This window comes from Chloracidobacterium sp. (assembly GCA_025057975.1).
Lineage (GTDB): Bacteria > Acidobacteriota > Blastocatellia > Chloracidobacteriales > Chloracidobacteriaceae > Chloracidobacterium.
Genome location: JANWUV010000006.1, coordinates 1 through 57,671, shown reverse-complemented (window position 1 = coordinate 57,671; position 57,671 = coordinate 1). Strand labels below are relative to the sequence as shown.

The window sequence follows — 57,671 nt, the reverse complement described above, 5'->3', positions numbered from 1 at the left end:
CAGTTCCGCCTGCGACTTGCCGACGCCCGAAAAGATGATGCGCTCCGGCGGGACGCCGCAATCGAGCGCCCGCCGCAACTCGCCGCCCGACACGACATCCGCGCCGCCGCCCAGTTCGACGACCCGCCGTAGGAAAACCGGATGGGCGTTCGCCTTTACTGCATAGTGAATTGTATGTCGCAGGTCGGCAAACGCCGCCCTAAACTCGTGGTAACGCTGCGTAAAGTGGCGCAGGTCGTAGAGGTAGCACGGCTCTTCCAGCGATTCGACGACTTCCGCCAGACAAACGCGCCGGTTGAGACCAAAAAAAAGCCGGTCGTTAACATAGTCAAACAGCATACGGCGGTGACGCTCACTCAGTACCGCCCCGTCGCGTCCGACGCCTCGGCGTTGACTTCCCAATTGTAGGTGTACACCAGAAAGTTAATCGGCTCCGTATATTGAACGTTGAGAATCACCTTGCCGCCCTGTCGCTTCGATGTAAATTTCGCGTCTTCAGGAACTTGAAACTCATCACTGATTTTCTTCCACTGGGTTTCAAGTTCTTTTTCGTTCGTATAACCTCTGGCCCCGATGGCATACTTGCGCGCCATTTCGGCAAGTTCATTTTTGACGTTTTGTTCGCGCCAGTAAACGGGCAAGGTCTTGAACAGGATGAAGCCGATGATGGCGACGACCGCTAGAACGCCAATCAGTTGGGCCTGTCCCTCGCCGCGTTCGGTCGTGGAGGACCTGCGCCGTCTGCTCACACGGAATGCTTTTTTCATGGCCGTCAACAAAGTCGCCGCCCCGATCTTGGGGACGGGCCGGCGCGCAAAACAGTGATTTTTGGGATTCGCTGCTGATTGGTCGGCATCATACCAAGCCGACCAACGCCTGCCTAGCCTGACTTAGGCCTGCCGCAGCGTCTTCCAAAGCGGTAGACAAGGCGGTCTGTTTATGAGCGTAGCCTTGCCTTGACCTCGCTTAGGCGCAACGCCAATAATTCGCCTACTGCGCCGTATATCGCCGCCTGACCCCACCGGCGACGACACTTTTCTATCTCGTAAGCCTTATGGCCGTTTCCCTTGAAACACCCAACGCCACTACTGAAGCGGCACCTGCCGCGGTGCCGTCGCCATCACAGCCGCCACCGCGGCCGTTCCCGTCTGGCTCACGTCGGTCGCCAGCGGAACGGGCGTTGAATGCTGTGCTGCGCTTTCTCAGCTCCGTCAAGGTTGGGGTTTTTCTTCTCGCCGTCCTGATTGTCGCTTCAGCGCTGGGGACGGTCATTATTCAAAAGGGGACGAGCGGCTTTACGGAGTACTACGCCAGTCTGCTGCCGGCGGAGCGCGAGTTGTACGAGTTTTTGGGGCTGTTTGACATCTACCACACGCGCTGGTTCAACCTGTTGCTACTCACCGTCAGTCTCAACATCATTTTGGCCTCGCTTGACTACTTCCCGGCGGCGTGGCGTTATGTCCGCAAGCCGGTCGTCAAAATCAATCAGGCGTTTGTCGGCCGCCAGCCGTTTCAACAGGTCGTCGTCGCTAAGGCGGAGACGGCGGCGGCGCTCAAGGCGACGGCGGCGGCGCAGCTTCGGCCGTGGCTTTACCGCTTGCTTCCGATTGGCGCGGTGTACCGCGTCATCGAAACCGTCAATCCACGCGACGGCAGCTTGACGGTCCTGACGGAGTGCCATGCGTGGAACCGGCTGACGGCTTATGGCGTTCATCTTGCGCTGCTGACGATCTTCGCTGGCGCACTAGTTGGCGGTCTGTTCGGTCACAAAGGGACGACGCGGATGGTTCCGGGGCAGGCGGTGAATACGTTTGTGACCTTTGGTGCGCCGAACGAACCGGTTCAGGAATTTGCGATGCCGTTTACACTGGTGTGTACGGACATCGAACAAAACCTGCTTGACCCGCGCAAGCCAGACCTCAGTGCGTCTAACACCCTTGATTGGCATACGCGGGTTCTCATCAAGGACACGGAGCGGCAAGTTGAAATTCCCGCGCACATTCACCTCAACCATCCATTTGACTACCGGGGTTATCGTTTCTTTCAAGCCAGCTTTGATAACTTTGGCAGTGCGCGGACAGTCACGATTGCGCTGCGTCCTGCCGGAAGCGACACCGGTGCGACATACGTCGTGCGCCGGGAGCCGACCGACATTCCTGGTCTTGGCCGCGTTCGGTTGGCGGATTTCATCCCGGACGTGACCTTTCAGGGCGGACGCATTGGGAGCGCGAGCGGTGAGTACCGGCGGCCGATGGCCGTGCTGGATGTTTTGGGTGACAACCCGCGTCAGCTCTACGCTTTTTCCCCTGAAGTTTTGGAGACGCTTGGCGACGCGCCGTTTCTTAGGGCCAAAACCGAAGTCGGAGACCTGCGCGTGGTTATGACCGACTTTGAGAAGGTGTCGAGCGGGCATGTTTTGCAGGTTCAGTACGACCCCGGCGTAACGACCGTTTACGTTGGTTCGGCGCTGTTGATCGTAGCGCTGTGGCTGGTTTTTTTCTTTGCGCACCAACGGCTGTGGATTCTCATTGAGCCGCTGCCTGATGGAACGACGCGCATCAGTTTGGCCGGCAACACCAACCGCAACCGGCTTGCCTTTGAGAAGCGGTTTCAAGCAGTCGCGGCGGTCTTGGCGGCGGCGCACCCAGACGAGACGCCGCCTGCGCCTTCATCTCCGGCGACGAACGCCCTGTGAGGGCGAGGTGGGTTATGGCCGAGTCTCAGCTCAGAGCCAAGCTCCGACAGTTGTTCAAGGGCCATGACGCCGCTGAAGCGGAACAAATCGCACCGCGATTGGCCGGCATTCCTACGGAACGCCTCCTGTTTCTCACCGGCATCGGCGCCGGCTTGGCCGGGCTATCGCCCCGTACGGCGCTAGAGTTTTTTCGGGTGACGCCGGAGGTGGCGGCGCAACTGACCTCGCGGGAACTTCAGGCATGGGGTGAGTGCGGCAAGCGTTTGGCGGCGACCAACGTCGAAGCGGCGTACAACTTTTTCCAGGCTAGTCCACAAGTGCTGGAGGCTCTGCCGGCGGCGTACCGATTGAGCGCGATTTTGCTGACGACGCGGCAAGGAACGCTCTCCACCCGCGCAGCGGTTGAGACCTTCAAGTTGTTCCCATCGGTCGTGGCGCAAATGGAAGGGACGCCGGCGCTCCACCGACTACTGGTGATTGTGAGCGAAGTCGCCCGCCACTCGGTACGGCACAGTCAGGACATGCTACGCCGGTCGCCCGCTGTCGTTGCTCACATTCGAGCGTTTGACACCCCTGACCACGCCCTGCTCAATCGCTTGATTGAACTGGCCGCCGCCTTTACCTACCGGGCTGGTGGAACGGCCGCCGAGTTTTTCCTTGCCATCCCAGACTTCCTCACTGACCGCACGCATGCGCATCTCGGGATACTGCTTGAACACACGCAGGCGTTTTTGGAGCGCGGCGGAAGCTTAGCGCTGCACTATCTGCGTGCGGCGACGGCGGTCGTCCAGCAAACCGACCGCCATGGCTATGACGCCTGGCGACCGCTGGCGCTTACGATGTGCGCGCAGGGCAACACCAACAGTTATCAGTTCTTGAAACTGACGCCGGAAGTCGTCGGTGCGCTGGCGGAAACGACTTCCGGGCAAAGTCTCCCAGCGGCGTTTACGCTGCTGTGTGAAACCGTGCGAGAGCTTGACCGACTTGACCGGCTCGCAGCGCTGGAATGTTTCAAGTCCGCCCCACTGGCGCTTCGCCAAACCAGCATTGAGCGCTTTCGTAGCTGGGCGCTGGCCGGTCTTACCCACTGCCGCCGGGATAGTCGCGCCATACAGGCATACTACGGTTTGCAGTCACGCACGAGCCGCGAGACGCTAGACGGCGGGCCACAGCCAGGCGGCGTCGCACTGGAAACCGTTGCCGCCGTCCTGCGCCTGTATGTTGAGGGCTTGACCGGCCATTCCGTCACCATTGCCCCGCTTTCCGGTACGCCGGAACAGATGCCGATTGGCGACGGTCGAGTGATTCATCTGCCGAGCCGCGTAAATGATTTTGAGGACGAGGAATCCAACTTCCGGCTTTATAAAGTGCTTGCTGCTCATGGCGCGGGACAGATTGAGTACGGCACACATCACGCCGACACCCCGGCGCTCTTAGCGCTCCACCGCGATTTCCAGCGAGCCTTCGACGCTGTTGGCGCGCGCCCGGCGCTGGCCGGACCGGTCACCTACCGCACGGTGCTCCGGCAGTTCCCCGACCCGGAAACGGCGATGCGGTTGTTTACCATTCTTGAAAACGCGCGGATCGACCGCCGCTTACGCCGCGCTTACCGTGGCATCCGCCGTGATTTGGATTTCATCGCCGCACGCTTGCGCGCCACACGCCCGGACATTCTGCAACTGCCGCCGGCGCAGCAGTGGACGGAGATTCTGTTTCGGATTGCGCTCTGCGGCGGTGTAGACGATGAAACGCGCCGGCGGCTGTCGGAGGTGGTGACGCCTCTGGAGTACATTACCACAACCTACCTTGACACGCCGACTGCCGAGATAACCGATACGCTGTTGGCGACCCGGCGCGTTTACGAACTTATCGAGCAGTTTCAGCGCGCGGATACGGCGGAAGCGATGCTGACCCAAGTCGGCCGCCAACCGGACGACGCGCCCGCCGAAGCTGACGCCTCTGAAGCCGCTGAAGCTGAACCGCGCTCGGCGACGACTTCGGCGGCGCCGCCGCAGCCGGGACACAGCTTTGAAAGTTGGGCACAGGAACACGCCACTCTCTCTTTAGAGAACGCGGCGGCGCAATGGCTGCGCGAAGGCGCGGCGGCCCATGAACAACAGCTCGAAGCGACCGACCGCGCGTTTTATTACGACGAGTGGGACCGTGAACTAGGCGACTATCGCGTTGCTTGGTGTCGCGTCGTCGAACGGCGGCCGACAGCCGGCACTCGTACGTTTGTGGAGATGACGCGCGCTCGTCACCAAGGGCTTATCGCTTCCATCCGCCATCAGTTCCAACTGATGAAACCGGAGGCCCTACGCCGCATTACCGGCGAGGTGGACGGTGAGGCGTTTGATCTTGACGCCGTCATTGACCGGCGCATTGACCGGCGCGCAGGGCTGTCTGGCGACGACAGATTGTACATCAAGCACCTGCGGCGTAGTCGAAACGTCGCCGTCGCGTTTCTCCTCGATATGTCGAGTTCGACGGCGCGCACCATGACGCGCCATCCCCAGATGCCCTACAGCCGTCCGGGTCGGCGCATTATTGACATCGAAAAAGAGGGGCTGGTCATTATGAACGAGGCCCTTGAGGCGGTCGGCGACAGCTATGCGATTTACGGTTTTACGAGTGAAGGCCGGCGCAATGTCCGGTTCTACGTGGTGAAGGACTTTGACGAACGCTACGACGCCGATATTGAGGCGCGCATCGGCGGCATCAACTACCAAAACAACACGCGGCTGGGCGCGGCGGTGCGTCATGCCGCTTGGAAACTCGGCGCGTGTGAAGCCCGCACCAAACTTTTGATTTTGCTGTCCGACGGTCGCCCCTATGACCACGACTACGGCGACGCCCGCTATGCGCGTGAGGACAGCAAGCAGGCGCTCCGTGACGCGCGTCAGTTGGGCATTACCCCGTTTTGCATTACCATCGAGCGCGACGCCGACCGTGAACTCAAAGAGCTTTACGGCGACGTTGGTTATACGGTCATTGACGACGTTCTCAGCCTGCCGGAGAAACTGCCGGGCATTTATCGCCGACTCACGACTTGATGTCCTCCACAAGATGACAACCGCTTCTCCATTGTTCCCCGTGTCGTCCTCTCTGGTGTCACCTTTGGTGATTGTTTCGGGCGGACAAACCGGCGTTGACCGTGCAGCGCTCGATGCAGCCCGCCAAGTCGGGTTGGCTTGTACGGGCTGGTGTCCCAAGGGACGCTGGGCCGAGGACGGCCCGTTGCCGCTGGAGTATCCACTGATCGAAACCCCGGAAGCCGATCCTGAGCAGCGTACTGAATGGAACGTCCGCGACAGCCATGCCACGCTGATCATTGTTGAGGATGAACTCTGCGGCGGGACATATTTCACGCTGCAGTGTGCGCTCCGGCTGCGCCGGCCCTGCGCGCTGATCACGCTCCAACTACGGGACGCCCCACGGTTGGCCTTTGAGTGGATTCATCGTGTCCGGCCGCTTCGCCTCAATATCGCCGGCCCGCGCGAAAGTGAACATCCCGGCATTTACGCTCGCAGTTATGCGCTCTTGACGCAGGTGCTGAGTTCGGCGAAGGTCTCACTGCTGGCCTCGCCGTAGTGTTTCAAGTACAAGTTGGTTTTTCCTCAGTAATCACCCGTGACGCCCGCCAACCGGCCATTGCTTCAGGTGGAGCGGCTTGCCAAGCACTTTCCGGTCTCCGGCGGCTTGGTCAAAGCCGTTGACGACGTCAGCTTCGTGCTGCAACCCGGCGAAACCTTCGGACTCGTCGGTGAATCCGGCTGCGGCAAAACGACCGTCGGGCGCGCCGTCTTGCGGCTTATCGAGCCGTCCAGTGGAAGCGTTGTCTTTCAAGGACACGACCTGCTGCGACTCACAACCTTGGAACTTCGTCGCATGCGCCGCGACATGCAAATCATCTTTCAGGACCCATATGCATCGCTCAACCCGCGCATGCGTGTTGGCGACGCCATTGCTGAACCGCTAATCATTCATGGCGTCGGCAACCCGCAATCACGGCGTGAACGGGTCGCTGAATTACTTCGCCTTGTCGGACTTGATCCCGACTATGCAAACCGGTATCCGCACGAGTTTTCCGGCGGACAACGCCAGCGCATCGGCATTGCGCGCGCGCTGGCGCTGGAGCCGAAATTCATCGTGGCGGACGAGCCGGTTTCGGCCCTTGACGTTTCGGTACAGGCGCAGGTCATCAACTTGCTGGCCGATTTACGGGAGCAGTTTGGACTGACCTACTTATTCATTTCACACGGGCTGGCTGTTGTAGAGCATTTTTGTACGCAGGTTGGTGTGATGTACTTGGGGAAGCTTGTTGAAATCGCCCCGTCCCGCCGCCTGTTTGCCCAGCCGCGTCACCCATACACGCAGGCGTTGCTGGAAAGCATTCCTATTCCTGATCCAACTCGAAGGAAGGTGCGCGCCCCTTTGGCTGGTGACATCCCCAGCCCGCTGTCGCCGCCGTCGGGCTGTCGATTTCATCCGCGTTGTCCAATCGCAGTTGAGGAATGCCGTCATGCGGTCCCGCCACTCCGCGACCTTGGCGACGGTCATCAAGTCGCCTGCTGGCTGGCGGCGTGAGGCAGAGTGCCTTCAGGCTCAAGGATGTCGCGTCACGACCTGGGCGGGCACAAAACATACCAACCCAGGTGCCCCGCCGCTGTCGTGGGTACGTCTTTAGCGCATCTATGTGGGGGGGGCGCGCTAGGGCGAAGCCGATTCAGAAACAAGACGGCGGGTAGGTGCGTTTTTTCCGTAAAGTAAACGTTTTGGAAGACTTGCCGAAGTTGGGCTGACTCTGGTAGCGTCTCATCATCACAAAGTACCGCAAAGCTTCTGGAACGTTCACCAACAACACAAACCCCCGTTCAGGGCTGGGCGAGGCTGACTATGACGAAGGCCGAACTGGTGGAAGAGGTGGCGCGCGCCGCCGACTTGACGAAGAAGGACGCCGAAGTTGTTGTTGACGAAGTTTTCGCGGCGATTATTGAGTCCCTGAATCGCGGTGAAAAAATCGAACTGCGCGGCTTTGGCTCGTTTCGCATTCGACAACGGAACTCACGGCGCGGGCGCAATCCCAAAACTGGAGACGCGGTTGACATCCCTGCCAAAGCCGTCCCTTACTTCAAGCCGGGTAAAGAGCTGCGTGAGTTGATCAATCAGGCACCACTTCCTTCGGAGGCCTGACGGTGGACGGCACTTGGCTTCCAACGGCGGTCTGAAGCGGTGGGGAAACTTCCAGGGGAGGCGTCCTATGGACGTGCTGTGGAGTCCGTGGCGTTACCGTTACATCGCCGGGCTGGAGCGTCAAGATGGTGAATCATCCACCGCCTGTCCATTTTGTCGCATCTCTACGGAAACGCGCGACGAAGAAAACTTTGTTCTTTACCGCGGGCGGTATAACTTCGTCATCCTCAACATCCACCCCTACATCAATGGTCATACGATGATTGTCCCCTACGCCCACGTCGGGAAACTGACAGGGCTCGCCCCTGAGGTGGGCTACGAGATGTTTGACCTGACCCGGCGGCTGACGGAAATCTTCACACAAGAGTACCGTGCCATGGGGTGCAACATCGGGATGAACCTTGGACAGGCGGCCGGCGCCGGCATTGCGGATCACCTCCACATGCACGTCATGCCGCGCTGGTTTGGCGACGTCAACTTCATGACCACAATTGGGGAAACACGGGTGCTTCCGGAAGAACTACCGACCACGTATGCGCGATTACGCCCCTACTTTGAGCGGCTGGCGCGTAGTGAGCCGTCGCCGGCCTGAAAAGCTGGTCTGAAAAACAGGACGAGCGTCGCTGAAAAATCCGCCACATTCGTTGTCATGCGCGAGATTCTCGAACCGATCGCCCACCAACTCCAACATCCACAGGACCTTGACCGGCTGCTTGCGGCGGTGGGGCAGCGGGTGGTGGAAAGCCTTGCGGCGGTGTGCGCCCGGCTATGGCTTATCCGGCGCGGCGACTTATGCCAAACGTGTCGTTGGGCCGCTGATTGTCCCGACAAGCGGCGCTGTCTGCATCTCAAGGCAAACTTTGGCGCCCCGGTGGACGCTGCTTACCGCCGGGCGCCGCTGACCGTGCTTTCTGGTGAACAACTGGCGCGCGGCGGCATTGTGACTTGGGCGCCACCGCCCTCGACAGCGGCCATGCTGCTTGACCCACACGCTGCCAACGCGCAAGGCGTAGTTTCCTTCATCGCCCATCCATTGCGGGTTGAAAACCGTGTCTTGGGGCTGCTGGCCGTCTTTGGCGCACGGATGTTCACACCGGCGGATTTTGAACTGTGCGCCGTCTATGCCGCCGCCGCCTCAGCAGCAATTCGCGTCGCCGAACTGGCCAATCGCGTCCAACGCACCGACGCCGCCGTTCGCGACAAGTCGCGGGAGTTAGACCAACGAGCGCGCCTGCTGACAGCCGTCCTGACGCATTCCACGGACCGCGCCATAGTCATCGAGGACCTAGACGGCAACATCTTAGCCTTCAACGAAGGCGCACGCCGCGCCTATGGCTATGCTCCTGAAGAGGTTGTCGGGCGGGCGACGGCCGATAAGCTGCACCCGCTAGAAGATTGGCAGAGTGGACAGACTGCAAAAATCTACCAGCAGGCCTTGGAACAGGGCGCTTACACTGGTGAACTTCGCCGCCGACATCAGGACGGTCACATCTTTGTCGAACGCGCCACATTGACCGCCCTCCGCGATGAGGACGGCGATCCTGCTGGCTTCATTACCGTCGCCCCGGTGGCTTCTGAGGCGGCCTCGGAGGAGATTTCGGCGGCCGCGGCGGCGGAAACCGTGCTGTCGGCGCTTGATGACTTGGCCGGTGTACGGCGTTTAGAAGATTTTGCTCCGGAAACGCTGTCTCAACTCTGTCGGCTCAGCGGAGCTGTCGGCGCGGCGCTGCTAGTGTTAGACGGTGACACCCTTGCCGTCCGCGCCGTCCAAGGCGCAGACGCTTTTGCCCCCGATCTGTCCACCCGGTCATTTTCCCCCGCCGATGCGCCGGAGCTGTTTCGCGCTCTGGAGCAAGGGCAGGTTGAGCCGCTGGGCGCGGCGGCGGCGAAGATGCTTGTCAATCCATCAGAGGGCGGGTTAGTCGTCCCGATGTTGCGGCAACAGGTGCGCGCCGTGGCGGTGGTCGTCGCCGCGCCGCCTCAGACGGCCGCACCGCTACTCCGCCTAGCCAAGCTGTCTGCCGCGTTCCTCAAATGGCAACTGCTTTCCGAGCAGTTTGAGGCGCGTGAACAGGCGTTGTCGGCGGCTGAAGCGACGCAAAACGACCGCTACACCCGGCTTGTGCAGGACTACGAGCAACTGGCGCAGGCGCAGCAGTCCGCTGTCGAGCGAATCGCCGAACTGGAGGTGCAAGCGCAGGGCTTACATGCTGCTTTGCAGGAAGCCGCCGCCGCGCGTCAGACGGCTGAGGCGCAGGCGGCGCAACTTCAGGAAAAGTTAGCGGCGCTTGAATCGGAGTATGCGCGCTTGACGGAGCTTTACCGACACTTGGAAAGCGCCGCCGAACAAGCGCGTCAAGCGACGCAGGAAGCATTGGCGCGCTGTGAAGCGCTGAGTCAGGAGCAGGCGACAGCGCTGCGGGAGCGCGATCTCTTCAGAGCACGGGTGGAGCTGCTAGAAACGGACCTACGCCAAACCCGTCAACGAGCCGACCGTTCCGCGCACCAGCATGCCGAAACACTGGTGCGTGTCCACGAACTTGAGGGTGAGTTGGAAACTGCTAGGCAAGCGCGCTACGCGGCTGAACAGGCGCTCACCGAGCTAGAGCAGCAGACTGAAGCGTCGCAACGCCAAATGCTGGAACGCATCGCCCAGTTGGAAACGTTGCTTGCGGAAGCGGAACGGGCGCAGGCTGCACAAGCGGCTGAGGCAGAGCAACTGGCGGCGCAATTGGCAGCGTTGAGGGAAGAGGCGGCAGCTGCGCAGCAGTCCCGGCTTGACGCCCAACATCACGCTGAAGCCTTGCGTCAAGACCTTGAAGCCACCCAGCAAATGCTGGCTGATGCCATCGCCCGCAGCCAAGCTGCAGAACGTACTGCAACAGAACTTGAAGAACGCACTGCGACGTTGCTTTCGGAAGTCATCGCCTCACATGAGGAACAGGCGCGCCTCATCAAAGACTCCGAAGCCATGGAGATGGCGCTCAAAGCCGCCCAAACGGAAGCCGACCGGCAGGCGCAGGCCGTAAGTTTGCTTGAATCCCACATTGACGCGCTGGAACGCTCGCTGGCGACAAGCGAGGTCGCCCGCGCTGCCTTGATGCAGCGCATGGAGGCTTTGCTGGCGGAACGGGCCGATTGGCGTAAGACGATTGACCACCTAGAGGCCCGGCTAGCTGAAAGTCGGCGGGCGTCGCCGTCCACGGAACAAGAGGCCTCTCCCCCGGCAATGCCAAGCTCTCCAGAGGAACAAGTCGCGCGGTTGCGGGCGTCGCTGGCGCAACGCGAAGCCGAAAATGCGACACTCCGCCAACGCTTAGCCCTGCTTCAGAGCACATACCGGGAGACGGTCGCCGTCCTCCAGTCGCGCCTTGACGACTTCACAAAACTGAACGCCATCTCCGGGGCGCATCGGAAGCTGGAAGACGTGCTTTTTGGCGCACCCGCACCGGCGGCGCTCAGCCATACCCCGGCGGTGGTCGTGGCCTGCGATGATGAACGCTTGTGTTCCACGCTGACCACTTGCTGTCAGGAGGCCGGCTACCAAACCAGTGCGGCGTCGGACGGTGACGCGACGCTGGCGGCGCTGATGCTTGACCCACCCTACGCCATCATTTTGGCCGGCACGCCGACCCATATCGGCGACACTTACCGGCGGGTGCGCCGCAATCCCGACTGGCGCGCGCTGCCGATTGTGGTTATTGCGCCGGAGTCCTTCACCGGCGTTGCGGCGTCGCCGGCGACCGCCATTCTCGCGCAGCGCGCCGTTTCACCGGCCGCTCTAAAGCAGGCGTTGCAGACTTGGTCGCCGGCGTGAATGCGCCGCACATCAATGCCCGCCGCCGATGGTGCGCACCAGCCGAAAAGCCGGCGTCGGCCGCACCCGGCCGTCCGGGGCGCGCTGCGCGCCGAAGCCCATCAGGAACGAATAGCGTCGCCATTCAACCTGAGCTTGCGGCAGCACCACCCAGTCAGCCCGGCGTTTAGCCCCGACGGCAAGGTTGGTTTCCAGTCCCAGCACAAGACGTTCCGAAACCTCACGGAAAACCGTCGGATTGAACACGCCTTTGACGGCGCTGCGCGGTTCGGCGGCGGTACGGTGCCAGCGCATCCCCTGCATCGTCAGCACCGACCAGTGTTGACCGAGCCGGTGCCCGGCCAGATGCAGTGCGTCAAGTTGTAGGTCTTTCCCCCTACGGGCGCGTTCCACCAACGCTTGCCATCCGTGGATGGAGCGTCGGCGGCGAAACGTCCCAAGCGTGCCTTGAAGACCGAATTTGAAAGCCTCTGCGTGGCCGCCTTCAAAGGGAATCTCGATCTCCACGGTGTGTCCGGGTGCGAACGCAAACTCGATTTCCGGCGCCCACGCCACGCCTTGTCCACGCTGTCCGATGGGGGGACGAACCAGCGTATTTACTTCAAGTTCGCCGCGCGCCGCGCCAAGCGGTCGCATGAGGTCGAAGAGCATCGGTTCCGGGATGATGGGCGCAGGGCGCGGTCTGGGTGTCTCTTGGTAGTCGCCGGAAACCGGTTCTACTGCTGCGACGGAAACAGCGTCGTTTGCATCAGGCGCAACGATTGCGGATGGCGCCTCGCCGGAGAAACCGCCGTCGCCGCGTCCGGCGTTGACTGGCAAATGTTGGCCGTCACTCGCTGACGACAGAAAACACAGCGTCAACGCGACGACGAATCCCCGGACGGACAGGTATTTCAACATGGCGGCAGCCCCTCTATTGATTTGTGTCTCCAGCGGACTTCGACAAAGCACCGAACCCTAGCAGAGACGGCGCTTTGAGGTTTGTAGCCGACGTAACAACCCATCCGCACCGCCGCCCGCCGCACGGCGGCTGCGTCGCGGTTGATTCACCGTTTCCAAACCGCTTGCCGATTTGCTTGGTTGCGCTATGCTTGCAACTTTTCCAAATCCCGCCGTGCTTCGGAAGTTCACCACATGCGCGAAAATGTTCTCCAACGTGCCCTTGTGATTCTAGTCGTCACACTCGGCTGCCTCTATGTCATCTTGATCGGCTGGCGCGCGCCGCGCCTTGACGATTTCAGGTCGCTTGACCAAATCAAGAAAAACCTTGTCGCTAACATCAAGCTTGGCCTCGACCTCAAAGGCGGCTCGCACCTCGTCATGCAGGTTATGGTGGACGAGGCTCTGAAAAAGATGACCGACGACAACGCCGAGAAGGCGAAGACGATGCTGGAGAACATCGGGATTACCGTCAAGGAAGCCAAAAGCCTTTCCAACACCCAGCTTGTCGTCACGATCGCCGACGCCGGACGCATCACTGAAGCCCGCGACAAAATTCTCGAAGACTTTGGCAAGTCGGAATGGACGGCGAGCCTTAGCGGCGACACGCTGACGTTCACGCTCACGGAGCGCGCCGCCCAAGCCTACCGGCAACGCGCCGTCGAACAGGCGATGCTCATCATCGAAAACCGCATCAACGCTTTCGGTGTGGCGGAGCCGACGCTACAACGGTACGGCGCAGAGCAAAATCACCAAATTTTGCTGCAACTGCCCGGCGTGGACGACCCGGAGCGCGTCAAAAAGACGCTGGTTTTGGAGTCAAACTTGGAGTTGCGTCCAGTGGATGGAACCTACCGGGTATACCCCACACTGGAGGAGGCGCAGACGGCCATCGGGAGTCGAACGGATGTCGAGGCGCTGCCCCTTGACGAACGTGAGGACGAGGAAGCCTTCGATGAAGACGGCAACCCCATCCCCCAGCCGAAGAGGCAGCCTAAGCCCGACGCGCCTACGCAGTACCTTGTGGTCTCCAAAACGCCTGTCGTCGTCGGCCGCGACCTGCGCGACGCCTTTGCTTCATCGGGCAGTGCGGACGGCGAAGGCAATTACCGCATCATCTTCAAACTCAAAGACGACGCAGCGAAGAAATTCGCCGACTGGACTGGACAAAACATTGGCAAGGGGTTGGCGATTGTCCTCAACGGTCGGGTCAAGTCCGCGCCGACCATTCGCGGTCAGATTCGGGACACCGGCGAGATTACGGGGAATTTCACCAAAGCCTCGGCCGAAGACCTTGCTTTGGTTTTGCGTTCAGGGGCGCTGCCCGCGCGCATCGTGTACTTAGAGGAGCGAACCGTCGGGCCGTCGCTGGGAGCGGACTCTATCCGGCAAGGGGTGGCGGCTTCAATTGCCGGGCTGGTGTTCATCATGCTCTTCATGGTCGTGTACTACCGGCTGTCGGGCGTCAACGCCATTCTCTCGCTCATCCTCAACTTGGTTATGCTTGTCGCCGCGCTGGTGATGCTGGGCGCGGTGCTAACGCTGCCGGGCATCGCCGGCGTTATTCTGACGATTGGCATGGCGGTGGATTCCAATGTTTTGATCTTCGAGCGGATTCGCGAGGAACTTCGGGCGGGCAAGCCGGTCATCACCGCCGTCGAGCTAGGGTTCGACAGGGCGTTTGTGACGATTGTGGATACGCATGTTACCACCGTGGTGTCATCGTTGATCCTGTTTGTGTTTGGGACAGGACCGATTCGTGGTTTCGCCGTCACGCTGTTGGCAGGCCTGTTGGCGAACCTGTTTACGGCGACATTTGTTTCCAAGACGATGTTTGGCTATGTGCTGTCACGTTCGGAACGCCCGGCGGCGCTCAGCATCTAGCCGCTTCGGCCGCCGGTTGACGGTTTCGGCGGCTCCCAACACCACTTTCCGCAAGGAAGCGCCGTCATGATTGAGCTTTTTCGGAATCCCAACTACGACTTTCTCGGCAAAGCCAAGTACTTCATCGCCTTTTCGGTCGTCGTCCTGATTGCGGGCTGTGTTTCCATGGTGACACGCGGCTTCAATCTGGGAGTGGACTTCGCTGGTGGGACGAAGCTGACGGTACGGTTCGTGTCTCCCCCGGACGAAAACCAAATCCGCGAAGCCCTGCGCAAGGGCGGCTACGCGCCAGACAAGGTGGTGATTCAGCGTACCAGCAAGCAGTTGAGTCAATCCGACCGGAATGAAGTCTTCATCAACACGCCACAGACCGAGGCGGACGTAGACGGCGACAAGCGTAAGATTACAGCGGCGTTGCAGCAGCACTACGGCACGCCTGTTCCGGCCGACAAGCTGGATGTCAACCTCGTCGGGGCGAGCACGTTAGCCGACCGACTGACGGAGTTGGATGTCCTTGATCTCAAGAAGACCCTCCCGCCCGGCGAAGCCGAAAAAGAATATCGCCGGTTCGCGGATCACGTCATCCGGGTACGCGATGCGGCGGGAGGGACGTTGTCCGACCTGAAGGCTGTACCGTTGACTGGTTTTGACGTCAAGATGGGCGAAGCGCTGGAACGGGCGGCGGCGGTCGGCGCGTTCAACATCGTCAGCGCGGAAATCGTCGGGCCGCAAGTGGGCAAAGACCTGCGAAATCGCGCAATCATCGTCACCATTGTAGCCTGCATCGGCATGTTGTTTTTCATCGCCCTTCGGTTCGAGTGGATTTACGGCGTGGCGGCAGTCATCGCCGTCGTTCACGACGTACTCATCACGTTGGGACTCTTTTCACTCTTCCAGTGGGAGATTTCGTTGACGTTCATCGCGGCGATGCTGACGCTGGTGGGCTACTCGATGAACGACACCATCGTGATCTTTGACCGCATCCGCGAACAGCTCAAAGAGCGGCGGCGTGAAGACCTCGCCAAGCTGACCAACAACGCCATCAATCAAACCCTGTCTCGGACGGTCATCACATCGGGACTGACGTTACTTTCCGTGCTGGCGCTGGTGTTGTTTGGCGGCGACGTTTTGAGGAGCTTCTCACTAGCTTTGCTGGTAGGGATTGTCTTTGGCACGTACTCATCCATTGCAATCGCCGGCCCCATTCTGTTGTGGTGGAAGCGTTACCTTGAGCAACGGCAGTCGGCGGCCGCACCGGAAGCGACGGTTAAGGTGCGGGCCGACGAAAAACCGTCTCAGCGACGGGCAAAATCAGCACCGATCCGCTAGCGCCTTTCCCAAGCGATGAAGCGAACCAACCCGTCAGTCGGCGGCGGGAAGCCGTCAGAGCGCGGCATAGCCAACAGTTTGCGCAGGTAGGCGGCAGCCCTAGTCCAAGGCAACGCCTCGCGCGTCGCCTTGAGCCACAGCGTTTTTTGACTCGCCCAAGCCCGTGCAGTGGGCAGAAAGCAGCCGAGCCCCCTTACCTAACAAGCGCCGGGGTACTTCTTTTGCGTGAAAGTGCGTTTTGGTAACGGAAGCCTAGCGGCTTCAAGGAGGCGATGGTGGGTCGTTTCCCTACCTTTCCCGGCGAGGAGAGGGTTGGTTCGCGGGCTTGAGGCGTCATGTCCCCCAAGCTGGACTATTGGGCCATAGGCGCGGTATGAAACCACCCTAAACCAGCTTGCGGGCGCGGGCATTCACAATCCGATAAAGGCTTTCCACAGCCCCACTTTCGCGTCGCTGGACGCCGACCTGAAACGTGCCGCTTACAGTTACGGGATAATCGCTGGCGGCGCTGAGTTCCTGCCCTGGCGCAAGCGTGACAAAAATCATTTGCTCAATGCCCGGGCCGTCGCCGAAACAGCAGGCCAGGGGCACTTCGATCAGAATAAAGCGCCGGATTTTGCCGTCTCCGATGCCGAGCGGCACCATAAAACCGTTGATTTCCACCTGCTTGCCGTTGAGCTGCTGGGCCCGCTGAGGGAAGATTACTTCCCGACCGTTGACCTGTACGCCGTCCAGATCACGAAACCGCAGCGTCGCCGGCGGAGCGGCGTTGACGCCGCCCGGCCCGCCCATCCATCCCAACAGCAGTAGAGCCGTTACAAAAGCTCGCCTCTGTAACACAGTTCCCACTAACCTCTGCGCTCCGGCAATTTGAGTCGCTTCACCCAGGGGGTATCCGTGGCCCAACCCCCTGCGGGCAACCCATTCTAAAACACAATGATAGCCCTCTAAAACGGCTTCAAGCCGGCAGCGGCGTTGTAATGGCGATACAACTCGTTGAAGTCGCGGATACTGCGCTCCATAATCTGATTGATTGAATCGATGTCGGCAGTGTTAATGGTGAGATTGACGCCGTTGAGAAATGCCATGTAGGTGTCAAGTGTTTTGACCTGCGGCGACAGCAGCACCAAGTAGGTGCGCCGCCGGTACTTAGGCGGCAGCGAGTTTACATGTCGCAAAATAGCGATGCCGCCTTGGTTGGCGCTGTCAAACTGCGGATCGAGCAGGATCACGTCCACGCGCGTATCACGCATGAGTTCGAGCGCCTTGGCGGCTTCCTCGCAAACCGTCGGCGCATAGGTATTATGGTCGAGCTTTTCAAGCACTTGGTGAACCTGCGCCTGGTCGGCCAGACAGATCAACGTCTGACGGCGTTCCCAACTCGCCAGCGGACCGGCCGAGCCGTTCGAGTCGCGTAGCTGCCCCGTCAGTAAAGCGATAAGCTGCGCAATCACCTCCTGATTGACCTGCATAGGCTTCCTTGCTCCCGGCAACACCGGCGTCGCTTTCGGCGGCGGCTTGACCGTCATCTCAAAGCGACACTTCGGACAGTTGACCTGAAAAGGTTTCTCCGGCAGGTTTTTCTCCTGAATGTCAAATTTTGCGCGGCATTGCGTGCAAACGACCTGCATAACGCCTGCCCAGAGAGAGAAACTTGCCCGTTGGCAAACCCATCACCGCTCAATGATGTCCAGCATGGACGGGCGCGGCGTCTCCAGCGTCGTCCGCACTGGCGGCGTCACAGGACGCATCCCGCCCAGCGTCGGGTTGCGCAACGCCTGTTGCGCCTTCTGCATGCGGTTGATTTCGCTGCCCCCTTCGCCGGCAAAATCGCTAGATGAGCCAAGTCCTGACAACCGCAGCAAAAGGTTGTTCTGGTTGGTCGCAAAGGCGAGGCCGTCTTCCTGCGTAATGATGCCCTGACGAATCATCCGCTCGATCACTTGGTCAAAATGCTGCATGCCTTCGAGCGAACCGTCTTCCATAGCGTCCAGCAGTGACTTACCTTCACTTTCGCCTTTCTCGATGTATTCACGGGTGCGCGGTGTGGACTTGAGGATTTCAACGGCGGCGACGCGCCCTTTGCCGTCGGCGCGCGGAATCAAACGCTGGCTAATAATGTAACGAAACGCCTGCGCCAACCGAACCCGAATCACGTGCTCCTCATTCTTCGGAAAGATGCCGATAATGCGATCCACGGTCTTGGAGGCGTCTGTGGTGTGCAGGGTCGAAAACACCAAGTGCCCCGTCTCAGCAGCCTCAAGTGCAATCTCCGTCGTTTCGAGGTCGCGCATCTCCCCAACAAGAATCACCTTGGGCGCTTGCCGTAGGGCCGCTCGTAGCGCCAGCGCAAAGCTAGGCGTGTCGCTGCCTAATTCACGCTGATTAATCGTGCAGTTTTTGTGTGTGTGGAGGAACTCAATCGGGTCTTCAATCGTGACGATGTGGTAGAATTTTTCCTCATTAATCTTCCGCAAGATCGCCGCCAGCGTGGATGACTTGCCGCTCCCAGTCGGGCCAGTCACTAAGACGATGCCGTTTTTGAGATTCGAGATTTCACCCAACTGCGGCGGCAGCCCTAGCGACTCAAGAGTGGGCACTTCCGTTGGGATGACGCGCATCACAATCGAATAAGTGCCGCGCTGGGAAAAGATGTTGACGCGAAAGCGTGTCCGTGACGGCAAACTGTAGGATAAATCCACCGAACCGGTTTGAACCAACTTCTCCGCCGCGTCGCTGTTGCCCGCCATCAACGCCATGGCGATGATTTCGGTCTGGTAGGGCGTCAGGTTGCGAAGTCCCTTGATGTCCACCGGTACAAGCTTACCGTTGAGTTCGACCTGCGGCGGACGGCCGACTGAAAAATTCAAGTCGCTGATTTTTTCATCTACCGCAAGCATGCGCTCAATGATTGGCGGTAAATCAAAGTAACTCATACAACCCACTCCCCCTTAGGCTTCGATCTCTGAACGCCGGCTGTTACAGCGTGGCAAACAAACCCGGTCGCCGGATGCAAAGGTTGGTTCAAACGCATTAGTGCAGGTGAAACGCTATACCAGCCCTCCTGCCGGCGCAAGACGGCAGACTTGCGTCAGCGCGCGATTGGCCGTTCACGCGGAAACGCCGTCCGTAGAACGTTTGCGGCGAGATGCCGGGGCGCTGCTTTTCACCAGCGATTTTAGTTCGGACATAAACTCCGTCACGTCTTTGAATTCCAAATACACCGAAGCAAAGCGAACATACGCCACTTTGTCGAGCTCCTTGAGCCGGCGCATGATCAGTTCCCCGATTTTTTGCGTTGAACGCTCGCGGTCGCGCGATTCCTGCACATACTTCTCCACAGCCGCCACAATGGCTTCCAGCTTGGCTGTCGGAATCGGACGCTTTTCGCATGCGCGCGCCAACCCAGCCAACACCTTCTGGCGGTCAAATGGCTCACGCCGACCGTCCTTTTTGATCACCATGTAGGGGATTTCGTCAATCCGCTCGTAGGACGTAAAGCGCCGTTCGCATTTTAGGCACTCACGCCGCCGCCGAATGACATCCCCTTCGCGGCTTTCACGCGAATCTACAACCCTGTCCTCAAGGTTGCCACAGTATGGACACTTCACGTCGTTACCCGTCTTGTTAGGAACTCCACAGCCGCCAGCCGCCGCCTCGAACGTACTCCCAACGCCCTTAGACTTTAATATTCCGTGCGCCGAAAAACTCCTTGAGCGCTGGGTACACGTCTTCCTTGCTGTCAATCCGCACGCCAATGAAGCGATCCTGCCGTTTGAGATGCTCCTTGAAGATTGAAAGCAAAGCCCCTGACGAACGCCGGTAGCCTGACGTTCCCTCGTCCCCGATCTCACCGTAGCCAAACAGGTTACAGGTGGCAATCAACTTGTCGGCCAAACGCACGGCTTCATCGTTGTCACTGTAATAGTTGTCACCGTCTGAAAAGTGAAACGGGTAAATGTTCCAGTCCTTCGGCGGATAACGTTTCTCGATGATGTCGAGCGCTAGCCTGTAGGCGCTTGACACGACTGTGCCGCCAGACTCACCCTGCGTGAAAAACTGTTCTTCGGTGACTTCCTTTGCCTCGGTGTGGTGGCTGATGAAGACGATTTCAACGTTGTCGTACTTGGTGCGCAGAAACCGCACCATCCAGAAGTAAAAACTCCGCGCAATGTACTTTTTGAACTCACCCATTGAGCCGGACACATCCATCATCGCCATCACGACGGCGTTCGACTCAAACCGGATGTCTTCTTCCCAACTCTTGAAGCGCAGGTCCTCCTTTCTGAAGCCGCCGATCTGCGCGCGGCCACGCTCAATAGCATTGCGTTTGATGTTTTCGATGATGGAGCGCCGTTTGTCGAGGTTAGAAAGCGGGCCGGTGCGGCGGATTTCCGTAAAGCGCGTCGTTCGCGCCGGCATGGCTTTGTTGGCGCGTTCTTCTAAAAATGGCAGCTGCAGGTCTTCAAAAATCAGCGCCGCAATATCGTCAATGTTAACCTCGGCTTCGTAGTACTCCTGACCGGGAGCGTCACCAGCCGGGCCGCCGCCCTTGCCCGGGCCAGTACCAGGCTGCGCTCCACGCGCAATCACGTCGCCAACCTTGGAGTGACCATCGCCTTGACCAACATGCTTGCGCTTGTGAGGGTCGAACCGAAACTTATATTCCTCCAACGAACGAATTGGCACTTTGACCGTTTTGCGTCCATCCGACAGAATAATGGACTCGTTGGACACAATCGAACCGAGGTTTTTGCGGATGGCCTCCTTGACGCGCTCCTTGTGACGCTCTTGGTCAATAATGCCCTTGCGATGGAGGCTCCAGTCGTTTTGTTGAATGGCCATTCGTTCGCTCTCCACAAGCGCGCAAACGTGGCGTTCACGCGCCGACAAATTCAAATGCCGGTTGCAGCCGCCGGTGGTTCATCCGTCGCGTTCGTCAAGGCGACTGCTTCTGTTTTGGGGACGGCGGCGACGGACACAGCCGCTGTAAGCGGCGTCTCCGCCGTTGAAGGCGTCAGGGCAGCCGTCGGACGCGCCGCTTGCCGCCGACAAAAATCCAGGATAAGTGTTGCCGTTTCTTCCGGGCGCTCTTCTTCTGGAATATGCCCACAGTCAGGGATGACGAGAAACTCGGCATGCGGCAGGCGAGCGCGCAGCCGGACGCCTAGGGTGACGGGAATCGCGCGGTCGTACTCGCCCCAGATGATGAGGGTCGGAACCGTCACGCCGTCCAACTCCTGCTCGATCCAATTCAAATCCCACTGGCGCGCCGTCGTCATCGCCGCCCGCTGACCTTCCACCGTCCGCAGCGCGCGGAAGTAAGCTGCGATGCGCTCCGCCGTCACCATGCGCTGGTCATGGAAAAAGCCACGCAGCAGCGTTTCGACCGTCCGGCGCGTCGCCATCAGTAACGGCACGGCCGTTTCGCCCACCAACCATGTCCGAATAATCTGCGCATAGAGGCTGAAGGGATACTGCCGCAGAGGCGCGTCATTATAGGCGGCGTCAATCAGCACAAGGCCGGAGACGCGCGAACGCCACATCAGGGCGCACGCCAACGCAACCGCGCCGCCGAAGGAGTTCCCCACCAGCATCGCCGCTTCGATCCCCAGTCGGTCAAGGAGACCAACGACAAGCTGTGCGTGATCCTGGACATGATACCGCCGGTCAGCTGGCTTCTCTGAGAAGCCGAATCCCTTCAGATCCGGCGCAATGACGCGATAGCCGGCGGCTGCCAGCGGCTCGACAACGTCTTTCCAAGTGTAGTTCGAGGAGCAATAGCCGTGAATCAGCACTAGCGCCGGTGCGTCCGCCGCGCCGAACTCTTGGTAGTGCAAGCGCACACCGTCCACGACCGTGAAGCGGCTCGCGTCCGGGTGCGGTAGTTCGCCAACGCAGTCAATCCACCGCACGTCACGGGGACGCTTGAGATACTGCCAGGCGACTCCGCCCGCCAGGGCGGCGCCGCCGAGCGCCGCCAACCATTGTTTGGCCTTCACCGAAAAATCTCCTGAAAACATAAGTTCCGGCAAGCGTTTTCACAGCAACGCACGCCGGCGAACGGTAAAAACAAGTATAGCACGAATTGCGCGGCCGCTGTGCCGGTTGTTACCTTGACGCTTGTTTTCACCGCGTGGTATCTAGCGCCGTCGGTCAAAAATAAGGGTATTTGGTTGTCAGGCTAAAGGTCATCAGCAGTCATCGCGCGGACGGGCAACGGCAGTGGAAGGGACGCCAAACGACAGTCTTGATGCGGCCGGTACGGTCATCGAAGTCACGATTGCGAGCCACTATCGGTTTGTCGAAATGGTCGGAACCGTCGCGGATCAACTGACGCAGTTAGCTGGGTTTGAGGCTGAAAGCGCGGATTGGGTGGGCTTGGCGGTACGGGAGTCGATTGTCAACGCCATCAAGCATGGCAACCAACTGGACGCTTCGAAACCGGTACGTGTCCGCTTCCAGCTAACGGATGAACAGCTGATTGTGGTGGTGCGTGACTGCGGCAATGGGTTTGACGTGACGCATCTGGCCGACCCGTGCGCGCCTGAAAATCTTCTGAACCCGAATGGTCGGGGCATTTTTTACATGCGAACGTTCATGGATAACGTTGAATTCTTACCTCATTGCCAAGGCGGTCTTGAAGTCCGCATGATCAAGTATCGTCCAAACAATCACCACCACCGCAGTTGTTAGACAAGGCATAGCACGCAGCGCAAACGACATCACACGGCCGGTGCGAAGGTGTCCCTCATCTCCGTTGGGCGGTGCGTGGAGGTTTCAGGCTGATTCACTGACGCACCGGCGGATATTTCACAGTGAAGGAGTCCCGCGTCCATATGTCACTGACCATCTCCCACCGCAATGTTGGCGATGTCGCCATTCTTGACTTGAGCGGCAAGATCACCATCGGCGAAGGCAGCGTCCAACTTCGCGAGGCAGTCAAGTCGCTGCTTGAAAATGGCAACAAGAACATCCTGCTCAATCTGGGTGATGTGAGTTACGTTGACAGCTCCGGCATCGGCGAGTTGGTTCACAGCTACACCACGGTCAAGAATCAGCAGGGTCAACTCAAGCTGTTGAATCTCACTAAGAAGATCAAGGACCTGCTGATGATCACTAAGCTGCTCACCGTGTTTGACACTTTTGACAACGAGGCCGACGCCGTGGCGAGCTTCGCCTAGACCGATTGGGCTGTTCTCGGCTGGCTTTTCCTCTGGCGTCCGGCGCTTGGGCCGTCAGCCGCCGGGCGTCTTGAACGCTTCCGGGGACTTATGGCGCGGATTCTGGTCACAGGCGGTCTAGGCGTAGTTGGCGCCGGGCTGGTTCGTGAACTCCGCGAACGACGTCACGAGGTCATCGCCTGCGATTTGGCGCATCAACCCGATGAAGTCGCTTTTGGCCTGCAAGGCGACATACGGGAGCCGCGTTACGCCCGCTGTGACGTTAGCGAGTACCGGCAGCTTGTCCGCCTATTTGATCACTTCGGTCATTTCGATTACGTGTTCCACTGTGCGGCGGAGTTCGGACGGTGGAACGGCGAAGACTTCTACGAAACGCTCTGGCGCACGAACGTCATCGGTACTAAGCACCTGCTGCGCCTTCAGGAAAGTCGGCGTTTTCGGTTGGTTCACTTCTCCTCATCGGAAATCTACGGCGATTATCCACACCTGATGGTTGAACACATCACCGACGAGGTGGAAATCAAGCAGCTCAACGACTACGCGATGTCAAAGTGGGTCAATGAGATGCAGATTCGCAACGCCATCGAACAACACGGGGTGGAATGCGTCGTAGTGCGGCTGTTCAACACCTATGGCCCGGGCGAATACTACAGCCCGTACCGCTCGGTGAATTGCCGATTTCTTTACTGCGCGCTCCACGGGCTGCCTTGGACAGTCTATCGCGGGCATGCTCGTACCTCGACGTTTCTGGCGGACACTGTGCGGACAGTGGCGAATCTGGTCGAGCGATTCAAGCCAGGTGAGACCTACAACATTGGCGGCGACCGGTTGCACACCATTGAAGAACTGTCGGAGACGGTTATCAAAGTGACTGGCGCTTCACCGTCGCTGGTGCGTTACGCCGAGTCCGAACCGCTGACAACGAAAATCAAACTTGTCGACACAAGCAAAGCGGTGCGCGACCTCGATCACCGCAACACGTATAGCTTGGAAGAGGGTTTGCGCATCACCGCCGACTGGATGCGGCAGGTGTACAAACTTGATAAGACCTAAACTGGGGCGATATGCCGGACTGGACTGACCCGCACCAGCAAGCCACACACCGACGCTTACCGCTGTCTTTTGGAAGGCGGCTGCGGCCGTTCCTGATGTGGCTATGGGTTGGGTCGGCGACGGTTGCGGCGACAGGGCAAGCTGCGCCGCCGACGCTAAAAGCTAACGTCTTTGTAGCGACTGACGAACGGCTGTTCGTGACGTTGGCGGCGCTCAGTCTAGCCGGCTTTGAAGCGGAAACGCCCAGCGCGCCGCCGAACGAAGTTCGCGCCCAACTGCTGCGTGAGCTTGAGGCGACGCCGCCGGAAGTGACCGAGAAGTTACGCGCGTTTTGGAAGCGACTCCCAGAGGCGGAGCGAACACGCCCAACCTTGCTGGGCAGCGTTATTGCACTGGCCCTTATTGCCCGTCCGCTGCCCGACTTTACCCTGCCGCCGGATGATAAACTCCCGCCGGATGTACGTCCATTGGCGGGATTGGCTCCACTCGTAGCGGAATTCGCTGCTCGTTCGCCGGTCAGATCGGCTTTCGCCAAGTATGCGGCAAAGTATACCGGCTTGACCACCTCACTTCAGCAAGTCGCCGACGAAGAACTGTTTCGCTTGTTGGCGTTTCTCCACACGCAGCCGATTGTGACAGCCCGCGACGCGCCGCCCCTTGCAGACCTTGACACGCTGACCAGCGCGAACCTACCGGCTAATGAACTGCGGGAACGGACGCGTCGCCTGTTCATTCTACTGGATTGGCTAGGGCCGGCGGGACGGGTAGTGGCGCGCAACGATTTCCTAGACGGCGCCGACCGGCGCACCTACCGTCGTCCAGGTGATGAGTTTTTCCTTGTCGTGAGCGCTCCACGGGAGATGCCAAACCGCGCCGTCCGACGGGCGTTGCTGCGGTTCATTCTGGAGCCAGTCATTGCGCGTTCCGGCAGGCTAATCGCTGACCGCCGCGCCGCCATTCTGAAGCTGGCCAAAGGTGTTCCGCAGGCGGACGCCGCGCTTACCAACAATGTGTTTGAGATTGTCCGGGAGTCACTTGGGCGTGCAATTGAAGCGCGCCTAGCGGTTCAGGCAGCTCGCTTGGCGGCGCGGACGGCGAACACTGCTACGAATCCAGCCGACGTGTTGGTTGCTGATGAAGAAGCGCGCGCCGAACTGCTTGGCGTTTGGGAGCGAGGCGGCGTCCTGGCGTTGCACTTCTTTGAGCAACTGGCTGCGTTAGATGAAACCGGCGTGGACATTCTCGAATGGCTACCGCGCATGGTGATGAGTTTCGACGCTGACCGTGAGCGTCGCCGCCCGACCGAACTGGCGGAGCTGCGCGCGCGGGTTGAACGGCGACGGACGGCGGCCCACAGCGCGCCGGCAATGCGAATGCTTTCCCAACTCGAACAGGCCGACGAACTGTTGCGCGCTGGAAAGTATGCTGAAGCGCGGCGATTGCTGGAGACGCTGCTCCAGGAAGAGCCACGTAATGCACGTGCGGCCTTCGGCCTAGCTGAGTTGACGGCCAAGCAACCCAGCGTCGTTGAAATGGACGCAGAGGCGGATGAAAGCGACAAGCTAGCGGCTCTTCAGGAACGGCTTGAGCGGGCAGTTGAACTCTACGAACGTGCGGCTGCGTTGGCGCAGGAAGACGAGCGATGGGTGGCCTCACGGGCGTATGTGGCAATTGGCAAGATTTACGACTTAGCTGACCGGCGGGCGGAGGCGGTGGCGGCCTACGAGCGGGCAATTCGGATTGGCGACGTACGCGGCGGCGCCTACGCTGAAGCGTTGGCCGGCAAGGCGCAGCCCTTTCGCCTAACCAAGCCCTGAACCTGTTCGGTGGTACGCAAGCTTCCAACCTGCTTCCAAAGAGCCTCCACCCGCCCAAGGGCGGCGGCTTCCACCATGCACCTAAGACCGCCGTCCGCTTAGAGCGGGTCACTACAACGACGGCCCGTTGCCGATGGCGCGGCGACGAACCATATAGCCGTCGCGCGCCTTGACTTTGACGTTCTTACGAGTCACCACCCGCACCTCAATTTTGCGATAGCCGGGCGTATCCGGGTCCTGCGGCTCGTAGGAAAGCAGGTAGTACCGTCGCGCTGTCTGATCTATCCGCTGAAAGGCGCGCTCCAAGTCAATCACCTTCTGGGGAAATGCTACGTCGCCGCCGGTTCGGGTACACAGCTTCCGCAACGCTTCGTCATCCTCGCCGGCGACCATTCCCGCGCCCGTCCCGAAAAAGCCAGCGTTGCGCGTACTGATGCCGAAAATCAGCACCTCGTACCGCTGGGCGATTTCAATGGCCTCCTCCAAGGTGTGTTCGCTGGCGGTGTCGGCCCCGTCGGTAATGACGATGATAATTTTGCGGGGCGTCGGGACGTTGTACATTTTCTCTTCACAAACGCGATACACGGCATCGTAGAGGGCCGTATCTCCGCCGGCCTTCACTTCCATAATCGCTTTGGCCAGCAGGTTGGTGTCGTCGGTGAAGTCCTGACGGAGTTGCACCGTCGAGTCGAACGTCACAAAGAGCGCCTGATCTTTGCGCCGCCGGATGATGGTCTGAAGAAATGAAATCGTAGCTTCCTTCTGGAACTTCAGCTTCGGTTTGACGCTTGCGCTGGTGTCCATCAAGATGGCGACAAACAGCGGCAGGTCGGTTTTGTCCTCAAAGGATTCAATCTTCTGCTTCTTCTTATTTTCGTAGATTTCAAAATCGTCCTTCGTCAGCTTGCTGATGAAGCGGTCATCCTGATCCGTCACGATGACCGGCACGGTCACGTTAGTAATTCGAATGACGTCTTCACCGGCGTCTTGGTTTTGCCTCCCTCGGTTTTGGGAGGCGGCAGGACGCCCTGGCGCGGTTTGCGCATAAAGCGCTGGCTCTGGAAAAGAGCCTGGAAAACCAACGAGGCCGCTTCCAACCAAAAGCAGGACCAGCGTCTTGAGACGTAGGTCCTTCACAATAGAGCTGGTCATCACGGTTCTCTGATCTCGTACCATAGGCTGAACTGACCTCCGACGGCGCGGCTCACGAGCCTCCTTTTTACCGGTCGCATTGCGCCGTGGCGGCCGTTTCAAACGTCAAACCACGCGCCAGCCGTGCTTTCTCGGTATGGCGGGCTAATGCAAGCTCAATGAGTTGATCGAGGACGGAAGTCAGCGGCCGCCCACTGGCTTCCCACAGTTTGGGGTACATGCTGATGCGCGTAAAGCCCGGCATCGTGTTGATTTCATTGACGACAATTTCGTTTGTTCGGCGCAAAAGGAAGAAATCCACGCGCGCCAACCCGGCGGCGTCAATTGCCTGAAACGCACGCACCGCCAACCGGCGCACTTCCTCACTTTGCTCCGGCGACAGCGGCGCCGGAATGACAAGCTGCGACTGACTATCGGGTGAATACTTGTCGGCGTAGTCGTAAAAGGCCGCCCCGCTGATGATTTCACCAGGGAGGCTGGCTTCCGGCTGGTCATTGCCTAAAACGCTAACTTCAATCTCCCGTACCTCGTGACCTTGTTCGACGATAATGCGCCGGTCATACCGTGCGGCCAGTTCTACAGCGGCGCGGAAACCGGACGGCTCATCCACGCGCGTAATCCCCACCGACGACCCTAAGTTGGCCGGTTTGACGAACACCGGCAGCCCAAGTTCCCGAAGCACATCATCTGTCAAACGCGCGCCTTGCGTCACCCAGTCATGGCGGGAAAACCAGCGGAACCTGACAATCGGCAGCCCAGCTTGCCGGAAAAGCTGCTTCATTACGATCTTATCCATACCAGCGGCTGACGCCAACACACCGCAGCCGACATAGGGCAGGTTCAGCATCTCAAAGAGTCCCTGAATCGTACCGTCCTCGCCGTACGTGCCGTGCAATACAGGAATCGCTACATCGAGTTCCTCAAGCACACCTATCAACGAAGCCAAGACTTGCGCCGGCGAGGCTGCTGGCGTCGAGGACACCGCCAAAGGCGTCGGCGACCCTGCACCTGTCTGAAGCATGGCCGAAGCCGCCGCGCCGGTCTGCCACACGCCGGCCCGCGTAATACCAATCGGGATGGCGCGATAACGCTTTGGATCTAAAGCTGCAAGAATGGTCGCCGCCGAACGAAGCGATACCTCATGCTCGCTGGAGCGCCCACCAAAAATGACCCCAACAGTAAGTCGTTGTAACACGCTAGAACTCCTTGAATGTCACCGGACCATGCGCCGCCGCTCCAGCCGGGCCGAGGTCGGCGACACGGGAGTTGCGCCGGCAAAGCGGCTACGATAGCGTTTTGTGGCCGGTCTTGCATCCCTGATTTGCCTACCTCTGATGCATCCGCCGAACGGTGGCTGGAGTTTCGCCCCTCGAAACCGCTTACGATGTCGCCCACTTTGCCGCCGCAAGGTCGCCACTGGTTGTTTGCGCTTGCCGCTCTGCTTGCCCTAACCGGACAGGCGGCCTGCCTGAAAACCGCTGGCGGTGGCGACAAGCTGGACGACGGGGTCGTGATCACCGAGCGTGTGGATATGTTTAACTCGACGGCTCTAGTCAACTCCAAGATTGGGCAACTCCGGAAAGGCGACAAAGTCGCCATCTATCACCAAGCGGAAGTCAACGGCGTTGAATGGGCCAAGGTTCAAAAGGAAGGCGAATCTAAAGTCGGCTGGATTGAGGCGCGGCACATTGTTCTACAACGGCTGCTAGACGCCTGCCGAGCGCTTGAGCAGGAAAATATCGCTGTTCAGCCGCAAATCGGCGGCCGCCTCAAGCGCGAAACGCGCCTGCGGGTGCAACCCAGCCGCGATTCGGAAGTCATTACCGTCCTCAAAAGCGGTACAGAATTTGACATCCTCAAGCGCCGGCGGGTGGAACAGCGCATTCCTGTTACGGATGAATCCGAAAGGCCGGGCGCGGACGAAAACGACGTCAAGTACGATACGTGGTATCTCGTTCGTTTCCCAGAGAACTCGATCTACCGGATTGGGTGGCTGTACGGCGGCTCGGTTGAACTCATTGAGCCGCCCGCCATCGCCGGCATTATCGGTGGTGGGCGGCGCATCGCTGGCGCCATCCCCTTCGGGACGACCCTCGACAAGAACGGCATCGCCCTGAAAAACTATTTCATTCTTGACAAGCAGATTTTCAGCAACGATCCGGTCGCAGACTTTGACCGCATTTATGTTGTCCGGCTTGACCCGAAGACCGGCAACTACACGTCGGCTTACTACGAGTCGCCGGTGCGGGGGCTGTATCCGGTCGCCTATCAGAATGACAGCGACACAGAGGCCAGATTCTTTGTCCCGCTCATGGATAAAAACGGCAATGTGACGCAGGTCGAATACACGGCTGGACTGGTCAACAACGTCTGGGTAGTTAGGAAGGGCAAACTTCCACCGCCCGCTGTACCAAACCGACGTAGGTGAAGGCGGCGGGACGGCCACCGAAGCAACGCCCACTCATCGGAAGAACACACTAACCCACCGGATGAGGCCGATGAACGTGGCGACGGCGGCGACGCCAACCAAGGCCAGCGCCAGCATCCCAGCGAAAACAATGTAAAATCGAAGACCTGGCATGTCGTCCGGATTCTGGTTGCGGCCAAGCACAAAATCTTGGAAAAGCTGCTTGAAGCTTTCTTCCTCCGCGTTCCCAGCCGCCGTGTCCCTCGGCGCGTCGTCGTACAAAACCTGTGTGGTGGTTTCAGTGGCCGTGACCGGCGTGGCTGACGCGACATAAGGCTCAGAAGCAGCTTTGGAGGAGGGGACGCCCGGCGCATTCGTCGTAGGCGTGGACATAAGATACCTCACGGGACGGTTCTCAACCCGGCCGCACCGGCTCGGGGGCATGGGTAAGCCGCTCCTGTAACCAAGCTACGGCGGCCGTGAGCGCCGCTGCAAGCTCCGCTTGACGCCCATCAAAAAAATGATCCGCCCCGGCGACGACTGTCAGTCCTTTGGGTTCACGACAACGGGATAGCCAAGCTTCAACCGCCGTCACCGGCCCAAAATCGTCTGCGTCGCCTTGAATAATCCGCTTCGGCAATGGGACAGTGTGCAAGAATGAAAAATCAAAGCGTGTGACCGGGACGCCAATACCCAACAGGCCTGCAACGTGCGACCGGCGCACAGCAGCCTGGAAGCCAACCCACGAACCGAAAGAATAACCCGCGACAACGAGCTGGTCGCCGGGGTGTTGTCTGTGCAGGTAGTCTAGCGCCGCCGCTGCATCCTCTTGCTCGCCAACGCCGCCGTCATAGCTTCCGCGACTGGCTCCAACGCCCCGAAAGTTAAAGCGCAGGACATGCGCGCCAGCCGCCGTAAAGGCTTTGGCGGTACGATACACGATGCGGTTGTGCATCGTACCACCAAAGACTGGATGCGGATGACACACCAGAGCCGCCCAACCCCGTGGCTGTGGCGCTGGCGTGTAAAGTCCCTCTAACGGCCCTACCGGGCCGTCAAACAGCAAAGTCATCCACTCATTGCCAAGCGACGTGCGCCGCCGCGCTCACCTCAGCCACACCGAGGCCGCGCCTTCAAGCCGCTGGTGTCGACGGCTGAGGCTGGATCAGCGTCGAAATCAGGGCGATCGCCCCTTCGGCAAGTGTCTTGAGCAACGCGCCAATCGCTTCGACGATGCTGACAATCAGTTCCCCGAAACTCTCGGCGTAGTTGTGGAATGCGCCGCCAAGATAGCCTTCGTATGGCTCACGTACGTACTGACCCATAAGTTCCTCCGAACACAGGCGAGTCAAACTCAATCCATAACGGCCTTAGCCGCTGAAGTACAACGTGGCGAATGCCATCGCCAGACCAACCGGTAGTGCGATTTTCAAGGCTTGCGTATTGGTCAACGGCCCCTCGGACGTGCGTAGCCCGAAGCGTACAAACAAAAAGCCAACCGTAACGTAGGCGATGACATAAATGACGAACTCAACCACCGACATGCTCATACAGCCGAACCGTCCTCGGCGCCTTTTCTAGCTTCGGGCACAACTGGAAAGGCGTAGCGCACCACCTAGGGTTTACTTGTTGGTTCAGGGGACGAGTAACACCCCCACCACCGGCGGTGACTGTTCAATCAGCAGCCGACTGCGCCCAACGATACCGGCTTTTCACCACGCCGACTATCAGGACGCCACCAGCTTGGCTTCATAAACCACATCGGTTCCGACACTACCGGCGACCTTGATGGTTGCGCCCAACTTGGTTGAAACATCTAGAGGACGCGGCTCGGTGTCTTTGAGATGGATGGGATTCTCAAACAACCGATATGTCTTCCCCTCGGTGGTTTTGATTTCGTTGGGGCCGGTGACTTGACCAGTTACCGTACCGTACTCCAGTAGTGTCGCCGATTTCTTGGGCTTCCTACCAAACAGCATACCCTTCCCTCCCCACTTCAACAGCTCATGACCAACCCGCTTCGTCAGGTTGAAGGAGGCGAATCATACGTACATTCGCCAAGTTGATCAGCCTGCCTCCATCCACTGCCAACCACCGTGCTTGTGACAACAAAATGCCAAGGGTGTCAACATTCTCTACTTCTGTATCCATGCGAACCTCAACCGGTTCGACACCGCCCACGAACCACACCTGAAGTCGCATGCTTCACCTGCGCATATGTCCAGAACGTTCCTTACTGCTGCGCAACGACAGAGACCCGACAACTTATCTGCGGACTTGTTTGTAATCTTTCTTTTCTTAGCACTCACCAACGGCGACGACAAGCTCCGTCGGTACCACTGTACTTCGCCACGCACGCCGCCGCCAAACGCCGTTCTCACTTGTTCCTCAGTTTTTTCACTTTGCTGTCCTGCGCATCTGTGCGCCTTTCACGCCTCTACTGCACCTAAGCGGAAGTACACCGAGTGAGGCGGTGCTTTCCAGCTATGGCGCTTTCTTCCTCAGAAATGTTTGCGCCCACACCCAAACGCGATCCGACACCATAAGTGCGCCCCATATCAGCAGCGCCACACCAAGCCCCTTCCACCCTTCAGTCGCCATCAGCTCCCAACCACCTTCTTTGTAGACGTCGTACAACCACACGCCGACCGCAAACCCAATCATCGTCGATCCCAACACTTTGATCTCTTTCAGCGTTTTGTTTCGCGTCATCGTCCACACGCCCCGGTTGAAGTGACGTTCGAAGACAACCTGAAACGGCGCAGGGGGCGTTTCCCGCCAACGTACGCCGAGAACCCACATGTCAAAAGCGGGCGGCGGTCATCGCCGCCGCCCGCAGACACTGAACAAGATGGTTTCCATTACCGCCGGCCGGCGGCCGTCTTTGCGCCGCGCTTTGCCGAATGATCTTCAACCGGCTTGACGGTCACACCGCCCTTGTCGCGCAGCAACTCAAAGCCCAGCGCTGGGCCGTCAATCGTCGTGGTCGTCGCCATGACGGGGCCGTTGGCGCGGCTTTCATTAGATGCCACTGGGCAGGCCGTTCCGCCGACGCCGAAGACGTTGACAAAGAACCGCATCCGTCGGACAGCCGGCAAAGCGATGCGGAACGTCAGCGTCCGGCTGTCACCCGGATTGAGCGTCCCAATCGGCGTGTTACTGCCGATTGGCGCTTGACCGTTGATGGTGGACTGGTTGGCACCGGCTTGTCCGCCGCTGCTGCATGTCGCACCATCGGCTGTCAGCAAACGATGCGGGTTCGGTGAAGCGACAATGACGCCCGTCGGCGTGCTGTCCGGGTAGCCCAGACCAACGACCTGCACGAAGACATTCGAGATTGGCTGCGAACTGGTGTTGGTCAGCACCGACGTGATCACAAGGTCGCCGGCGTAGTTTGGCAAGCCGCACGTATTGCCCGACAAGCCGCTGCTCACCACATTGAGCGACACGCGGCAGTTCTGAAGCACCGGCGTCGCTGTCGGTACAACCAGCACCACCCGCTTCGGATCGTGGTCGGACAACCGACGCGGCGATGCCGGGTTGTTGCGGTCAACTTCGGGGAAGTCGGCGTTGACGCGCGCCGACTCGGCATACGCCCCTTCGCTGGCGACATTCGGCGTCACGGCCACTTGGTCGAGCGTCTGGGCGCTGCCGTCAAATAGAAATGAGTAGTTATTTTCAGTGGTTGTTGTTCCAGTCAAACTCACCAACGGCGGCGTCGGTGGATTCCACGCGCCGGTCGGGGCCAACACCACGCGGGTCTCGTTCGCGCCGCTCGCAGGCGGCGTCGGTGGGTTCCCCAGAATCGTGTTGTAGATGTCCGTATAGCCGTCATTGAACTGGAAACCGTTGAAGTCGCCGATAACGACCATCCGCTCGTTCGGGTTGTTAATCTGCCGCTGGCGAATGAGATTGGCGACAAACTCCGCCTGCAACTGCCGCTTGTGCCGAACCCGGTAGCCCTCATTCGGATACCCGTTGATCGGCGCACCACCGGTGGCGATGTCATTCAGCGACCGCTGGTGCAGGTTGATGACGGTGAAGGCGTAACTCCCTAGCGACCCTTGCAAAATGATCGGCGGGCGGTCGTTGAGAATCGTTGTTGAGCCGTCGGGGCGTACATAGGTGTCGCTTGCGCCCACCTGCGTCACGCTGCCCACCGTAATGCGATTCGTGTTGACGAGATACGCCACGGCGATGCCGCCGACATCGTTCGTCGGGAAAATGTAGCCGACATAAAACGGCAGGCTCGGATTGCCGTTGGTCGGATTGCCGTTGTCGGTGTTGAGCCGAGCCGCCATGTCGTTGATGACGACCGGCAGGTTGTCCGTCGGCGCTTCGACCTCCTGCAGGCCGATGACATCCGGGTTGCGGAGGACGTTCCGCACCTGCAGCGAGAACTTGTTGAGCCGGTTGGTGTAGGCCGTCGGCGTCAATACCGGCTCGCTGCGCCCCGGATCGTTTCGGTCGTCAAAGAATCGCTCAAGGTTCATCGAAGCAATCGTCACATTGCTTGGCGGCACAATCGGAAGCGGCGCTTCAACGCCGACGCCGGGCACACCGGGATTGCTAAACACCGGCGGGTTGGCCGCCTCCGGCAAAATGGTGAAGGTGCGGAAGGCGTAGTCCATCGCGCCGATCAAGTTGGTCACAATGCCGGCCACCGGCAACGTCACAGGATTCCCGGCCGGCACGTTGAGCGCCGTCGTCCCCGGCTGTCCGGTGCTGAAGACACGGATGAGTTCCGGGTTGGCGTCCCAGCGGGGAACGTTCGCCGGCGGCGGCAGCGTTCCTGTCACGCCGCCGTTCGGTACGGTATCCGGGAAACGAATCCCCGGCTCACGGAACGGTCGGTTGAAGCAGAACCCACTGGTGCATGGCTCGGCGACCACGCCATAGAACACGCCGTTGGTCGTCGCGGTGGCGGTCGTTTCATTCACGCTCCCGCCGGTCGGCGACACGACGGCCAGATGGTTGACCTGTACGCGCATGCCTTCAAACCGCTCGTAACGCAGCGGCAGAGCCGGCTCCAGCGCCGACGGCGTACCGGCAATCGTCGGTGTGATGACCGTCGGAGCCGGCAGCGGCGCGCTGCACGCCAGCCGCGCAATCGTCAGCGTCCCCGAAAGCTGTGTCACGGACGGTTGCTGCGGATCGGCGGCCGGCACGAACTCCGCCACCGTGCCGCGTACGCGCACGAGGTTGCCGATCTGCACCGGCGGCGCGCTGCCCGTGAAGACAAAAATGCCTTCCGACGTGTTTGGATCGCCGTCGTTGAGCGGAGAACCGTCCGGCGTCTGAATGAAGAAGCCGTTGCTGCGCAGACCATAGACGACGCCTTCCGTCGTCTGCACCGTGCTGACGAGCGGCGAGGTGTTGGTGGCGCCCTGAATCTGGTTGATGGCTATGACCGGTGTCGCCGCTACAACGTTAACCGTAATCGTGCAGTCCGCCGTTTGAGGCGTCGGCGTGTCGTTGTTCGACCAGCGAACAACAACCGTGTATGTGCCGGTCGGCACGGTGTTGGCGATTTGGAGCGTCGCCGTCGCCGTGCCGCCCACGCCGCCGGCCGGCGTGAAGTCCACAATCGAGAAGCCCGCCGTCGGCGGCGTCACGCTGAAGACGACGGCATTGTTCACGATGCTGTCGGCGTCCGTGGCGCTCAAGCCGCAGGCGACGGCCGTTGTGCCCTGGAAAGCCGAAACCGCGCCGGGGCAGGAAGGCACGATGGGCGCGGTCGGCGGCGGGCCGCCGCTGGAAAGCGTGAAGTTGTCAATGCCGAAGCTGTCGCGGGCGCCGCTGCCGCTTGAGTCGGTCAGCGCCACAACGCGGAAGAATACGCTCGGCTGGTTGCTTACCTCGGCGGATTGCGTCGGCGTCAGCGTCACTGAAATGTTGGTGTTGCCCCATGCGCCGGGGTCGTTGTAGGTCGCCAGCGTTACGAAGGACGTGGGAGACGCGCCGACGCCGTACTGGAGCGTCCATGTCGTACTGCGCGGCTGGACGCTCAGCATCTGCGCGTCGAAGCTGATGGCGGCAATGGTTTCGCCGGTGGTGTCGCGCTGGTAAGTGAACGCCGCGCCGGGATCGCCAAAAGTGCCGGTCTGCCGGATGCCCAGCGCGCGGTCGGGGGCGCTGTTCTGCGCAGCGGCCGGCGTCGAAGCATTGAAGCCGGAGTTGTTGGCTGAAGCGAAGTTTTTGAAAGCGCCGCTGGTATTTCCCCAATCTATCCGCGTTGCGGAGAAGGTTGCAGCCGTCCCCAGTGAACTCGCTGTCGCGCCGGTGCGCACCGTCCAGCCGGGGGGCAGCCCGCCATCGAGGCCGTTGAAGTTCTCCGTATAAACCGTCGTCATGGTGGTCGTCGCCAAGGCGGACGGCGCGACTGCGACGCGGCTATTGAAGGAAGCGTCGGCGCGGGTTGTCCGCGACCAGGGCAAACAGAAAAGCGCGGCCGCGCCGACGGCCGCGCCAAGCGCAAGCGCCAACATCGCGCGACGCGATGGGGCGCTGGTCATATCCAAGTGCATATTAGTTCCAACTCCTGAATCCATGGCTGCGTCGCCGGCGGCGCGTGGCGTCGCCCCGGTTGACTTGCAGCGGTGAAAAAGAAAGTTCATCAGTGACGGATGCGTTTGTGTAGAGTGACGCCAACCTTATGCCCGCCATGTAAACGATTTGTTACTGATGAAGCTGGATTTTTCCGGTTACAGGTGTGCGCTGTGCGCTAACAACCGGCCCGGATAATGATTGGCATGACACAACTGGATGCGAAACGACTGACCGAACTGGACGGCATTCGCGGCTTTGGCGCGCTGGTTGTCGTCCTGTTCCACTACGCGCACCTCATCACGCGCCAGTCGCCGCCAAGCGCGCTGAAGTCGGTCGCCGATTATCTGGGCTGGACAATTGGCATCATGGACTTGTTTTTCATTCTGTCGGGTTTTTTGATCGCGGGCGGTTTGTACGACGTGCGCGACAAGCCAAACTACTTCAGAACGTTTTACCTGCGGCGCATCCTGCGAATTTTCCCGCTCTACTATGCCGTCGTCGGCGCGTTTCTCGTCGTCCGGCTGGTTGCGTGGGCGGGCGGGTTAGACGCGCTGTACTGGCTCATCCAGCGCCCCATCAGTACGCTCAACGCCGCCGACGGTCGCTGGTGGGCGAGCTACCTGCTGTATCTCCAAAACTTCGCCATGGCGTACACAGGCGAATATGGCGCGTACTGGCTTTCCCCAACGTGGTCGCTGGCGGTCGAAGAGCAGTTCTACCTTGGGCTGCCGCTGCTAATGCGCTACGTCCCGCTGCAGCGCCTACGCACGACAGTCATTGGGTTCATTATCGCTGCGCCGCTACTGCGTTTCGGGTTTGCATTGACGCCTTACTCGAATGCAACGGCACAGTATGTTCTGACGCCCTTTCGCTTTGACGCGCTGGGATTTGGCGTGTTGACGGCGCTGCTGTACCGTGACGCCGAAGCTTGGGCTTGGCTTGTCCACCAGCGGCAATGGTGGTGGGCGATATTGGCGGCAACGAGCGGCTTTCTCTTTCTGATTTACTCCAGACGGCTAAGCTTTTACGCGCCGGCGCAAATTGCCGCATTTTACGCCGCGCAAGCCGTCGCCTACACGATGTTGTTCTGGCTGGTGCTGACGCACCGCAGGGGGCGGCTGGCAGGGTTTTTCCGCTGGTCAGGCTTTGTGGCGGTCGGGACATTCTCCTACGGCCTGTACTTGCTGCATGTTCCGGTGTTGGGTCTGGCGCATGCAGTCGTCTTCGGCGGTGCTCCTAATCTTGATACCCCCGCGCGAATTTTGACGACCGTCACCGCCGCCGCCGTCGCGCTGGGGGCGGCGAAGCTCTCGTGGACATACTTTGAAGAGCCGTTCATTCAGCGCGGAAGACGGTTTCGCTATGACTAGCGCGCTTTCAGAGAAATGTAGCGGAGAATGAAAAATGGAGAATGAATCTGCGCGAATCTGCGAAATCTGCGGATGAAGAGTGAAGGAACGCCCCTGCGGTTGAAAGCGGCGGGAGTATCGTAAGGGCGAGTTGCCGCCGTCATCCCGTGCGCCCGACAACGCAACCCCCGATGCCCGACACCCGCCTCGCCAACCCTCACGACCTCTTCTTTAAGGACCTTCTCGCCCGCCCCGGCGTCGCGGCGGACTTCCTTGCCCACTACCTGCCCGCGGAAGTCCTCGCCCATCTCGATGTCTCACAGCCCGAAACCGTCCCCGGCTCTTTCGTGGACGAAGACCTCCGCGAACACCTCTCCGATGTCCTCTTCCGCGTCCGCGACCGGGGCGGCGACGAAGCGTTCGTCTATGTCCTGCTCGAACACAAAAGCACGCCGTGGCCGTGGACGCCGCTCCAAATCGGACGCTATGTCTTCGCTATCTGGGAGCAAGCGCGCCGCGCCGGCGGCGCGCGACTGCCGGTTGTCCTGCCGGTCGTCTTCTACCACGGCAAGGCGTGCTGGAACGTCGCCGAAGATGTCGCGGGACTCGTCGCCCATCGGGATGAGCCGACGCTGCGGGCGTGGACGCCTTCGTGCCGCTACTGGTTGTGCGACCTGTCGCCATACAGCGCCGAAGACCTCAAGGGCGGGTTGCTGTTGCGGGTTGGGTTGTCCGTCCTGCGGTACGTGTTTTCAGAGGATTTGCCGGAGCGGTTGCGGGAGATTTTCCGGCTGATGGCGTTGCTGGAGCGGCAGAGCGTGACGGAATACCTGGGGACAGTGCTAAGGTATTTGGCGGCGACGGAGACGCCGTTGCGATGGCAAACGGTCAAGGCCGTGTTCAAAGAAACCATAGCGGAACAAGCGGAGGAACTGATGACAGCGCCGTTTGTGATGGAGATTCTGCAAGAAGGGATTGAGCAAGGGATTGAGCAGGGGATTGAGCGAGGGATTGAGCGAGGCGAGCGACTTCTGGTGTTGCGCCTGCTGCGGCGGCGGTTTGGGGCGCTCGCGCCCGAAACCGAGGCGGCGATTGAAGCTCTGCCGTTGGAACGCCTAGAAGCCTTGGGTGACGCTCTGCTCGACTTCCAGACGCCCGATGACCTCCGCGCCTGGCTGAACGCCTCTGCTGCGTCGTAGAGCATACACTCTGCGCGCCCTTCCCACGCTCCACGGCTTCGCCCGCCGCCACAGGGCGAGGGCGCTTCGAAGCCGTCCAGCACGGAATGCTGCACTCCTAATAGAGCGGCGTCCAGCCGCCGCGCTCCAAGTGGCGGGTTACCGCTACACTCAGGCGGAAAGTGCGCTAGAACGGCTGCGCGCCAGCTCGCCGAGGATAAGTCGTTTATGCCAAGCTTGTCCGGCGCGTGATAGCGTTGGACGACTTGCCTGCCGAACGACCCAACATCCTCAGCTCGTGGGGAAGACATCATGATGCGTAACTTGATGCCGGCCGCTCTCGGTCTCGCCATCCTTGGACACGTCGGACTCACTCAGGAAACCGCGCTGCCGCGCCGGAAACCGGCCGCGCTGGCGAGCGGCGGAGCACAAAGCGGCGCACCAGCGAAGCCAACAAAGCCGCCGGCCGCTAAACCCGCTTCACCAAGCCAGACGCCGCCTGACCCCAACGCGCCGAAACCGAAACCAAAACCGCTGCCCGAAACATTGCGCGGCTACCTGCGCCAAATCAAAGGCGTTCGGCTGGAGCGCCCGGACAAGGACCCGAACACGATTGTGAGCCGCTACACGGCGACCTCCGGTGAAACCTTTGACATCGTAGTGATTTATGCGCCGCGCAAGAAGATGGTCGGCCTGTATTCGTACGCCTTTGGGAACGTTGCACAGGCGACGGACGCCGACGAGCTGCGGGCGCTTCTGCTCAACGCCAACGAGGCGATGGCGTTCGGCAGCTTCTTCGTGGACAAGGAGCAGGACATCGGGCTGAAGTGGTCGCTGCGGACGGAAACGCCGATCACCTTTGAGACCTTCCAGACGGTCTATCTGGGGTTGGCGGCGGCGGCGAAGGAATACGCGCCGCAGATTGCCCGCCGCATGAAGCGCAACGCCGACGACGAGGCGCCGCCTCGCAACGACACTCGCGACAACACGCGCGACAGTGCGCAAGACAACCGCGACGCCGTTCGCACCGCCCCCGCCAAAGTGACGCGCGAACGGCGGGTAAGCAATCCCCAGCAGTGATCACGCTGGCACTGGCGAAAGGCCGCTTGCAAGAGGCGACGCTTGCTCGGCTGGCGGCGGCAGGAATATCAGTCGGCTCAGATCAACTCGATAGTCGGCGGCTTGTACTGGAGGACGCAGCAGGCGAGTATCGGTTTTTGCTAGTCAAGCCCAGTGACGTACCGATTTACGTCGAGCATGGCGTTGCGCAGGCTGGTGTATGTGGGCGAGATGTCTTGCTCGAACATGAGCCGGATGTCTATGAGCCGCTAGATTTAGCGTTTGGTTTCTGCCGGCTGGCGGTCGCTGGTCGGCCGGAGGCCGCGTGGCCGGCGGCGAATCGCCTGTCCAAATTGCGGGTGGCGACCAAGTATCCGCGCGTCACGCAAAAGCACTTCCAACGCCGTGCGACGCCGGTGGACATCATCCCGCTGACGGGTTCGGTTGAGCTGGCTCCGGTGTTGGGTCTTGCCGACTGCATCGTGGATATTGTCGAAACCGGCCGGACGCTGGCTGAAAACGGGTTGGCGATTCTGGAAGTGATTGCCCCAATCAGCGCCCGGTGCATTGTTAATCGGGCAGCGTTCCACCTTGAACGCGCCCGCCTGACACGGCTTTTGGAACGACTTGCGCCACTGACCATCTCCCCAGGGTAGGATGCAAGCGCCAGCTCTCGGGACGACAGCCTCTTGTGCGGCCTGCAGCGGCCGCTTCCAACCGCCTTGCTGTGCTTTTCCCTGCCCCGCCCTAATTGCTCAAGGTTGCGGCCGTTCCGCATAATGCCCCATCGTTGGTTCACCTCTTTGCTCAATGCTCAACGCCGATGACGTTTGACCTTAAGAAAACCGTCAACCTGCCCTCGAAGGACATGCCGATGAAGGGCAACCTTGCCCAAACCGAACCACAGCGCCTCAAGCGCTGGCTAGAAGCAGACGTGTATGGCGCGCTGCGTGCGGCGCGCGCTTGTCGCCCGAAATTTCGCCTGCACGATGGCCCGCCCTACGCCAACGGCCGCATCCACATGGGGACAGCCTTCAACAAGATTCTCAAGGACTTCATTGTGAAGTCACGCAGCATGCTCGGTTTTGACGCCGCCTACATCCCCGGCTATGACTGCCACGGACTACCGATCGAAACTAAGGTCGTCAAGGAACTGGAAGGCAAGCTGGCGGCGAAGGGCGTCGCGCTAACGCCCATCATCATCCGCCGTGAAGCCCGCGCCTTCGCCAAACGACACATCACACAGATGAACCACGATTTCCAGCGGCTGGGCGTCTTGGGCGATTGGGCGAACGCCTACCAAACGATGAGCTATGACTATGAAGCCGACATTTTGCGGACGCTAGCCGCCTTCGTCCGGCAGGGGAGCGTCTATCGCGGCTTGCGTCCCGTACACTGGTCCATCGGCGCACAGTCGGCACTAGCCGAAGCCGAACTTGAATACAAGGATGTCGTAGATCCGTCGGTCTATGTCGCGTTTCCATTGGCGACCGACCCGGCGGCCATTGCGCCGGAATTGTCTGGGCGCGAGGTCGCTATCATCATCTGGACGACCACGCCGTGGACGTTGCCTGCCAACCTTGGTGTCAGCTTTGGGCCGGATTTCGATTACGTCGCTGTCGAAGCGCCCGCCGCCAACGGCCAAGGACGGCCAAGAACCTATATTGTCGCCGCAAAGCTCCTGCCGCAATTGGCGCAGAAATTCGGCTGGACGGACGCCCGTCCGCTGGCGACGTTCAAGGGTTCGATCCTTGACGGCAAGGCGGCTCGGCATCCATGGCTTGACCGGGAATCAAAGCTCATGGTTGGCGACCATGTGACGCTCGACGCCGGGACGGGCGCTGTTCACACCGCCCCTGGCCACGGGATGGAGGATTTCCTCATCGGCAAGAAATACGGCCTTGAGCCGTACTGTCCGGTGGATCAGCGCGGCGTCTATACCGACGAGGTGGCGTACTTCGCCGGCAAACAGGTCTTCGACGCTAACCCGGATATCATCAAGCTACTGCGCGAACGCGGCGAACTCATCTTCGCTGAAGACTACAAGCACAGCTATCCGCATTGCTGGCGCACCAAAACCCCGACGATTTTTCGCGCCACGCCGCAGTGGTTCATCTCGATGGACGCCGCCGGTTTGCGGCGACGGGCGCTGGAGGCGATTGCGAACGTCCGCTGGCTGCCGCCGTGGGGCGAAGAGCGCATGCGCAACATGTTCGTCAATCGCGGCGATTGGTGCATTTCGCGGCAGCGGGCCTGGGGCGTTCCCATCGCCGCCGTGCGCTGTACGTCCTGCGGGACGGTACACGCCACGGCCGAGTTTATGGAGCGGGTGGCGGATATCTTCGACCGCGAAGGCGCGGACGCCTGGTATGTGCGCCCTGTGACAGACTTTCTCCCGCCGGATTTCACCTGCGGCAACTGCGGCGCGAAAGACGTCGAAAAGGAAATGGACATCCTCGATGTCTGGCTTGATTCAGGCGTTAGTTGGCGCATTATGGAGCGCGCCGGACTGGCGACCGCCGATGAACCGGCGGCGGATGTGTACATCGAGGGTTCCGACCAATATCGCGGTTGGTTCAACTCGTCGCTGGTGGTGAGCTTGGGGCTGCGGGGACACGCGCCGTACCACACTGTTATTACGCACGGCTACGTCCTCGATAAAGACCGCGAAAAAATGTCGAAGAGCCTCGGCAACGTTATTGAGCCGCAGGCGCTCATTGAGTCCGGCGGCGCTGACCTGTTGCGGCTGTGGACGGCGAGCGTGGACTACACCGACGACGTCCCCATTTCCGAGGAGATTCTGGCGCGGATTGGCGACGCCTACCGCAAGATTCGGAACACGCTGTGCTACCTCGTCAACAACCTTTCGGATTTTGACCCGGAGGCCGATACTGTCCCCTACGCCGAACTGTTTGAGATCGACCGTTGGGCGCTGGTGGAAACCAATGAACTGACGCGGCGCGTCCGCGCAGCCTACGAACAGTATGCGTTTCAGTCGGTCTATACGGCGCTGCTGAACTTCTGTACGACACAGCTATCCAGCCTTTACTTTGATGTCCTCAAGGATCGGCTGTACACCTATCCTCCGAAGTCGCATGAGCGGCGGGCGGCGCAGACGGCGCTGTACGAGATTGCGAGTTCACTGATTCGTCTGCTCGCCCCGATTCTGGCGTTTACGGCGGATGAAGCCTGGGAAAAGCTCACGCGCGGGCAGGCTGGGTCAGTCCACTTGGCGGAGTTTCCACCGTACGATGCAGCGCGCGCCGAGCCCGAACTGCGAAAACGGTGGGAAACGCTGCTCGGCGTCCGCTCGGTAGTGCTCAAAGAGCTTGAGCAGGAACGGGCGGCCGGGCGGATCGGGTCGGCGCTGGAGGCGCAGGTGATGTTGCGGGCTGGCGGGCGGCATTATCCGGTTCTCGCCGACTACGGTGCGGAGGCGCTGTCGTTTTTGTTCATCGTGTCGCAGGTGACGCTGGAACGCGCTGAGGGCGATGAGTTGACAGTGCAGGTACAGCGCGCAGCGGGCGTCAAGTGCGAACGGTGCTGGCACTACGAAACCACAGTCGGTGAAGACCCACTGTTTCCGACGATTTGCCGGCGGTGCGTCCGCAACGTCCGCGCCGGGTGGTATGCGGGCTAGGCGCTTCCGAAACGATGTAGCAGGCGGTCCCGCCCTTTGGAGTGCGGCGGCGCTCCGCCGCACTCTACATTCAGGTTAGGCTACCGCTCGCAAGCACGCAGAAAGCGAGCTTGCCGACAAAGGGATGGAGCGCCGTTTGGCTGATTGACGGTGCGCGTACTGTTTTACCGCCGAATCCCACCTTCCGTCAGAGCGCGAGGGTCAAGGAGGCGATCCAGTTCCTCACCGGAGAGGCTGGTCATTTCAGCGGCGACTTCCTTGACGGTTCGATCTTCGGCGTAGGCGCGCTTGGCGATCTTTGCGCCAAGTTCGTAGCCAATCACCGGATTGAGCGCCGTGACCAGAATCGGGTTGCGCCCGACCTGCGCCGCCAGGCGTTCTTCGTTGACGGTGAAGGTGGCGATCGCTTTGTCCGCCAGCAGACGCGCGGCGTTGGCCAAGAGCATCAGACTTTGCAGAATGTTGTAGGCAATCACCGGCAACATAACATTGAGTTGGAAGTTACCGGACTGCCCGGCAACCGTGATGGTCGTATCGTTGCCGATGACTTGCGCGCAAACCATCGCCGTCGCTTCCGGGATGACCGGATTGACCTTGCCGGGCATGATGCTGGAGCCGGGCTGGAGGTCTTGAAGCCGAATTTCGGCAAGCCCGGCATGCGGGCCGCTGTTCATCCAGCGCAGGTCGTTGGCGATTTTCATCAAGCTGACGGCTACGGTTTTGAGTTGTCCGCTCAACTCCACCACGGCGTCCTGTGCGCTGAGCGATTCAAAGAAACTGTCATTTGGACGAAAGGGCAACCCGGTGCGTTCGGCCAGTAGGGCGGCGAAGCGGGCGGCGAATTCTGGGTGGGCGTTGATGCCTGTCCCAACGGCCGTACCGCCCTGAGCCAGCTTAGCCAAGCGCGGCAGCGCGCTCTCAACGCGTTCAATGCCGTGCGCGATCTGCCAAGCCCAGCCGGTCATTTCTTGCGCCAGCGTAATCGGCATGGCGTCCATCAGGTGCGTCCGTCCGGTTTTGACGACATGCGCCACGCTTGCGGCCTTCGTCGTAATGGTGGCCTGCAAATGGCGCAGGGCGGGAAGCAAATCGTGAACAGTGGCCAGATAGGCGCTGACGTGAATGGCCGTTGGAATGGTGTCATTGCTACTCTGGCCCATGTTGACGTGGTCGTTAGGGTGAACGCGCGTCCCCAGCCGTTCACTGGCCAGCGTAGCAATGACCTCGTTGGCGTTCATGTTCGTACTTGTGCCGGAGCCGGTTTGAAAAATGTCGAGCGGGAAGTCGTTGTCATAGCGCCCGGCGGCCACGTCCAGCGCTGCCTCGGCAATTGCTTCTGCCATGTTGGGCGCTAGTAAACCCAGGGCGCAGTTGGCCTTGGCGGCTGCCCACTTCACCAGCGCCAGCGCCTCAATAAATCGCCGTGGAAAACGAAGACCGCTAATGGGAAAGTTTTCGACGGCGCGTTGGGTTTGCGCGCCGTACCGCGCCTGCGCCGGAACGCGCACTTCTCCCATACTGTCACGTTCAATGCGAAACTGCTCGTCGGTCACAGTGAGACTCCTTGTCCAAAAAGTTATCCAACATACAGAGCCGCCAGTATGCGCGCGCACGTCGGACGCTTTCAATCTGCAAGCCAGCACTGGAGCACGACCGACCGAAGCGGTATTCGCAAAAGCAAGCTGAGGCTCTCGTTGGCTGACGCTTTTGTCGAGTTTCCTTCAGTTCAAGGAGGCTTCGACGCAAGCAAGGGCGAGGCGCGACCACATAGGCATAGCAGTTCCCAGCGTGGAGGCCGCCTCATAAAAAGTAACGCCTACCCAATCGGTAGGCGTTGAAGCGGATCTGACTAGTAGCGGCGTCCGGGATCGAACCGGAGACCTACGGGTTATGAATCCGTCGCTCTAACCAGCTGAGCTACGCCGCCACATGGATGGGTAGTTGCTTACTCATGCTAACAGCCTAAGCTGAAGGCGCTAGGCGCAGGGGGAGATTGGCGTAAACGACGGTGAATTGCAAGGCCCAACGGCAAGCCGCACCTTGACATTGGAAGGGATGGTTCCTAGCCTGTCCTAACACACCGGGTTTACATGCTCAGGGCGGCGCATTCAACGGCGGCGCAGAGTGGCCGCCGACGTCGCCGGTCCCAACTCAGGGGAAAACCAACGCTTCTAGGCAGGTTCGGAAGAGTTGGCGCAAGGGGATACAGCGCCTGCCGGTGAAACCTATGCCCGAACGAATTCTCATCGCGGCGGACGACAAGCTTTTGGGAGCAATGGTTAGCGCATTGCTCACCAGCAGCGGTTATGAAGTCGAAATGGTGGATACCGGCAGCGCTGCGCGAGTGCGCCTGGAAGCGCACCCATTTGACGCGCTGATTCTCGACATTGCGCTGCGTAACCAAAACTGCCTTGAGCTGACCCAGTGGGTGCGTAGCCAAACGAATCTGCGCAACCTACCGGTGATCATTTTGAGTCCGACGGCGACGCGCGACGATGATGTGCCGTCGGCGCTGCATGCGGGTGCGGACGAGGTCCTAGCGACGCCGTTCCGCCATCAAGAGCTCATTTTGAAGCTGCGACGCATGCTCGAACGGCAACGCTGGGCTATCGAACGGCAGCAGTTGGTGGCAAATCTGTCGGCGATAGCGGACGGTATCGAGCAATTTATTCGTCCGACCGGCGAACAGCTCTCGCTTGATTTCTCAGAAGGGGCCGACCCTGAAGAACAGGCTAAGTGGCGGGAGCTTATGGCTTCTCTCAGCGCCGCCATTCAATCCCTTCAGGCGGCTTCCGGCAGCGAAGAGACAAAAATCCTGCGGCGCGCGCTGGAGCAGATTGCCGGCGCTCTGAAACGCGCCGGGCGGTACGTCCAAGTTCGGACACAGGCGCAGGCGCTGCGCGACGCCAACGAAAAACTGCGTGAATTAGAAAGGCTGCGCGCCGAGTTCACCAACGCTATCGTACACGACATTCGGTCGCCCTTGGGCACGATCGTTTCTACGATGGAATTGATTGAACAGGAACTAAATGCGCCCCGCCCAATGCGATCAGACATTCTACCGTTGGTGACGGGCGCACGAAACATTGCCGTCAAGCTCATCGCCTTGGTTTCCGAGCTGCTCGATTTCTCGAAGCTCGAAGCCGGCAAAATGAAGCTGTCGCTTGAAAAACTGGAAGTTGCTAAGCTTATCGAGCAGGTCGGCGAAGAGTTTGAACCGGCCGCCCGACGCAAGGCCATCAAGTTTAGCTACGGCTGCGAGGAACATCTTCCCCCGATCATTGGCGACGCCAACAAACTGCACCGAGCGCTGTCAAACCTAATGTCAAACGCCTTGAAGTTCACCCCGGAAGGGGGACAGATCTGGCTTGAGGCGCGGTTGATGGAAGGCACGCAGGTGGACGCTGGCGTACCGTATGTTGTCTTCAACGTCGTGGATTCGGGCGAGGGCATTCCGGCGCAAGACTTGCCATACGTCTTTGACGCCTACTATCAGGCGGCGAACCGCAACAAGGACTTAGGCACGGGACTGGGGTTGGCCATTGTTAAGCGGATTGCCGCCGCCCACGGCGGCAATGTTGCGGTGCGTAGTCAGGTCGGCGTTGGTACGGCGTTTTCTATCATCCTACCACTTACGCCGCCGGTAGAAGAACAGCCGCCCACGCCACCGCCGGTGTTGTCAGCAGCTGCGCCAGCGGTTGTCACGGATTTGTCGGATGTGTTGGCGACACCGACCGAAGGCGCCAATCCCCTGCTTTCGCCGTCCGACCAGCGTTAGGCGATCTTCAATGCCCGGCGGTGCAGATGACACCTTATGGCTGTCTTCGAAACGGTTGGTTTGATTGTTAAACCACACCTGACCAACATTACGCCATACTTGACCGAGCTAACTGAACGGCTCACAGCACGTGGCTGCCGCGTGGTTGGCGAAGCTGCAGCGGCTCACCTTCTGCCTCCGTCAGTCGCCGTTCTCTCTGCGACCGAACTGGCGGCGCAGGCCGACTTAGTCATTGTCATCGGCGGCGACGGAACGATGATCTACGCCGCGCGTTTGCTGGGCGAGCGCGATGTTCCCGTCCTTGGCGTCAACTATGGCTACCTTGGCTATTTGACCGAGTACACACCGGAAACGGCCTACGCGGCGTTGGAGCGCGTCTTTGCGGGCGATCTCCGCGTGGATGTCCGCATGAAGCTGGAAGCAACTGTTGAGCGCGGTGGCGAACCGTTGTTGACGGCGCAGGCCGTCAATGACTGCGTCATCACCAAGAGCATGCTGGCGCGCCTCATCCCGATTGAATGTTGGATTGGCGGGCAGTTTGTTTCAACATTCCACGCCGACGGCCTCATCATTGCCACTCCGACCGGCTCAACAGCCTATTCGCTTTCGGCTGGAGGACCAATCGTGCATCCGGCGATGCAGGCGATTGTCATCACGCCGATTTGTCCGCACACCCTAACAAACCGCCCGCTGGTCGTTCCCGATACAAGCGAGATTGAGCTGCGTCTAAGCACGGAACGTGGTCCTTTCAACGTCGAGGATGTGTTCCTAACCTTTGACGGACAAACCGGATGCGCCGTCGAGCCAGAAGATCGCGTTCTGATTCGCAAGAGCGCCTCCGTCCTCAAGCTTATTGAACCGGCCGACAAGGATTACTTCCAGCTGCTGCGCGACAAACTCAAATGGGGCAACACGTGACGCGCACGGTCGGCGACTTGATTTTTTCGGCCGTCCGTGAAAATTCACCCAAAGCAACTTAGCCAGGTTCACCCAGATAACAACCCCGGCAATGTTCGCCGGGCGTTTGGTGGCGCAACAATGGCGCTCCCCGATCTACTTCCTCGACATTCACCAACTTCCGATTCGTCGCCAGACGTTTGTCCGGTTTGCTACGGCACTGGGTTTGAGTATGACCCGGTTGGGAGGCGCTCACGGCGATGCACAAAGTGTCGTGGCGGCGTTGAAAACCTTATCGAACGGGCGCGTATTCCGGCGCGTTATCGGGACAGCAGCTTCGACAACTTCCGCGTCAATCCCGGCGGCGAACCGCAGCAATCCCTTGTCACTGCACACTTGGCGTGCCGTCGCTACGTCAAGGACTATCCGGCGGAACGCGGTCTTGGGCTACTTTTCCTTGGACCCTGCGGCGTCGGCAAAACCCATCTGGCGGTAGCGACAGCCAATGCGCTGATGAGAACCAAGCGCGTGCCGTGTCTGTTTTACGACTTCCGCGACCTACTCAAGGCGATTCAGGAAACCTATAACCCACAAACGCAGACAACCGAATATGCGGTACTGCGTCCGGTCTATGAGGTTGACGTATTGGTTTTGGACGAACTGGGAGCGGGCAAGGCGACCGAGTGGGTGCGCGACACCATCACGCACATTCTCAACACGCGCTACAACGAGCAGAAAGCGACCATTATTACGTCGAACTACCTCGATCAGCCGACCGAACGCTACGACGAGACGCTGGAAGACCGCATCGGCGTCCGACTCCGCTCCCGACTCTATGAGATGTGCAAAACCATCTACATGTCCGGCGACGACTACCGGCAGACCTACCTAAGCAAGCGACTGTTTATCCAGTCGTGACGCCGACGGCGGCATAAGACCGGCTTTAGCAGCGCGATAGTCGGCGTAGTCGCCTGGGCGTCGGCGATCGCAAGGGCGGAGACTTGCCCGGTCTCTGCCTTGCCTGAAAGAAGCAGGCGCGCAAGCCTGTCAGCCTGCGCGCCCCACGACGGCAGTCGGGATGACAACGTGCGGCCATTGCCTACTTTGCCAGCGCGGCCTTCACCGCCGGCTCCAGCGCCTCACCGCGTATATTGACGGCTGCAATCTTGCCGTCGCGCCCTACCAGCACCGTGAAAGGAATCGCCTTGACGCCGTAGCGCTGGGCGATAGGCGTTTCCCAGCCTTGCCCGTCGCAGATATGCCGCCACGTCATTTTGTTCTTCTTGATGAAGGCGGGAACGCCAGCCTGCGTGTCTTCGTCGTCTAGGGAAATGCTCAACACTTCAAAGCCCTGCGCCTTGTATTTCTCATAAACGGCTCGTAGGGTCGGGATTTCGGCAACGCACGGGCCGCACCATGTCGCCCAGAAGTCAATCAACAGCACGCGCCCTTTGTAGTCGTCCAGCGACACTGGCTTGCCATCCATGTCCTTCGCTCTAAAAGCAAAGGGTGACGCCCCTGGCCTAAGCGCTCGGTCGTATTTGCCGGGCGGCGCAGGAATCTCAAACCGCTCGGCGTTGGCCGGCGGCGTAAAGGCGACATCGGCGTCCGTCGCCGTCGGCTCAAACGCCGTGACGACTTCCGTAAACCGCAATGGCACACTGCGCCCCGGACGCACTTCACTCTGCACTGCTTTGAGCCAGTTCCGTTCATGATCAACTGTGAAAGTGATGCGCCCATCCGGATTCATCAGATTGAAGGTGACGGTCGTGATTGGTTTGTCCGGGACACGTTCAACGGCCACATCCACCGTGTTTCTCGCCAGCGTCTCGGCTGGATTCGATCCCGACCACACATCCAGCGCGAAATACAGACCACGCAATTCAGCCAGCCCACAGAGCTTTTCAATCGTCAACTCTTCCTCATCCGGTATGGGATGCTGCACATATCGCTTGGCGTCTTTGGTCGAGTAGGTAAACAGACCGTCGGCGTTGTAGAACCCGCGCCACTCGCCGTCGGCGGTTTTGATTGTCACGGCCATGCGCGTTTTGTCCTTGACGCATACCGCAATCTCCGCGTTAGGGATACTAAAAACAGACGAACCGAGTTGCAGGGTGGCGCGGTAGGACGCCAAGCCCTTGTGTGTTTCAGCAACTTTAGCCAGGAGTTTTTTGGCTTCTTCTGCGACCTTGTCTTGGTCATTCAGCAGTGACATGGCGTGGGCGACTGTCGCTTCACACCACATCAAACACATCATTGCGCAGACGACTGTTAAGGCGGTTCGTGAGAGGGGCGGGCGCACGACAGGTACGCGCACTGGAAGCGATGCGGCGACAGACGACATCAACATACAAAACTCCCTGAAGTGGAGGAGGGTTGAGGCAATGCCAGCGGCGGTGCCGGCGTGGACTATCGTGCTGTGAGCGCGGCGCGGACACGGGCTTCGATGGCAGGGCCGCGCACATTGACCGCAACAATCTTCCCATCACGCCCAACCAGGATCGTTAGGGGGATGGCCCGCACCCCATACCGGCGCACAATCGGCGCTTGCCACCCGCGACCGTCGCAAATGTGCCGCCAGTTCATTCGGTACTGCCGAATGAACGCCGGAACAGCCTGCCGGGTCTCGTCGCTGTCAAGTGAAATGCTGAGCACATCGAAACCATCCGCGCGATACTTCTCATAGACACGCGTCAGGTACGGAAGTTCCGCCCGGCAAGGCGGGCACCACGTCGCCCAGAAATCAATCAGCAGCACCTTCCCACGATAATCGCTGAGGGTGACTGGGCGTCCATCCAGCGCTATCGCTTGGATGGGAAATGGTTCTGCGCCAGGCCGCAACGCCGGGTCGTAGTTTACTCGTTGAGCGACCGCCACGCCGTCGAGTGACAGCACCGCCGACATTATGAAAATCAATGTAAGACAGGCTCGTTTGGTCATAGGGTGGGCTTTCCTTTCAGACGTATGGTGCTTGTGCGGGGTTTACTTGACGCCTCCGGTAACCATGTCACTTCAGCGAGTCGGCGGCGATGCTGCGCTCAATCAACTTTTCCAAACTGCGGCCGGGATTGACGCCGACCTCAATAATCTTGCCGTCGCGCCCAATGAGTATCAGAAACGGCAGCCCCTTCACCCGATAGCGCTCGGCAATCGGCGTTCCGTCCTCAGTTCGGGTGTGCAAAATGTTACGCCAAGCAACGTTGTGCTTTTTGAGCGCCGCCCTGACCTTTTCCACTTCGGTTTCCTCATCGCAAGCGACACCTAGCACGACAAACCCCTGCGTCCCGAACTTTTCCTCCAGGGCTGTCATGAAAGGAAACTTAGCGATGCAGGGACCGCACCACGTTGCCCAGAAGTTGAGCAAGACAACCTTACCCTGGTAATCCTTGAGCGACACCGCCTTACCTTCCATATCGGTCGCCTCAATCGGCAGCGGGTCGCCGCCTTTTTTGAGCGCCGGGTGGTACAACGGCTCCGGCGCAGGCAACTCGATGCGTCTGGCGTCGGCGGGCGGCGTCAGCGCCAAATCGTCGTCATGGACATCGGGACTGAAGTCCGTGACGGTCTCCGTGATGACCACCGGCTGCGGCCCGTAGTTGAAGGTGCGGCGGAATGACGCCAACCGATACGACGCGCGATCAAACGTACACGTCATCTGAAACGTATCCGACGAGCCGTACACCTTCGTGATTTGAATTGTCGTTTGCTTGCCGTCGGCATCGTTTGTGATTTGCACCTCTCGAATGGCTTGGTTCTCATTTTCGTTCTCAAGTGGATTCCACTCGCCCCACAGGGACAGCACTTGTGGCACGGAAATGACGCCGCCGTTTGCAACGACGAAGCAGTTGGTCAGCGAAGGCTTTTCATTGACGGGCTGGACGACGTACTTGCCTTGATTTTTCGTTGAGAACAGCAGCAGGCGACCACCGGCGTACGCAATGTGACTTTTCCCTTCATCAGTCTCAATGTGCATCAGAAGACACTCGCCCTTGGCGCGTACCTTGATAACAGCGTTCGGCTGGCCGAGAATGTTCGTTGTCATGGTCACGGTCGCGCGATAGGCAGGCAGCGCCTGATGCGCGGCGATGACGGCGTCAAAAAGCTTGGCGGCTTCCGCCTTGCGCGCTTCCAGCGTTCGAAGCGCGTTGGCCGGTGACTCCTGCGCGAAGGCCCCGATGTCGGCGACGACGCCTGTGGCACACAGCCAGCCGATAATGAAAAAACTAATGCGCCAAGCAAAGAATACACGCCTCATGTAAGGTGGTCTCCTCGTTGTGTAGTCAAGCGGATGGCGAGTGGGCCTTGAAGGCTTGGGGTAAGAAACGAAGGATATCAGAAGCGACCAGCGCTCGTTCGCCCAGTGACGCATTGGCCAAATCGCCGGCTTGACCGTGCAGATAGACGGCTGCCAACGTCGCTTCCAACGGCATGTGAGGGGTTTGCGCCAGCAGACCGGCGAGGATGCCGGTCAGTACGTCGCCGCTACCGCCGGTCGCCATGCCCGCGTTGCCGGTCGGATTGATGTAGATGTCGCCGTCCGGCGTGGCGACAAGCGAGTAGTAGCCCTTGAGGACGACAAACAGATGGTAGGTCGTCGCCAACCGCCGCGCCGCGCCGATCCGGTCAACCAGAATGTCGTTGACGGAGGTTCCCAGCAACCGCGCCATTTCGCCGGGATGCGGCGTCAGGATGAGGGGACGCTCCGGCGTACCGTGTCCGGCCTGCCAAGGCGACAGACAGTTGAGCGCGTCGGCGTCCAGCACCGTGGGCGCTCGCCCTTCCTTGACGATCCCCTGCACAAGGCGACGGGTCGCCGCCTCTGTACCAAGGCCAGGGCCGACAGCGCATACCGTGTGTTGGTTGGCGGCTGTCAACGCGGCGCGCAGGCCCTCCTCCGTCAGTTGTCCGTTTCCATCGTCCGGCAGAGCGAGCGTCATGGCCTCCGGCAGACACTGGCTGACCAACAACGCCTGCGCATTCGCCGGGCAAGCGATGGTAAGCAAACCGGCTCCAGCCCGCAGAACCCCCTCCCCGGCCAACGCCGCCGCCCCCGTCTTGCCGCGTGATCCGGCGATGAGCAAGACGTGTCCGACATGGCCTTTATGCGCGTCAGGCAACCGGCGGGTACGGTTGAGGTACTGCCCAACCCCCTCCTCCGTGACGCAGAACAGCGTTGCTCGGTGGGCCTGGGTGGCTCGCACCAAACTTGCCGGTGAGCCAATGTTGACAACGTGCAGTTTGCCATTAGCGTGTCCAGCCGGCGGCAGGACATTGGCGATTTTGGGCGCGGTGAACGTCACTGTTAGGTCAGCAACGACATGGACGCCGACCGGATGCGGCGAATCCGCCGCCAGCCCCGACGGCAAGTCCAGTGAACAAACCGGGACATACTGACGGGCGCTGTTGAGGTATTCGACGACCTTGACGAACATTCCTTCCAGGCCGCGTGCCAGGCCCGTTCCAAACAGAGCGTCAACGTGGAGATTGAAACGCGACGAACTGTTAGCCAGGAGCGCAGCGAACTCCATTTCGCTCTGCACTTCAACCAGTCGAATGCGGGACGACGCCTGTGCTAGTTGCGCCACGATGTCGAAATTGACACGTGCATCGCCACGCGCCGTTTCGCGTTTTCCGAAGAGCAACACCTCGACCTGCGCGCCGCGCATCCAGAGTTGTCGCGCCACGGCTGCGCCGTCGCCGCCGTTGTTGCCCTTGCCGCAGAAGATTCTTACGCGTCGCTGCTGAACTGGCCCAAAGTGCTGTTCGATGGCCAGCGCCGCTCCGACGGCGGCGTTTTCCATCAGAAGCAAACTTGGAAGGCCGAACTGCTCGCTCGTGACGCGATCCACATCGGCCATGTGAGCTGCGGATAAAATCGGCTGCACGATGACGTTCCTGCTGGGGAGATGGATGTCAATCCCGCAACGCGGCGGCGATCTCGCGCGCAATAGCTCTAGCGCGTTCCAGTTCTTCCGGCGGCAGCGATACGGCCCCGACCACGGCGTGGCCGCCGCCGCCGTAGCGTTCACACAAACTGGCAATGTTGTGGTTGCGGGGACGACCGCTCCATGGGTTGTACCCAACCGAAACCTTCGAACGGTACGTTCCGCGACTAACGCTGACGCTGTAGCGCGCCTGTGGATACAGCCAGTAGGCGATGAACTTGTTATAGCCCTCAATGTCGTGGTGAGTCAGATCAAAAAACACCACGCCGTCCTGACACTCACCAACTTCACGGAAGATTTCAATGGCGCGCTCATGACGCGCCCGGATCGGCGCAAACGCCGACTGCACCTGGGGGTCGGCGGCGACCTCGGCTAGCGTTTTTTCTTGGAGCGTGCGGACGATAAATTGCCGCAGCTTGTGATCCTTCGAGCCTTCCAGCACAAGCGTCAACTGCATGGCCGGAGCCGCCAAGTTGACGGCCGTTTCGGCGTCAGGGTACTGCGCGCCGTCAACAATGTCGGCCCAGTGGATGAGTTCAGCCAACTCCGGTAGTTCAACGCCGAAACGCTCGCGGGCGACATCCGCGATGAGCTTCGTACAGGACTTGTACGTGGGGTCGAAAAACTTTTTCCCACTGGTGTCTGCGCGAAACAGCGCTTCATCCACAGCCGTCAAGAAGGCGCTTTGGTGATGATCAAACCACCATGTGACTTTTTCGCTGGGATGAAACTTGAAATCGAGAATAGCATGTTCGTCGGCGTCGAAATGGATTTCGCCAAAGCTCCCGCCCGGACGATGCATCAAACCGGTGTAGGAAAACTGCGCCTGTGGGTCAAAGGCGCGCCGGTAAAAGCAGGCAAACACGGCCGCCGAACAAGCGCCATCGAAGCAGTGGTCGTGATAGAAAATCTTGACTTTCATGGCGGCAGACCACCTACACTCGACCAGATGCGCGCCGACGGTTTTGGTCACAACGCGCGATATTCACCCGAAGCTTCAACGTAGGCAACGCCCGTCACCCGTTTTAGGGCGGCGAGTCGTTCGCGGGGAATGGAGCCGGTGATTTGGCCCAGTGTCTTCAACCGACGTTGCACCGTCAATCCGGCCGCTTCAAGCGCGGCCACCGCCTCATCCAGGCGTTCACGATGACTTTCCGCTAAACCAACGACAACGGTGACTAGGGACGAGTTAGACATCAAGACAACCCCCGTATTCGGTGAAAAGTGGAACACGGCTCGCTTGCTAGAGCAACCTCATCATGCCGCAAGTCGGCGGTTTCAGTGATGGGGTTCTGGAGCGTCTCGAAGGCGGAGTTAACCGGCGCGACTTGCCGAAGTGTTCGGTGACCGGCACAATCGCCGTTTCGCCGTTTTTTAGCGCAATCAGCGCAAGTCTTGACCGGGCGACGTTCGCGCCATGCTGTTCCGCTTCGAAGACGTACACAAAAGCTACGGCGGTCACGACATCTTGCGTGGGGTGACCTGTCAGGTCAACGCTGGTGAAAAAATCGGCCTTGTCGGCCGCAACGGTGCTGGCAAGTCCACGATGTTTCGCTTGCTGTGCGGTCTTGATCAGCCTGACCGTGGGCGGATTGTTCGCATGAACAACCTATCATTTGGCCTGCTCGAACAACACCCGCACTTCCCGCCGGATGTGACGACGCTTGAGGCGGCCTTGAGTGTCTTCGCTGAGCTTCAGGCAATGGAGCGCGAGATGCGCCGGCTTGAACACAACATGGCCGAACAGGGCGGCGATCCCGACCGGCTGGCGCAAACGCTGGAACGCTACAGCGAACTGCAACATCGCTTTGAAGCGCGCGGCGGTTTTACCTACCCGGCTCGCACGGAGGAGGTGTTGCTAGGTCTTGGTTTCACCAAGGATGACTTTTCCAAGCCGGCGGCTCGGTTGAGCGGCGGCCAACAGGGACGGCTGCATTTGGGCATGCTGCTTTTGCGGCAGCCGGACATTCTGCTGCTTGACGAGCCGACAAATCACCTCGATCTGCGCGCCATTGAGTGGCTGGAGGAGTTTTTGCTCGGTTACGAGGCGGCGTATGTCGTCATCTCGCACGACCGCTTCTTTCTTGATCGCGTCACGACGCGCACCATTGAACTCGACCGGGGAAAAGCGCTGTCGTACGAGGGTGGCTTTACGGAGTACGTCGCCAAACGCGACGCGCTGCGTGAGATTCAGCAGCGGCACTACGAAAGGCAGCAGGCGGAGATTGCGCGGCAGGAGGAGTTCATCCGCCGCAACATCGCCGGACAGAAAACCAAACAGGCCAAGTCACGGCGCAACCTCTTAGCGCGGATGGAGCGGCTTGAAGCCGCAACGGTTGACGCCCCGCAGGGTGACTTTACGATGAAGCATGTCCCGCGTTCGGGCGAGTGGGTGCTGACGCTGAAAGACCTGCGCGTGGGCTACAACGGCCGGGTGGTGGCAGGGCCGTTCAACTTGGTTGTGCGACGGGGTGAAAAGCTAGGCATTGTTGGGCCGAACGGCGCGGGGAAGACGACGTTGCTCAAGACACTGCTGGGGGTATTGCCGCCGGTAACAGGCGAAGTGCGCTGGGGCAGTGGCGTCAAAATGGCTTATTACGACCAGCGGCTTGAGTCGCTGACGCTCGCCAACTCGGTTTTTGCAGAACTCCAGAGCGTCAACCCTTCAGCAACGGAGTTTGAGCTGCGGTCGTTTCTGGCACGGTTTTTGTTCACCGGCGACGACGTGTTCAAGCGCATCAAGGCGCTTTCCGGTGGGGAACGCGGGCGGCTGGCGTTGGCGAAGCTCATTTACAGTCGGTCGAATACACTCATCCTCGACGAACCGACCAACCACCTTGACATTCCCTCGTGCGAAGCCTTGGAAATGGCGCTAGTTCGCTATCCGGGAACGTGCCTTATCGTGTCACATGACCGCTACTTTCTCGACAATGTAGCGACACGGTTGCTTTGGTTGGAGCCTGGCGGTAGCCGTGACTTTGACGGCAGTTACAGTGAGCTATGGGAGCTTCGTCAGGCGGAGCAACGTGAGGCGGCTCGGCGAACAAAGACAACCGAGCCGTCACCCACGTTGTCTGCGCCTCCACAGACGCGCTCGACAGTGGAAGCGTCCACAAAGCCAAAGAAAAAGAGCCAGGGTAAGATTCGCCCGGTGGAAACGATTGAGTCAGAAATTGCTTGCGTCGAGGCTGATCTAGCCGAAGTTACAGCGGCGATGGCGACGCCGGCCATTGCCGCCGACCCGGCGCGTTATGTTGAGTATCACCAACGGTATGAGCGCTTGACGCAGCAACTTGAGGCGCTTTACGCCGAATGGGAAGCGACGGTTGCAGCCGAGTAGCGTAATTGCCAATCGAGTACTTCCGAGGAGACACAGCGCCATAGGTTTAGGCGTGGTGGTCAGTGAGCGTCGGCGACCGGCACTGTTTCCGGCGACTTACGTAACGGGCGACAGTGAAGCCTCCCCTTCAGCGGGCGTCGCCAGCTTGCTACCCTGACGACACCAAGCGTACGCGCCAGCTGTACCTTCGTCTGCCGTTGTGCCATCAACACCTTCATCTGCTCATCCCAGCCGCTCAGGAGACAACCAATGACGACGCCCGCCCCACACCCAACCCACTCGCCGTCGCCCACGCCTCCACCACCTCACCTCCCCGCCCGCCGCGTCCTCACCATGGACGACCTCCCCAGCGAGTTTGAGGACGAAGAAGCCTTGCCCAGCGAGTTCCACCTCCTGTTCGCCCTGCTCCTGTACGAAACCTTCCGCCCCACAACCGTCCCCCCTGACCACTACTTCTGTGCCATTG

49 protein-coding genes and 1 tRNA gene (1 of these 50 running past the window's edge) are annotated in these 57,671 nt (G+C 60.0%); 24 read left to right on the top strand and 26 right to left on the bottom strand.

The genetic code is table 11. The features are described 5' to 3' along the window. Positions 1-339, bottom strand: the start of a protein-coding gene (gene lysA, locus NZ585_06690; protein MCS7079720.1) for a diaminopimelate decarboxylase. 861 nt of this gene lie to the left of the window's left edge; the window shows 339 of its 1,200 coding nt (coding positions 1-339); the start codon lies at positions 337-339; the stop codon falls past the left edge of the window. Between the two features lie 17 nt (positions 340-356). After that, positions 357-767: a hypothetical protein gene (locus NZ585_06685; protein ID MCS7079719.1), complete on the bottom strand. Its 411-nt coding sequence runs from the start codon at positions 765-767 to the stop codon at positions 357-359. A 422-nt stretch (positions 768-1,189) separates the two neighbouring features. On the opposite strand from NZ585_06685, the gene NZ585_06680 reads away from it, so the two are divergent. From NZ585_06680 to NZ585_06650, 7 genes are all read left to right on the top strand, one after another. Continuing rightward, positions 1,190-2,695, top strand: coding sequence for a cytochrome c biogenesis protein ResB (locus tag NZ585_06680; GenBank protein MCS7079718.1), 1,506 nt, complete (start codon positions 1,190-1,192; stop codon positions 2,693-2,695). A 14-nt stretch (positions 2,696-2,709) separates the two neighbouring features. Further along, on the top strand, positions 2,710-5,748 hold the full coding sequence (locus NZ585_06675; protein ID MCS7079717.1) for a VWA domain-containing protein: 3,039 nt from the start codon (positions 2,710-2,712) through the stop codon (positions 5,746-5,748). Positions 5,749-5,761: 13 nt separating this feature from the next. Next, positions 5,762-6,286: a putative molybdenum carrier protein gene (locus tag NZ585_06670; protein ID MCS7079716.1), complete on the top strand. Its 525-nt coding sequence runs from the start codon at positions 5,762-5,764 to the stop codon at positions 6,284-6,286. 39 nt (positions 6,287-6,325) lie between these two features. Continuing rightward, entirely contained in the window at positions 6,326-7,282 is a 957-nt protein-coding gene (locus NZ585_06665) for an ATP-binding cassette domain-containing protein (protein MCS7079715.1), read from the top strand. Positions 7,283-7,591: 309 nt separating this feature from the next. After that, on the top strand, positions 7,592-7,888 hold the full coding sequence (locus tag NZ585_06660) for an integration host factor subunit beta (GenBank protein ID MCS7079714.1): 297 nt from the start codon (positions 7,592-7,594) through the stop codon (positions 7,886-7,888). Between the two features lie 67 nt (positions 7,889-7,955). Beyond that, positions 7,956-8,480 (top strand): HIT domain-containing protein, encoded by a 525-nt coding sequence (locus NZ585_06655; GenBank protein ID MCS7079713.1) that lies wholly within the window; start codon positions 7,956-7,958, stop codon positions 8,478-8,480. Positions 8,481-8,537: 57 nt separating this feature from the next. Next, positions 8,538-11,705, top strand: coding sequence for a PAS domain S-box protein (locus NZ585_06650; GenBank protein ID MCS7079712.1), 3,168 nt, complete (start codon positions 8,538-8,540; stop codon positions 11,703-11,705). Positions 11,706-11,717: 12 nt separating this feature from the next. Here NZ585_06650 and NZ585_06645 read toward each other — a convergent pair whose 3' ends face one another. After that, the gene (locus NZ585_06645; protein MCS7079711.1) at positions 11,718-12,605 is read right to left on the bottom strand and encodes a hypothetical protein; all 888 of its coding nucleotides are present in this window, start codon (positions 12,603-12,605) and stop codon (positions 11,718-11,720) included. Positions 12,606-12,839: 234 nt separating this feature from the next. Between NZ585_06645 and secD the strand changes: the two genes are divergently transcribed. Continuing rightward, complete coding sequence (gene secD, locus NZ585_06640) at positions 12,840-14,528, top strand: protein translocase subunit SecD (protein MCS7079710.1); 1,689 nt, start codon at positions 12,840-12,842, stop codon at positions 14,526-14,528. Positions 14,529-14,594: 66 nt separating this feature from the next. Further along, complete coding sequence (gene secF, locus NZ585_06635) at positions 14,595-15,857, top strand: protein translocase subunit SecF (protein MCS7079709.1); 1,263 nt, start codon at positions 14,595-14,597, stop codon at positions 15,855-15,857. 384 nt (positions 15,858-16,241) lie between these two features. Here the strand turns inward: secF and NZ585_06630 are convergent, their stop codons facing one another. From NZ585_06630 to NZ585_06605, 6 genes are all read right to left on the bottom strand, one after another. After that, the gene (locus NZ585_06630; GenBank protein ID MCS7079708.1) at positions 16,242-16,697 is read right to left on the bottom strand and encodes a DUF3299 domain-containing protein; all 456 of its coding nucleotides are present in this window, start codon (positions 16,695-16,697) and stop codon (positions 16,242-16,244) included. A 107-nt stretch (positions 16,698-16,804) separates the two neighbouring features. Continuing rightward, positions 16,805-17,488, bottom strand: coding sequence for a zinc-ribbon domain-containing protein (locus tag NZ585_06625; protein ID MCS7079707.1), 684 nt, complete (start codon positions 17,486-17,488; stop codon positions 16,805-16,807). Positions 17,489-17,530: 42 nt separating this feature from the next. Continuing rightward, positions 17,531-18,793: a PilT/PilU family type 4a pilus ATPase gene (locus NZ585_06620; GenBank protein ID MCS7079706.1), complete on the bottom strand. Its 1,263-nt coding sequence runs from the start codon at positions 18,791-18,793 to the stop codon at positions 17,531-17,533. Positions 18,794-18,967: 174 nt separating this feature from the next. Next, positions 18,968-19,468, bottom strand: coding sequence for a transcriptional regulator NrdR (nrdR, locus tag NZ585_06615; GenBank protein MCS7079705.1), 501 nt, complete (start codon positions 19,466-19,468; stop codon positions 18,968-18,970). Positions 19,469-19,535: 67 nt separating this feature from the next. After that, a complete protein-coding gene (yhbH, locus tag NZ585_06610; protein ID MCS7079704.1) occupies positions 19,536-20,702 on the bottom strand; it encodes a sporulation protein YhbH in 1,167 nt (388 codons plus the stop codon). A 50-nt stretch (positions 20,703-20,752) separates the two neighbouring features. Next, the gene (locus tag NZ585_06605; GenBank protein ID MCS7079703.1) at positions 20,753-21,859 is read right to left on the bottom strand and encodes an alpha/beta hydrolase; all 1,107 of its coding nucleotides are present in this window, start codon (positions 21,857-21,859) and stop codon (positions 20,753-20,755) included. A gap of 223 nt (positions 21,860-22,082) precedes the next feature. Here NZ585_06605 and NZ585_06600 point away from each other — a divergent pair, with 223 nt between their 5' ends. The 4 genes from NZ585_06600 (at position 22,083) to NZ585_06585 (ending at position 25,911) form a co-directional block, all read left to right on the top strand. Continuing rightward, the gene (locus NZ585_06600) at positions 22,083-22,553 is read left to right on the top strand and encodes an ATP-binding protein (protein ID MCS7079702.1); all 471 of its coding nucleotides are present in this window, start codon (positions 22,083-22,085) and stop codon (positions 22,551-22,553) included. Positions 22,554-22,696: 143 nt separating this feature from the next. Continuing rightward, entirely contained in the window at positions 22,697-23,041 is a 345-nt protein-coding gene (locus NZ585_06595) for an STAS domain-containing protein (protein ID MCS7079701.1), read from the top strand. Positions 23,042-23,131: 90 nt separating this feature from the next. Beyond that, positions 23,132-24,094 (top strand): NAD(P)-dependent oxidoreductase, encoded by a 963-nt coding sequence (locus tag NZ585_06590; GenBank protein MCS7079700.1) that lies wholly within the window; start codon positions 23,132-23,134, stop codon positions 24,092-24,094. Between the two features lie 11 nt (positions 24,095-24,105). Then, positions 24,106-25,911: a hypothetical protein gene (locus NZ585_06585; protein ID MCS7079699.1), complete on the top strand. Its 1,806-nt coding sequence runs from the start codon at positions 24,106-24,108 to the stop codon at positions 25,909-25,911. Positions 25,912-26,022: 111 nt separating this feature from the next. Here NZ585_06585 and NZ585_06580 read toward each other — a convergent pair whose 3' ends face one another. Together NZ585_06580 and NZ585_06575 are read right to left on the bottom strand one after the other, a co-directional pair. Then, complete coding sequence (locus tag NZ585_06580; protein ID MCS7079698.1) at positions 26,023-27,063, bottom strand: VWA domain-containing protein; 1,041 nt, start codon at positions 27,061-27,063, stop codon at positions 26,023-26,025. A gap of 67 nt (positions 27,064-27,130) precedes the next feature. Beyond that, positions 27,131-28,258 carry a D-alanine--D-alanine ligase gene (locus tag NZ585_06575; protein MCS7079697.1) on the bottom strand — a complete coding sequence of 376 codons (1,128 nt, stop codon included), beginning with the start codon at positions 28,256-28,258 and terminating at the stop codon, positions 27,131-27,133. Positions 28,259-28,447: 189 nt separating this feature from the next. Here NZ585_06575 and NZ585_06570 point away from each other — a divergent pair, with 189 nt between their 5' ends. Next, positions 28,448-29,491: an SH3 domain-containing protein gene (locus NZ585_06570; protein MCS7079696.1), complete on the top strand. Its 1,044-nt coding sequence runs from the start codon at positions 28,448-28,450 to the stop codon at positions 29,489-29,491. A 33-nt stretch (positions 29,492-29,524) separates the two neighbouring features. Here the strand turns inward: NZ585_06570 and NZ585_06565 are convergent, their stop codons facing one another. From NZ585_06565 to NZ585_06535, 7 genes are all read right to left on the bottom strand, one after another. Next, the gene (locus NZ585_06565; protein ID MCS7079695.1) at positions 29,525-29,863 is read right to left on the bottom strand and encodes a hypothetical protein; all 339 of its coding nucleotides are present in this window, start codon (positions 29,861-29,863) and stop codon (positions 29,525-29,527) included. A gap of 22 nt (positions 29,864-29,885) precedes the next feature. Then, positions 29,886-30,542 (bottom strand): alpha/beta fold hydrolase, encoded by a 657-nt coding sequence (locus tag NZ585_06560; GenBank protein ID MCS7079694.1) that lies wholly within the window; start codon positions 30,540-30,542, stop codon positions 29,886-29,888. A 61-nt stretch (positions 30,543-30,603) separates the two neighbouring features. Then, positions 30,604-30,795 carry a hypothetical protein gene (locus NZ585_06555; protein MCS7079693.1) on the bottom strand — a complete coding sequence of 64 codons (192 nt, stop codon included), beginning with the start codon at positions 30,793-30,795 and terminating at the stop codon, positions 30,604-30,606. Positions 30,796-30,840: 45 nt separating this feature from the next. Continuing rightward, entirely contained in the window at positions 30,841-31,020 is a 180-nt protein-coding gene (locus NZ585_06550) for a hypothetical protein (GenBank protein ID MCS7079692.1), read from the bottom strand. A gap of 177 nt (positions 31,021-31,197) precedes the next feature. After that, on the bottom strand, positions 31,198-31,449 hold the full coding sequence (locus tag NZ585_06545) for a hypothetical protein (protein ID MCS7079691.1): 252 nt from the start codon (positions 31,447-31,449) through the stop codon (positions 31,198-31,200). Positions 31,450-31,954: 505 nt separating this feature from the next. Further along, positions 31,955-32,182, bottom strand: coding sequence for a hypothetical protein (locus NZ585_06540; protein ID MCS7079690.1), 228 nt, complete (start codon positions 32,180-32,182; stop codon positions 31,955-31,957). Between the two features lie 149 nt (positions 32,183-32,331). After that, a complete protein-coding gene (locus tag NZ585_06535; GenBank protein MCS7079689.1) occupies positions 32,332-36,087 on the bottom strand; it encodes a nuclease in 3,756 nt (1,251 codons plus the stop codon). Positions 36,088-36,222: 135 nt separating this feature from the next. Between NZ585_06535 and NZ585_06530 the strand changes: the two genes are divergently transcribed. From NZ585_06530 to ileS, 5 genes are all read left to right on the top strand, one after another. After that, a complete protein-coding gene (locus NZ585_06530; GenBank protein MCS7079688.1) occupies positions 36,223-37,389 on the top strand; it encodes an acyltransferase in 1,167 nt (388 codons plus the stop codon). A gap of 170 nt (positions 37,390-37,559) precedes the next feature. Further along, positions 37,560-38,567 carry an Rpn family recombination-promoting nuclease/putative transposase gene (locus NZ585_06525; GenBank protein MCS7079687.1) on the top strand — a complete coding sequence of 336 codons (1,008 nt, stop codon included), beginning with the start codon at positions 37,560-37,562 and terminating at the stop codon, positions 38,565-38,567. A 291-nt stretch (positions 38,568-38,858) separates the two neighbouring features. Beyond that, positions 38,859-39,626, top strand: coding sequence for a YbjN domain-containing protein (locus NZ585_06520; GenBank protein MCS7079686.1), 768 nt, complete (start codon positions 38,859-38,861; stop codon positions 39,624-39,626). Further along, positions 39,623-40,261, top strand: coding sequence for an ATP phosphoribosyltransferase (hisG, locus tag NZ585_06515; GenBank protein MCS7079685.1), 639 nt, complete (start codon positions 39,623-39,625; stop codon positions 40,259-40,261). The genes NZ585_06520 and hisG overlap by 4 nt, the downstream gene beginning before the upstream one ends. Positions 40,262-40,428: 167 nt before the next feature. Beyond that, entirely contained in the window at positions 40,429-43,245 is a 2,817-nt protein-coding gene (gene ileS / locus NZ585_06510) for an isoleucine--tRNA ligase (protein MCS7079684.1), read from the top strand. Between the two features lie 164 nt (positions 43,246-43,409). Here ileS and NZ585_06505 read toward each other — a convergent pair whose 3' ends face one another. Next, a complete protein-coding gene (locus NZ585_06505; protein MCS7079683.1) occupies positions 43,410-44,798 on the bottom strand; it encodes a class II fumarate hydratase in 1,389 nt (462 codons plus the stop codon). 300 nt (positions 44,799-45,098) lie between these two features. After that, a tRNA-Met gene (locus NZ585_06500) sits at positions 45,099-45,172 on the bottom strand. Between the two features lie 300 nt (positions 45,173-45,472). Between NZ585_06500 and NZ585_06495 the strand changes: the two genes are divergently transcribed. From NZ585_06495 to NZ585_06485, 3 genes are read left to right on the top strand one after another with little or no spacing between them, the layout of a single operon-like run. After that, positions 45,473-47,023: an ATP-binding protein gene (locus NZ585_06495; protein MCS7079682.1), complete on the top strand. Its 1,551-nt coding sequence runs from the start codon at positions 45,473-45,475 to the stop codon at positions 47,021-47,023. A 36-nt stretch (positions 47,024-47,059) separates the two neighbouring features. Beyond that, complete coding sequence (locus NZ585_06490) at positions 47,060-47,941, top strand: NAD(+)/NADH kinase (protein MCS7079681.1); 882 nt, start codon at positions 47,060-47,062, stop codon at positions 47,939-47,941. A gap of 36 nt (positions 47,942-47,977) precedes the next feature. After that, entirely contained in the window at positions 47,978-48,838 is an 861-nt protein-coding gene (locus NZ585_06485) for an ATP-binding protein (GenBank protein MCS7079680.1), read from the top strand. Between the two features lie 181 nt (positions 48,839-49,019). Here NZ585_06485 and NZ585_06480 read toward each other — a convergent pair whose 3' ends face one another. The 6 genes from NZ585_06480 to NZ585_06455 form a co-directional block, all read right to left on the bottom strand. After that, entirely contained in the window at positions 49,020-50,270 is a 1,251-nt protein-coding gene (locus tag NZ585_06480) for a TlpA family protein disulfide reductase (GenBank protein ID MCS7079679.1), read from the bottom strand. 59 nt (positions 50,271-50,329) lie between these two features. After that, positions 50,330-50,860 carry a TlpA family protein disulfide reductase gene (locus tag NZ585_06475; GenBank protein MCS7079678.1) on the bottom strand — a complete coding sequence of 177 codons (531 nt, stop codon included), beginning with the start codon at positions 50,858-50,860 and terminating at the stop codon, positions 50,330-50,332. A gap of 67 nt (positions 50,861-50,927) precedes the next feature. Then, positions 50,928-52,175, bottom strand: a complete 1,248-nt coding sequence (locus NZ585_06470; protein MCS7079677.1) for a TlpA family protein disulfide reductase — start codon at positions 52,173-52,175, stop codon at positions 50,928-50,930. Between the two features lie 25 nt (positions 52,176-52,200). Further along, complete coding sequence (locus tag NZ585_06465) at positions 52,201-53,805, bottom strand: NAD(P)H-hydrate dehydratase (GenBank protein MCS7079676.1); 1,605 nt, start codon at positions 53,803-53,805, stop codon at positions 52,201-52,203. A gap of 28 nt (positions 53,806-53,833) precedes the next feature. Continuing rightward, on the bottom strand, positions 53,834-54,787 hold the full coding sequence (locus tag NZ585_06460) for a phosphoesterase (GenBank protein ID MCS7079675.1): 954 nt from the start codon (positions 54,785-54,787) through the stop codon (positions 53,834-53,836). Positions 54,788-54,834: 47 nt separating this feature from the next. After that, positions 54,835-55,062, bottom strand: coding sequence for a hypothetical protein (locus NZ585_06455; GenBank protein ID MCS7079674.1), 228 nt, complete (start codon positions 55,060-55,062; stop codon positions 54,835-54,837). 220 nt (positions 55,063-55,282) lie between these two features. On the opposite strand from NZ585_06455, the gene NZ585_06450 reads away from it, so the two are divergent. Together NZ585_06450 and NZ585_06445 are read left to right on the top strand one after the other, a co-directional pair. Further along, positions 55,283-57,205 (top strand): ABC-F family ATP-binding cassette domain-containing protein, encoded by a 1,923-nt coding sequence (locus NZ585_06450; protein MCS7079673.1) that lies wholly within the window; start codon positions 55,283-55,285, stop codon positions 57,203-57,205. 249 nt (positions 57,206-57,454) lie between these two features. Further along, positions 57,455-57,671, top strand: a 217-nt coding sequence (locus tag NZ585_06445; protein MCS7079672.1) for a Uma2 family endonuclease, incomplete at its 3' end; no start/stop codon positions are given.

What these genes read in the sequence shown, in the direction of transcription:
- NZ585_06685 (MCS7079719.1), bottom strand. Translation starts at nt 767, where the DNA reads ATGAAAAAAGCATTCCGTGTGAGCAGACGGCGCAGGTCCTCCACGACC.
- NZ585_06675 (MCS7079717.1), top strand. Translation starts at nt 2,710, where the DNA reads ATGGCCGAGTCTCAGCTCAGAGCCAAGCTCCGACAGTTGTTCAAGGGC.
- NZ585_06670 (MCS7079716.1), top strand. Translation starts at nt 5,762, where the DNA reads ATGACAACCGCTTCTCCATTGTTCCCCGTGTCGTCCTCTCTGGTGTCA.
- NZ585_06660 (MCS7079714.1), top strand. Translation starts at nt 7,592, where the DNA reads ATGACGAAGGCCGAACTGGTGGAAGAGGTGGCGCGCGCCGCCGACTTG.
- NZ585_06655 (MCS7079713.1), top strand. Translation starts at nt 7,956, where the DNA reads ATGGACGTGCTGTGGAGTCCGTGGCGTTACCGTTACATCGCCGGGCTG.
- NZ585_06650 (MCS7079712.1), top strand. Translation starts at nt 8,538, where the DNA reads ATGCGCGAGATTCTCGAACCGATCGCCCACCAACTCCAACATCCACAG.
- NZ585_06645 (MCS7079711.1), bottom strand. Translation starts at nt 12,605, where the DNA reads ATGTTGAAATACCTGTCCGTCCGGGGATTCGTCGTCGCGTTGACGCTG.
- secD (MCS7079710.1), top strand. Translation starts at nt 12,840, where the DNA reads ATGCGCGAAAATGTTCTCCAACGTGCCCTTGTGATTCTAGTCGTCACA.
- secF (MCS7079709.1), top strand. Translation starts at nt 14,595, where the DNA reads ATGATTGAGCTTTTTCGGAATCCCAACTACGACTTTCTCGGCAAAGCC.
- NZ585_06625 (MCS7079707.1), bottom strand. Translation starts at nt 17,488, where the DNA reads ATGCAGGTCGTTTGCACGCAATGCCGCGCAAAATTTGACATTCAGGAG.
- NZ585_06620 (MCS7079706.1), bottom strand. Translation starts at nt 18,793, where the DNA reads ATGAGTTACTTTGATTTACCGCCAATCATTGAGCGCATGCTTGCGGTA.
- yhbH (MCS7079704.1), bottom strand. Translation starts at nt 20,702, where the DNA reads ATGGCCATTCAACAAAACGACTGGAGCCTCCATCGCAAGGGCATTATT.
- NZ585_06595 (MCS7079701.1), top strand. Translation starts at nt 22,697, where the DNA reads ATGTCACTGACCATCTCCCACCGCAATGTTGGCGATGTCGCCATTCTT.
- NZ585_06590 (MCS7079700.1), top strand. Translation starts at nt 23,132, where the DNA reads ATGGCGCGGATTCTGGTCACAGGCGGTCTAGGCGTAGTTGGCGCCGGG.
- NZ585_06585 (MCS7079699.1), top strand. Translation starts at nt 24,106, where the DNA reads ATGCCGGACTGGACTGACCCGCACCAGCAAGCCACACACCGACGCTTA.
- NZ585_06580 (MCS7079698.1), bottom strand. Translation starts at nt 27,063, where the DNA reads ATGACCAGCTCTATTGTGAAGGACCTACGTCTCAAGACGCTGGTCCTG.
- NZ585_06570 (MCS7079696.1), top strand. Translation starts at nt 28,448, where the DNA reads ATGTCGCCCACTTTGCCGCCGCAAGGTCGCCACTGGTTGTTTGCGCTT.
- NZ585_06565 (MCS7079695.1), bottom strand. Translation starts at nt 29,863, where the DNA reads ATGTCCACGCCTACGACGAATGCGCCGGGCGTCCCCTCCTCCAAAGCT.
- NZ585_06560 (MCS7079694.1), bottom strand. Translation starts at nt 30,542, where the DNA reads ATGACTTTGCTGTTTGACGGCCCGGTAGGGCCGTTAGAGGGACTTTAC.
- NZ585_06555 (MCS7079693.1), bottom strand. Translation starts at nt 30,795, where the DNA reads ATGGGTCAGTACGTACGTGAGCCATACGAAGGCTATCTTGGCGGCGCA.
- NZ585_06550 (MCS7079692.1), bottom strand. Translation starts at nt 31,020, where the DNA reads ATGAGCATGTCGGTGGTTGAGTTCGTCATTTATGTCATCGCCTACGTT.
- NZ585_06545 (MCS7079691.1), bottom strand. Translation starts at nt 31,449, where the DNA reads ATGCTGTTTGGTAGGAAGCCCAAGAAATCGGCGACACTACTGGAGTAC.
- NZ585_06540 (MCS7079690.1), bottom strand. Translation starts at nt 32,182, where the DNA reads ATGACGCGAAACAAAACGCTGAAAGAGATCAAAGTGTTGGGATCGACG.
- NZ585_06535 (MCS7079689.1), bottom strand. Translation starts at nt 36,087, where the DNA reads ATGAACTTTCTTTTTCACCGCTGCAAGTCAACCGGGGCGACGCCACGC.
- NZ585_06530 (MCS7079688.1), top strand. Translation starts at nt 36,223, where the DNA reads ATGACACAACTGGATGCGAAACGACTGACCGAACTGGACGGCATTCGC.
- NZ585_06525 (MCS7079687.1), top strand. Translation starts at nt 37,560, where the DNA reads ATGCCCGACACCCGCCTCGCCAACCCTCACGACCTCTTCTTTAAGGAC.
- NZ585_06520 (MCS7079686.1), top strand. Translation starts at nt 38,859, where the DNA reads ATGATGCGTAACTTGATGCCGGCCGCTCTCGGTCTCGCCATCCTTGGA.
- ileS (MCS7079684.1), top strand. Translation starts at nt 40,429, where the DNA reads ATGACGTTTGACCTTAAGAAAACCGTCAACCTGCCCTCGAAGGACATG.
- NZ585_06495 (MCS7079682.1), top strand. Translation starts at nt 45,473, where the DNA reads ATGCCCGAACGAATTCTCATCGCGGCGGACGACAAGCTTTTGGGAGCA.
- NZ585_06490 (MCS7079681.1), top strand. Translation starts at nt 47,060, where the DNA reads ATGGCTGTCTTCGAAACGGTTGGTTTGATTGTTAAACCACACCTGACC.
- NZ585_06480 (MCS7079679.1), bottom strand. Translation starts at nt 50,270, where the DNA reads ATGTTGATGTCGTCTGTCGCCGCATCGCTTCCAGTGCGCGTACCTGTC.
- NZ585_06475 (MCS7079678.1), bottom strand. Translation starts at nt 50,860, where the DNA reads ATGACCAAACGAGCCTGTCTTACATTGATTTTCATAATGTCGGCGGTG.
- NZ585_06470 (MCS7079677.1), bottom strand. Translation starts at nt 52,175, where the DNA reads ATGAGGCGTGTATTCTTTGCTTGGCGCATTAGTTTTTTCATTATCGGC.
- NZ585_06460 (MCS7079675.1), bottom strand. Translation starts at nt 54,787, where the DNA reads ATGAAAGTCAAGATTTTCTATCACGACCACTGCTTCGATGGCGCTTGT.
- NZ585_06455 (MCS7079674.1), bottom strand. Translation starts at nt 55,062, where the DNA reads ATGTCTAACTCGTCCCTAGTCACCGTTGTCGTTGGTTTAGCGGAAAGT.
- NZ585_06450 (MCS7079673.1), top strand. Translation starts at nt 55,283, where the DNA reads ATGCTGTTCCGCTTCGAAGACGTACACAAAAGCTACGGCGGTCACGAC.